Raw genomic sequence first — 57,671 nt, 5'->3', positions numbered from 1 at the left:
TTTCAACTTAGAGAACTGACGGTGGCGTAAGTAATAATCTGAAATACCAATCGCCAATGGTGATAAGCGATAAATACTCGCACCATCGGTGATTTCGCTAGTAAAGCGGCTAATCAACTTTTGTTTAACTAACTCGTTGATGGCATTGTTGGCACGAAACGCGGACGCTTCGCCAGTATCTTCAAACAGTCGAGTGACGATGGTAAATGCATCGTGCAGTTCCCCCTCGCCCAACTCTTCATCGAACCTTTCATTGCTTAGTACTGCGATAGCAATCAAAAATGCTAAGCGCTCTGGTGGCAAGTTTAATGAAAAATCATGCTGCTTGACCCAGCCCACCAACTCATCAATTGGCTGCTCTTCGGCAGTTTGAGTCATTTCACTCATTGTGGTTCCTGTTACTGTTCTTCGTCATATCGAATGTATTAGATATGACGCCTATTTCTTTATGACGCGGGCTTCTTACGATGGCATAGCGCATGTTGTGGCTTCTTTTACCACATTCAGCGCTGTTATTGCGCAGGTTTTTGAGCCCAAACGTGAATATAACGGCCTAGTGACAGATATGGCTCTTGGCGACATAGCTGTTTTTCCAGTTCCAATACATCTTCAAATTGGTAATCGCCCATGTACTCCATATTACCTATGTAGTCACTGAAAGAGCGAATGCCTGATTTACCACAGATTTCTAGACCAGCGTCTTCTATCCATTGGTAAACCTCTTCCGGCTTCAAGCCTTTTTGTGGTTGCAGCTTAAACCGTTTTCGATGTGGCATCCCATTCAATACATGAGGAATATTGCCACAAATCACATTTTTCAGGACTAATCCGTGGTGGTTGTAAAACATTATCGAGGCAACGCCACCCGGTTTAACTTGTTCAAGCAATAAATCAAGCGCCTCTTTAGGATCGGCTAACCATTCCATTACGGCATGAAACATCACAAAATCGACTTTTCCATCGAGATGTTCTGCGACTTTTTGTACCGGTGAATGAATAAATCGATATTGCTCTAACAAACCCGCTTCGCTGATACTTTCTTCTGCGAGCTTCAGCATTTCAGAAGAGAGGTCACACAGAGAAACGTTATGCCCAAGCGACGCAATTTTTTGCGACATCTGTGCAAGTCCGCCTCCAGCATCAAGCACATGCAGTGGCGAAGCTGATTGTTCAAATTTGCTCAAAGCTTGTTCTAAATCTTCCCATACGATGATCTGACGGATCTCTCCTTTGTCAGAACCGTAAATATTTTTTGCAAATTTGTGGGCAATATCGTCGAAATTACGGTCTTCAGTCACGGCTACTTGAGTTATTATGTCCTATCGTGCCTGCTATTCTGTCACAGGAATTTCAGGAATAAAGAGGCGATGTCTCTTTTTACTACTAAGTGATGTTTTTTCGGACTATTCGGATATGTTTGAGCTGAAAAAAGTAGTGTCTTCGCTATTGATGCCACTGCCAGCAATGTTAATTCTCGCTTTTCTGGGTTTAGCCCTAGTGATGTTTACTACCAAAAGGAAGACTGGTTGCCTAATCACCCTTTCAGCCCTATGTGGTATTTTCCTAATCGCTTTCCAGCCAGTTTCTAGTCAACTTTTAATGCCAATGGAAAGGCAACACACCGCTTTTTTACCTGTCGATGAAACCGTCGATTACGTGATGGTTCTCGGAAGTGGTCACGTCGTAGATGACCAAATTCCACCGACATCAGAACTTAGTCGCACCGGCCTGATGCGCTTAAGTGAAGGGATTCGTATTCTACGCCTTTACCCTGGTGCAAAACTTATTTTGTCTGGCTATGGCGCAGGCACTGAAGTAAGTAACGCAAGAATGATGGCTAAAGTTGCATTAGCACTAGGCGTAGCAAAACCTGATATCATTCTGCTTGAAACAGCAAAAGACACCTGGGAAGAAGCCCGCCAAGCTGCTGCGTTTGTTAAGAATAAAAGAATGGTGCTAGTGACTTCAGCTAGCCATATGACTCGCGCACTGAATGAATTCAATGCTGCCGGCATGAAACCTCTACCAGCACCAACTAACTACCTTGCACAAGAAGGGATTGTTGAGCCTTGGAATAAGTATATGCCAAAAGCTCTCTACCTTGAGCAGACTGAGCGTTACTGGCACGAAACCATGGGGTTGGTTTGGCAAAGCCTGCGTGATTGGCTTGATACAAGTAATGACCCGGTCGAAGAGCCTATTGTTGTTCCCGAAGCATCCAACCTTGTTGAAGGTGGCAGTGACGTTTCTGCAGCACAGTCTCAATAAGCAGATTGCATAAAATATTCAGTAAAAAAAAGCCGAGACATCAAAGATGCCTCGGCTTTTTAACATTCAAATATCCTAATACACTCAACGGGAATTAGTCACCAGCAAACATGTAACCTTCACCGTGAACCGTCACAAAAATTTGTGGGTTCTTAGGATCGAACTCCATTTTTGCACGCATACGACGGATTAGTACGTCGATGGTACGGTCATTAGGCGCATCCACACGGTGGCTAATCATATTGAGAATACGCTCACGGCTTAACACCTGATTTGGGTAAGAAGACAGTGCAACCAATAATTCGTATTCAGCTTTCGTCAGTTTAACCGGTTCACCGTTTTTGCTTAACGCACGACGAGGGATATCAAATGTCCACTCACCAAAACGAACCACTGATTCATCTTCTGGTTCTTCAGCCGCACCTGCTGCCGTTTTACGAGCGGCAGAAATACGCCAAAGTAGGTTTTTAACTCGAACCAATAACTCGCGAAGTTCGAAGGGTTTAGTAACATAATCGTCAGCGCCCATTTCAAGGCCTACAATTTTGTCGATGCTATCCGTGCGTCCAGTAACTAAAATAATTCCAATGTCTGATTGACTGCGTAATTCGCGAGTTAGCATCAATCCATCTTCGCCTGGTAAGTTGATGTCCAGCATAATGAGGTCAACGTTGTTTTCTTCTAACACGCCTCTCATTTGAGCGCCGCTTTCGGCTTCGCTAACTGTGTAACCTTCGTTCTGGAAGTATCCAACCAGTTTACTGCGGGTTACCACATCATCTTCTACGACTAATACGTGATAGCTCATCTACACCACTTTTCTTATTTAATAGTTTCAGTGACTATTCTATTCATAACTCGTAACAATTCTAGTAGTACACGAGATAAAAGCCAGAAACATGGATTTTTTTTGATACAAGACAATCTTAAACCTTGCTATTTATCTTCCATCGCAATTCAATATAGGCATTACTACTAACGAGTAACTTTGCGTTTCGCAAATAACCTTGTTATTCAGCCTTCGTACCCTAGGTATTACGAAAGACGATATTAGGATTAATCAAATGAAAGAAACGAAAGCATTCAACGAGCAAAGAGCCGAAATATACTGGTGGCTATCAAGCTTATTCGCCAAAGAGCTCACCCAAGAAGAACTCGATCACTACCACTCTGTTGAGATTCGTTCTTTCCTAACTGGTTTAGGCGAAAATGAAACACTAAAGCCTGCGATTGATCGCTTAGTCGATGCACTGAACCGTCTCCAAACACGTGAAGATGCCCAACTAGAACTGTCTGCAGACTTTTGCGATCTTTTCTTAAAGACAGACAAACACGGCGCTCTTCCTTACGCTTCCATGTATATCGGCGAAACTGGCCTTTTAAATGATAAGCCTGCAAGAGATATGGAAGAGATCATGGCCAAGCACAACTTAGTCGTGAACCAAGACTTAAAAGAGCCAGCAGACCACATCGCTATCGAACTCGATTTTCTTGGTAACTTGATCATCCGTTCTAATGAAACGGATCTTGAAGAAGAACTCGAAAAATCGTTCGCCGTTCAACAGCAGTTTATCGAACAACAACTGCTTACTTGGGTGCCAAGGTTCAACGTAAAATGTCATGACGTTGACGAATTCGGTTTCTACGCTTCAGTCTCAGCTCTGCTACTGGCATTCTGCACATTAGACACTCAATACCTCGCTGGTGAATAAGTTTATTGGATGATTTGGTAAACAAATTCAGCAGAATGTGACAATTCACCCGGATTTCTGGGTGAATTTTATTGCGAGTAATTTCTAGTCAGTCTAAAATTGTGACCGCAAACGATAAAATATGAAACATTCACGAAATGCTATGCTTATTAAAGTTCAGAGCATTTCGGTGTTAAGACAAGCCGCTCAATAGCGGTTTTTTGTTTTTTAGCACTTTAGTACCCAAAGAGCCCTACAAATTTAAGCTCTTAGTTAGGTAGCTTAACGGCTACTTCATTCCGTACTTTGGGAAAGTAGCTTCTAATAGGATAAAACCATGGCCACTATCAAAGATGTCGCTCGCTTAGCCGGCGTATCAACAACAACCGTTTCTCACGTAATCAACAAAACTCGCTTTGTTGCTGAAGCGACTCAAGAAAAAGTAAACAAAGCAGTAGATGAACTTAACTATGCGCCAAGTGCAGTTGCTCGTAGTTTGAAGTGCAATACAACACGCACTATCGGCATGCTAGTTACTCAATCAACTAACCTATTCTTCTCTGAAGTTATCGATGGTGTTGAGAGCTACTGTTACCGTCAAGGTTACACTTTGATCCTGTGTAATACGGGCGGTATCTATGAGAAGCAACGTGATTACATTCGAATGCTTGCTGAGAAACGTGTAGATGGCATCTTAGTGATGTGTTCTGACCTAACTGAAGAACTTAGAGAGATGTTAGACCGTCACGCTGACATCCCTAAAGTAATAATGGACTGGGGTCCAGAGAGTTCTCAAGCTGATAAGATCATCGATAACTCTGAAGAAGGTGGCTATCTAGCAACCAAATACCTCATTGAACGCGGTCACTCTAAGATTGCTTGTTTAAGTGGCCACTTAGACAAAGCAGCATGTGTTGAGCGTATCGCTGGTTACAAGCGTGCACTCAATGAAGCAAAGATTACTGCCGATGATGATATGATCATTGAAGGTAACTTCGAGTGTGATACGGCTGTTCTTGCTGCAGAGCAAATCGTAGAGATGGAAGATCGTCCAACCGCAGTATTCTGTTTTAATGACACAATGGCACTAGGCCTAATGAGCCGCCTGCAAGAGAAAGGAATTCGCATTCCTGAAGATATTTCCGTGATTGGTTACGACAACATCGAACTGGCTGAATACTTCTCTCCACCGTTAACTACGGTTCACCAACCTAAGCGTCGTGTTGGTAAGAATGCATTCGAAATTCTGTTAGAGCGCATAAAAGATAAAGATCATGAAAAACGCGTCTTCGAAATGCACCCTGAAATTGTTGAGCGAAGTACAGTTAAAACGTTAAATTAATTGACAACTCGAGTTTAATTGCATCAAGCGCACCTTTAGGTGCGCTTTTTTTATCAACAGCTATAATGAACTCATATGCACAAAGGAAAGATCATTAATTGAAGCAACATCACATTTTGAAATATCAACTGTGAGCCTCATTCAACAAAAACTTTATTCTATTCAATCAGTCACGCACAGGGCAAACCACTTGAAAAAGTGAGACGCAAAGCTTCCGGCCTAAACCACTCGTTGGTATGGTAGCGGGGTTACCGATGGCAAAATGCAGTAAGTACTAATAATTTAGTAATTTACGGCTTATTGACAATTTAATTGCAACATTTTGCTAATCTCTCGGACCTGCTTATTTGGTGGCGTAGTTCAAATACACCGAGATAAATAACATGGATAAACCGATACTAAAGGACTCAATGAAGTTATTTGAGCCCCTAGGAAAAATAAAATCACGCTCAATGTTTGGTGGCTTCGGTCTTTTTGCTGATGACACTATGTTTGCTCTGGTTGTAAATGACCAGCTGCACATACGAGCAGAAAAATGCACAACAAAACAATTCGAACAACAAGGGTTTCAACCGTACGTCTACAAAAAACGTGGTTTCCCTGTCGTTACTAAATATTTCGCTTTACCTGAAGGCCTGTGGCAAGACCAAGAAAAAATCTTGCAGCTTGCAACCACGTCTCTAGGTTTTGCTAAAGAAGAAAAAGCCGAGCAGTCTTCTGCTAAGCCTACTCGACTCAAAGATCTGCCTAACCTTCGACTCGCTACTGAACGCATGTTGAAAAAAGCAGGGATCGATTCCGTAGAACGTTTATATGAATCAGGCTCTGTAAACGCATTTAACGCCATCAAGGAATCGCATGCGTCTTCTGTCAGTATTGAACTACTTTGGGCGCTAGAAGGTGCGATCAATGGTACACATTGGTCAGTTATACCGCAGCAGCGTCGTGAAGAGCTTATCAATCGCGTCAATTAGCATTGTCAGTGCAAACTATCTACATAACTAAGCCGCATTTTTGCGGCTTTTTTTATATCTACTGAAAGTTAATCTAAGCTTTGCCTGTCTATCTATACTATCGGTATGCATTGAAAATTTAGAGGAAGTATCAATGAGTAAGAAAATGATATTGGGTATTATATTGGTAGTAATCATCGTCTTGTTAGGCGTCAATTTTGGCCAATACCTCACGCTTGAAAATGCCAAGGCCCAACAAGCCGTTTTAAATGACTACATTGACAGCAACTTTATTGCCGCCGCCGCTATCTATTTTGTTGCGTATGTAATGATCACTGCTTTCTCAATTCCTGGCGCCGCTGTTGTTACCCTGCTTGGAGCTGCTCTATTTGGCTTCTGGAATAGTTTACTGCTGGTATCTTTCGCAAGTGCAATTGGTGCTACCCTCGCTTTTCTAAGTAGCCGCTATCTGTTACGTGACTGGATTCAAACCAAGTTTGGTGACAAGTTAGCGACAATTAACAAGGGCGTTGAAAAAGACGGCGCATTTTACTTGTTTTCTCTGCGTCTAATTCCTGTATTCCCATTCTTCCTTATCAACCTGTTGATGGGTCTAACTCCTATGTCGGTGAGTCGTTACTACATTACGAGTCAAATCGGGATGTTGCCGGGTACTGCTGTTTTCTTGAATGCAGGTACTCAACTCGCAGAAATTGATTCACTTTCGGGCATCGTGTCGCCTTCAGTACTATTGTCATTTGCATTACTGGGTATATTCCCAATTATTGCTAAGTGGTTGATGGGGAAGTTTCGCTCAACACCAGTGGCTGAATAACGTATATAGCTAAATAACGCATATAGCCAGATAAGGTTCTATTTCAATGAAGATCTTCAGTGCATCGAATCCGACAGAAGCCCACATCATCTGTGGATTACTAGAAAGTGAGAATATTGCGTGTGAAGTCCGTGGGGAGGGTTTGTTTGGTTTGAAAGGTGAAATCCCATTCACAGAAGAAACTGACCCTTACGTATGGTTATATGAGCCAGAATTGGCCAGTAAAGCCCGCACGATTGTTAATGACTACCAAAAACAGCAAGATTCTATTATCTATGAAGAGTGGCGTTGTAGTAAATGTCATGAAGTTAACGAAGCTCAATTTGGTTCATGCTGGCAGTGCGGCGCTGCTTCACCTGAATAGCAGAGTTTCCATTATTACAGAAAATGATTCTGTAAAAGACAACCTCCAAATAAAAACGGGAAGCTAAAATTAGCTTCCCGTTTTTATTTTAATTCTATTCAAACATCTGTTCTGATAAAGAACCTAGATAATCACTGAATTTGCTTTTGAATAAAAGCGATAGATTGTTGATTGAATTCTTCAGGGTTTTCGACATTACATACATGCCCACAGTTAGCGATTTCTACCAACTCACTCGACTCATGCGCTTCCACCATTTCTTTAACAGGCTTGATGAACATATAATCGCGTTCACCCATCAAATACAAAGTTGGAATCGGCAACTCTCTGTCTTTGAAGTACTTCATCAATGGATTTACGTCAGCTGTGAGGATAAACCAACGTTTAAACTCTTTTTGGCACAGCTTTTTAGCTTCGCGGATAAACAAGTGACGTGACTCTTTCTGACTTTTTTGCGGCATCACAACATAAGCAAATAAGCTGTATAACCACATATAAGGAATAATGTGCTTACTCAGGTTTCCTAATTTGATTAAGACTTGAGAGCGAGTGTTAAGTTTAGTAACCGCACCACCAAGCACCATAGAGCGCACTCTGCTCGCAGCCAATTCAGCCACGTTGCGAACGATAATCGTGCCCAAAGACATACCCACGAAGTGCGCAGAGCGGATTTTGAGATGGTCTAACACTTTAAGAATATCAAGCGTCACCGATTTGAACGTATAACGATTCGAAATCAGTTCTTTAAGTATGTTGTCTGATTTACCATGCCCTCTGAGGTCGATGAGAAGCAAATTGAAGTGCTGCTTATACGCTTTGATCTGCTTGAACCAAATGGAGGAACTGCCTCCTGCGCCATGCACAAATACAACCCACTCATCACTCGTAGGGTGAGTAAATGTTTTATGAAATAGTAAACTCTCAGACATACCTATCGCTTTAATTATTGGAGTGGAGCTCTGCCTCATCACGAGGCGATGACCAAGGATATCACGCTATTAAGAACTTTAAGTGATAATAGTGTCAAACCTAACATTAGTCATGTGAATACCTACCCTGCCTTTTCTACATGACTAAAATGAGTTTGCAAGCTTTGTCTTCGCAAACGAGATGTGCTCTGACCAGAAAACAAGAAGGCACTCTGCTATCAGAGTGCCTTCTTCTATTAAGAACTGCAATTGTTCATAAACCAACTTTTTAAGCTAAGTCAGCAAGTTAAAATGCAGAGTGGTACATCACAAGGTATTCTTTTGCCGCATCTTCCCAACTAAAATCTTGCTGCATTGCATAAAGCTGAACACGCTTAATTTCAGATGAATTTTGAGCATAAAGCAGCAATGAACGATGCAATACTGCCAGTAGCGCTTGCGGTGTTGGCTCTTCAAAAGCAAACCCTGTCGCTACCTCAGGATCCTGATCGTAATCATTCACACTGTCTTTTAAGCCGCCTACAGAGCGAACAATAGGCAAAGTACCATAAGCCATACTATAGATTTGATTTAAACCACAAGGTTCAAATTCAGAAGGCATCAAAAAGAAATCAGAGCCAGCTTCAACCAAGTGCGCTAGTTCATTATTGTAGGCTTCTACGAATGAGAACTTGTCTGAGTGAAGTGCTGATAGCTCTTTCAACTGACTCGCCAAAACCGGATCACCTGTACCGACAATCACAATCTGAAGGTCGTTTTTCAAGAACTGATCGATGATAGGCAGTAAGTAGTGAACGCCTTTTTGATTCGTCAGGCGACAAACCATGCCATAAACCGCGCAATCGGCAACGGGTAAACCCACGTCTTGTTGCAGCTTTTGCTTACAAGCTGATTTTCCGCGAGCCATGCTGTGCTTAGTCGCTTTATATTTACGAGGAAGGAAAGCGTCTGTTTCCGGGTTCCAAGCTCCGTAATCGCAACCATTCAAAATGCCGACTAGATCAGAAGCTCTGTGTTGAAACTCAGCCGCCATACCGTGACTGCCGAGCTCTGTTTTTAGCTCTTCCGCATAAGTTGGACTTACTGCGTTCACTTTATCTGCGCACAGCACACCAGCTTTGAGCATAGTCACATGTGTATTACTAACGGCCGCTTCCGGAACATTCCGACTGTGCATTTCAGGAAGACATTGCAGCTCATCGTAGGCAAACACACCTTTAAAAACCGCATTGTGAATCGAGATAACACTGCGCGTATTTTCAAAGAAATCGTGTTGTTGATAACGCGACTTAAGCAAGAAAGGAACAAACCCTGTATGCCAGTCATTTGCATGAATGATATCAGGCTGGAAGCCAAGCTTAGGGAGCATATCAAGACAGGCTGCACTGAAGAACGAGAAGCGCTCTCCATTATCAGCATAAGCTTGATTGTTTTCAGCGTACATTTCAGGACGGTCGAAATATTTGGCACATTCAATACCAAAAACTGGAACGCCTTCTACGCTCAGTTTTTTCACTTGGTAAGCCGTATGAGGCCAATGATCGAGTTCAGTCGATAAAACAACTTCTGCTGAATCAATGTTTGGAATATTTCTATAGGCGGGGATAGTCACTCGAACGTCCTGTTCGAGTGTTTGCAACGCTTTCGGCAGTGCCTTGGCTACATCAGCCAAGCCACCACTTTTAATCAAGCCTTCAACTTCAGACGCTACAAAAAGTACCGAGAGAGTCTTAGTAACCAACTCGTGCTCCTTTAGAAATCACTACGACACCATCGTCAGATACGTGGTAATGCTTTTTGTCTTCTGTCAGATTTACACCAATCTGTGTACCCGGTGCGATATCTGCATCTTTATCAATGATAACGCGGCGCAGGATACAACCCTCACCCACTTTTACATCACCGAGTAAGATACTTTCGCTAATATCACACGCTGATGCGATATTGCTGCGGAAACCCAGTACACTCTTTTCAATACGCGAACCACGTACGTAACTACCGCTACAAACAAGACTATCAATGATCTGAATTCGACCATTTGCCGAATCAGTAAACGTAGCAGGTGGTAGTGGCGGGTAATAAGTGTGTAGAGGCCATTTACGGTTGTATAGCGAGAATGGCGCATCTTTCTTAAGAAGGTCCATGTGCGCTTGCCAGTACGCGTCAATCGTACCTACATCGCGCCAGTAAACTTCTTCTTTCTCACCAGTAATACGATTGGTGCTGAAATCATAAACAAACACATCACCACGTGGGAACATGTTTGGAATAATGTCTTTGCCGAAATCGTGTGTCGAACCTTCTCTATCAGCATCTTCCGTTAGTTCAGCAAAAAGCTCTTTCGCTTCGAACACGTAGTTGCCCATTGAAACGAGCGCTGATTCTGGATCTCCCGGGATCGACTTCGGATTTGCAGGTTTCTCTTCAAAGCCAATCATACGGCCATCAGCATCAACCTCAATAACACCGAATTCTGATGCTTCAGCAAGCGGCATACGCAGTGCAGAAACGGTTAGAGCCGCTTTCTTCTCTTTATGGAAATCAAGCATCTGTTTGATGTCCATCTTATAGATATGGTCTGAACCAAAAATACAGACTTGATCAGGTTCTTCCAACTCCATAAAGCCCATGTTTTGGTAGATAGCATCTGCTGTGCCTTCATACCAACGCTTTCCTTTACGCATTTGTGCAGGAATTGGGTCGATGAAACGGTCTGTTATACCACTGATATTCCAGCCTTTTTTCATATGGTGGAACAGTGACTGTGACTTAAATTGTGTTAATACGTAGATCTTCATTAGATCAGCATTAACGAAGTTGTTCAAAGCGAAATCAATTAAGCGGTAACTACCACCGAAAGGAACCGAGGGTTTGCTGCGAGATTCAGTTAAAGGTCTTAAGCGAGAGCCTTCACCACCAGCAAGAATCATTCCCAATACACCAGCCATTTTATTCTCCATATATCTATAGCTTGTCGATGTTAGTACTCGTAGAGGTATCTTCCTCTGGGGGATGAGCACCAACACTTATTTCGGTATTTAGCGAATATCCATTCACATACAGTGACAATATCCTAAGCCAAACGTTGTTATGTGTGCACTATTCTTTGCACTTGGTTTTATATACGTTATCGACTTTTCGGCCGAATTCAATTTTTAATACGCCATTCTGTGGTACGTGAGCTGATTGCTTTCCTAAGACTTAAAGCAGCTCACACTACATCGTCCAGACGAAACATTACATTAACACCCGACACACATCAGGTATACAACTAAACGCTGATCTGTGAGTTACAATATTTTAATTAAGTTACATTCTCGTTAAAATTGCATAAGAAGATGTGATTAATTTCTGTTATTTATTTTGCAGTGTGAATTTAATAAATTCTCGCAGACGAAACACCAAATCAACAAGTTGCATATTTAGTCATGTTGAGATCAAAAAAAGCAGCCTAATGGCTGCTTTTTCATCAATAACGTTCAGTTACTTCTCTTTAGGCTTTTTACGCTTATCCGTAACTTCCCACTTACCGTCGATGTACAACGCAGTCCAACCGGACGGTTTTCCATCTACTTCAGTACGAACGTAGTTTTCTTTGGTCTTACGACTAAAACGAACCACTGTAGGCTTGCCATCAGGGTCAGCAACTGGCGCTGATGTTAGGTACTGGAACTTAGGCGAGATACGGTCTTTAAAACGAACCAGCTCTTCCACCAATGGTGCACGTGTTTCACGTGATTTAGGGAAGTTACTCGCAGCCATAAATAGACCAGAAGCACCATCACGAAGAACAAAGTACGCGTCTGAATTTTCACACGGAAGTTCAGGAAAATGTACAGGGTCTTCTTTCGGTGGCGCTACTTCGCCATTTTTCAGAATCTTACGAGTGTTCTTACAATCTTCACTCGTACAATCCATGTATTTACCAAAACGACCGTTCTTCAGAACCATGTCAGAACCACATTTGTCACACTCAACAAGTGGACCATCGTAGCCTTTTACTTTAAATTCACCGTGTTCAACCACATAACCTTCACAGTTCGGGTTGTTACCACATACGTGCATCTTACGCTTATCATCGATTAGATAAGCATCCATTGCCGTTTCACAAATAGGACAACGCTTTTTAGCTCGAAGTGCTGCTGTTTCAACGTCTTCTTCAAGCACGTTGATAATGCCCTCTTCATCACCAAGGTTGATTGTTGTCTTACAACGCTCTTTTGGAGGAAGTGCATAACCAGAACAACCAAGGAATACGCCTGTCGAAGCAGTACGAATGCCCATTTTACGGCTACAAGTCGGACACTCAATATCGGTTTCCACGATATGATTTGGCTTCATACCACCAGCGTCTTCGTCTAAGTCTGCTTTTTCCAAATCGCCAGTAAAGTCTTCGAAGAAGTTATCTAGCACGCCTTTCCAGCTTGCTTCGCCTTCTGCGATTTGGTCCAACTTCTGCTCCATACGAGCAGTGAAGTCGTAGTTCATTAGGTCGTTGAAGCTGCCGTCTAGACGGTCAGTAACAATTTCACCCATCTTCTCAGCATAGAAACGACGCTGTTCAACTTTTACATAACCACGATCTTGAATCGTCGAGATGATTGATGCGTATGTTGAAGGACGACCAATACCACGCTTCTCAAGCTCTTTAACTAGCGCCGCTTCAGTGAAACGAGCCGGTGGCTTAGTGAAGTGCTGTTTAGGGTCTAGCGCGATCAAATCAAGCTTATCGCCGATCTGTACTGCTGGAAGGATCGTATCTTCGTTTTTACCCATTGGACGCTGAACACGAGTCCAACCATCAAATTTAAGGATACGACCTTTTGCTTTTAACGTGTACTCATCTGCTTTAACGCTTACTGTCGTTGAATCGTATTGAGCTGGCGTCATTTGACACGCAACGAACTGATTCCAAATCAGTGAATAAAGCTTGTGTGCGTCTGCGTCTACGCCGTTTAGATCTTCCGACTTAACATCTACACTTGAAGGACGAATCGCTTCGTGGGCCTCTTGAGCGCCCTCTTTGCTGCCGTATACAAGTGCTTTAGGTGGAAGGTATTGCGCGCCGTACTCAGAACCAATGTATTCACGAGCGGCTTCTACAGCTTCTGAACTCAAGTTGGTTGAGTCAGTACGCATATAAGTGATGTAACCCGCTTCATACAGGCGTTGAGCCAACATCATGGTTTTCTTTACGCCATAACCAAGACGCGTACTCGCCGCTTGCTGCAGCGTCGACGTGATGTAAGGTGCAGACGGCTTACTCTTTGTTGGGCGGTCTTCACGTTTACATACTTCATATTGCGCTTTTTCTAAAACGCTAACAGCAGCTTGTGTTTGCGCTTCATTTTCAGGTTTAAACGCAACACCGTCTTTCTGCGCTACTTGCAGTCTAAAGTCGGTTTTCTCTGCTGTTTTAGTATCAGCATGCACATCCCAGAACTCTTCAGGGATAAAGGCGTTGATCTCGCGCTCACGCTCTACCAGCAGTTTTACCGCTACTGATTGAACACGGCCAGCGGACAGGCCTCGTGCTACTTTTTTCCAAAGCAGAGGTGACACCATAAAGCCAACAACACGGTCCATAAAACGTCGTGCTTGTTGTGCGTTTACGCCATCAATGTTTAGCTCACCTGGAGTTTCGAAAGCTTGTTGAATAGCATTCTTGGTGATTTCGTTAAAAACCACTCGCTTGTATCGCGTTTCATCGCCACCGATGATCTCACGAAGGTGCCATGCGATAGCTTCTCCTTCGCGGTCCAAATCGGTTGCGAGATAAACATGGTCTGCGTTCTCAGCCAGTTTTTGCAATTCAGCGACGACTTTCTCTTTACCAGGTAGGATTTGGTAGTTCGCTTCCCACTCTTTATACGGGTTGATACCCATCTTTTTGATAAGAGCTTTGCGATCTTTTTCTTTCTTGATACGAGCTTTATCTTCTGGGCTCATACCCTTGGTTGAAACTGCAGCAGCCTTTTGACCAGTACTTTGACCCGCCGTTGGTAAATCACGTACGTGACCTACACTCGACTTAACGACAAAGTCTTTGCCAAGATATTTATTGATAGTTTTAGCCTTGGCTGGCGACTCCACTATAACGAGCGATTTACCCATATTGACTCTAACGTCCTTAATCACGATGCTTCAGCACCAACAATTTAGCTTGTGGGCTTTTACGCATGATATTCTAAATTCATTGCTTCTTTTTTTACTATTGTGCGAGATTACTAGAAGATCAACCGCTTTTTTCAAAATTGGATCTGATCGCTCGACAATTCGACGACTCACTGATAAAAGGGTCACAATATAGAGAAGCTATAAAGTACTCACGAAGAATACTTGCAAGAGCCTATTCATCAGGCATTACGTCTAAACGGGCTCATACTAAGCTTGTCCGCGAATCTAACGCGAGCCCCATTCAATTATTTTTGCCGTAAATCACAAAATAAATTGTGGATGTTTGAAAAGACTCTCTTAATCGGTTGTGAAATCATTGAATTTCTAGTTCGACACCATAAACTCAACGTTATATTCAGTTATCAGAGATAAACTCATGACAAAGAAAGTAATAGCAGAATTTGATTTACTGCTTATCGCAAACCAAATTATCCAATCACATGATGACTACATTGAAGGCATGCGCGCAAACAGCGTAGTAGAAAAAGACGATGTACTCGTCTTCAAAGGTGAATACTTCTTAGACAGCAATGGAATGCCGACCGAGAATACAACCGCGGTATTTAACATGTTTAAATACTTAGCGCACCACCTTTCGAAAGAATTTACAATTCAGCAATAATTAAAAAGCTTGCCATTTAGGCAAGCTTTTTCAGTTCCTGAACCTTTACTGGCTCAGCATTTTCAACTTATCGAAGTAATCAGGGAATGTCTTTGACGTACAACCTGGATCGTTAATCGTCACAGGCGTATCGCTCAAAGCAACCAGTGAGAAACACATCGCCATACGGTGATCATCGTAAGTATCAATCGCCGCGTGAGTCAGTTCTGCTACAGGGTTAACAATGATGTAATCTTCACCCTCTTCCACTTCAGCACCAACTTTGCGTAGCTCTGTAGCCATTGCAGCCAAGCGGTCTGTCTCTTTCACACGCCAGTTGTAGACATTACGGATTGCCGTTGTACCTTTAGCAAACAACGCGGTCGTCGCGATAGTCATCGCAGCATCTGGAATATGATTATAGTCCATATCAATGCCTTTCAGCTCACCACAACGAGAAATAACATAGTCGTCACCCCATTCGATTTCGGCACCCATTTTCTCAAGCGCATCAGCGAATTGGATATCACCTTGGATACTGTTTTTACCAATACCAGTAACCTTAATCTCACCACCTTTAATCGCAGCCGCAGCAAGGAAATATGACGCAGATGATGCATCACCTTCAACCAAGAAATCACCCGGTGCCGAGTAAGATTGCCCAGTGGGAATAACAAACTCTTGGTAATCATTATTGATCACGTCCACACCAAATTGCTTCATGATGTGCAGCGTAATATCGATGTAAGGTTTAGAAACTAATTCACCTTCAATTTTAATGGTCACTTCACCTTCAGCTAAGGGCGCAGCCATCAAAAATGCCGTCAAAAACTGGCTAGAGATAGAACCGTCGATAGAAACCGTACCGCTCTTCAAACCTGTACCTGTGATCTTCAATGGTGGGTAGTTTTCGTTTTCTAAGTATTCAACGTCGGCACCAGCAGCTCGCAGTGCAGTTACTAAATGGCCAATTGGGCGCTCTTTCATGCGCGGCTCACCAGTAAGAACGTATTCACCGCGACCTAAACATAGTGCAGCCGCCAGAGGACGCATCGCCGTACCCGCGTTACCTAAAAAAAGCTCTAGGGCTTTATCACTTGAGAATACACCACCAACACCCGTTACTTCACAAACAGTTTTGTCTGCAGACAGCTGATAATTAACACCTAGTTGAGTCAAGGCATTCAACATATGGCGAATGTCATCACTGTCTAGCAAGTTTGTTAGGCGAGTGGTTCCCGTTGAAAGTGCAGCCAAAAGAAGTGCACGGTTGGAAACGCTTTTTGAACCAGGTAGGTTAACTTCCCCGTTCACTTTTTGAATTGGTTGTAACGTAAGGCTTTCCATTAAATCTTATAGTCCTTGTACCACCCGAAGTCACTGGCGCGTATTTATTTTCGGGTGATGAATAATTCTTCGTACTTGCAGACTAACGAACTTTTCCAACGAACTCCAGAGCTAATCCCACTCAATCAGGTGATTAATTAGCCAATCAATCGTATTTATATACTAGTACACTAGATCAACTCGAACACCATCTGAAAAATAGAGAATTCGTACATCATCGCCTCGGTTAAACAGCATCGAGTTATCGACATCTTGGATGATGTTGACCAACTTATCGTCTTTAGTTTTGACCAATAACTCGACCAGTTTGTACTCTACTTTATATTGTGTGTTACCGCGGTTACGAGCAATACCCGCACCTGCTACTGCACCGACAGCTGTCGCTACTTCTTTACCGGTGCCGCCGCCAAACTGGTTACCAATCAAGCCACCAATCGCCGCACCTAACAAGGTTTCCCAACCATTCGCTTTCGATTCAACGATCTCTTGCTGAGTGATGTATCTAACCGTATTAATCTCACCATAAACCACCTCGTTTACTGGTCGAGCTTGGTTTCTGTTGTAAGCTGCATTTGCCAACATGGGCAAAACAAGTAAAATCCAAAGCAACTTCTTCATGGTAAAACTCCTAAAGACCTCTTGGTCAGTGATTAATCTGTAATGCGGTACTTATGACTATATACCTAACCGAACTTGATACTACTAGTATAGAGTTTCCTTCGCCTTTCGACGCGCTTGATGAACCCAACGGTCTGCTCGCCTTCGGTGGTGATTTATCACCAATGCGAATTTTAAACGCTTATAGCCAAGGTATATTTCCATGGTATGGCCCAGGTGAGCCTATACTTTGGTGGAGCCCTGCACCGCGAGCGGTATTTAATCCTAAGACATTCGAACCGTCAAAAAGTCTTAAAAAGTTTCAAAGAAAGCACAATTACCGTGTCAGCATCAACCAAGCGACGGACAGAGTAATTGGGTATTGCTCTTCACTAAGACCCGAAGAAGAAACCTGGCTAAACAGTGACATGCAGTCAGCCTACCGCAAACTCGCTTCATTAGGTTTCTGCCACTCGGTTGAGGTTTGGCAAGATGATGAGCTAATCGGCGGACTTTATGGCTTACAAAGAGGCCAAGTCTTTTGCGGTGAATCGATGTTCAGCCTAAAGAGCAATGCCTCTAAAATTGCGCTGTGGTACTTTTGTGAACACTTTACACAATTCGGCGGACAAATGATTGATTGCCAAGTCATGAACCCTCACTTGGAATCCTTAGGCGCTATCGAGGTTGATAGGGATGAATTCCTAGGTTCCCTGCAATTACTCAAAGAATTCTCCGTTAACGATGCATGCTTTAAAACCCAATGGCTAAAGGAAATGCCTTAATGAATCCAGATTTACAACAAATCAGAATTGGATTAACAGACAATCACGCTTGCAGCTACTTATCTCACCTCGAAGAGAGAGTGGCGGTCACGCTTGATGAACACATGCACACCTCAGATAACTATGAAGTTCTGCTTGCGAATGGATTTCGCCGCAGTGGAGCAACCATTTATAAGCCACATTGCGATAATTGCTCAGCATGCCAAGCGATTCGGCTTTCTATTCCTGAGGTAAAGCTTTCCAAAAGCCAACGACGAATCCTTAACAAGGGAAAATCACTGCGTTGGGAACTGAAAGATGAGATGGATGACAACTGGTTTGATTTATACAGTCGCTATATCACCGCTCGTCACCGTTCGGGAACCATGTATCCACCAAAGAAAGAAGAGTTTCTACAGTTCTCTAAAAATGAGTGGCTTACTACAAAGTTCATGCATATCTATGATGAGAACAAGTTGGTTGCTATCGCCGTAACCGACATCATGACTCACTGTACAAGCGCATTTTATACCTTCTTCGATCCTGATATCGACATTTCGATGGGAACACTTGGCGTTCTATTTCAGATCCAACATGCCCAGAAAGAACAAAAACAATGGTTATATTTGGGTTATCAAATCGATGAATGCCCTGCGATGAACTATAAAGTACGATTTCAACGTCATCAAAGGCTAGTAAATCAGCGGTGGCAAGGGTAGAATACGCGACAACTTTACATATTTTGATTTTAACGGCACAATCAAGCCGTTGAAAACCGCCAAATTTCGAAAGAGGATTAGATGGCTAAAGAAGACGTAATCGAGATGCAAGGCACTGTCCTTGATACTCTACCAAACACAATGTTCCGTGTTGAGCTTGAAAACGGTCACGTAGTGACAGCACACATCTCTGGTAAAATGCGTAAGAACTACATCCGTATTCTTACTGGTGATAAAGTAACTGTTGAGATGACTCCATACGACCTTTCTAAAGGCCGCATCGTCTTCCGTGCTCGTTAATTTTTAATTATCGACTACGATAAGAAGCGGAGCTTAATGCTCCGTTTTTTATCGCCTAAATTTTTTACCACTCCAACATCTCTCGCATCTCTCGCATCTCTCGCATCTCTCGCATCTCTCGCATCTCTCGCATCTCTCGCATCTCTCGCATCTCTCGCATCTCTCGCATCTCTCGCATCTCTCGCATCTCTCGCAAGCATAAAAAAACGCACAACCGAAGTCATGCGTTTTATATTTAAACTTTTGATTTATCAATCACTTCGTTAGTGCATAACCTCTTCTTTAGCACCGACATAAACAAAGTCTAGGTCGTCTTTCTTCAGGGATACCTTCACAGTACCTCCGTCGACTAAACTACCAAACAATAACTCATTTGCCAGTGGCTTCTTAAGCTTGTCTTGAATAACACGTCCCATCGGACGAGCACCCATGGTCTTATCGTAACCTTTGTCTGCTAACCAATGGCGAGCATCTTCAGAAACCTCTAAAGATACGCCACGAGCATCCAGTTGAACCTGAAGCTCGACAATAAACTTATCAACAACTTGGCTAATCACAGTTGGATCAAGGCTGTTGAACCAAATGATATTATCGAGACGGTTACGGAACTCAGGAGTAAATACCTTCTTGATTTCGCCCATCGCATCTGGCGCATGATCTTGTTGGATCAGGCCAATCGATTTCTTCTCCGTTTCAGCTACACCAGCGTTAGTCGTCATCACTAAGATCACGTTACGGAAATCCGCTTTACGACCATTGTTATCAGTTAGCGTGCCGTTATCCATAACCTGTAGCAACAAGTTAAAGATATCTGGGTGAGCTTTTTCGATCTCATCAAGTAACACAACAGAGTGCGGGTTCTTGATTACGGCGTCAGTTAGCAGACCACCTTGATCGTAACCAACATAACCAGGAGGAGCACCAATCAAGCGGCTCACAGAGTGGCGCTCACCGTACTCAGACATATCAAAGCGTAGAAGCTCAATGCCCATCAATTTAGACAGTTGAACTGTCACCTCGGTTTTACCTACACCAGTAGGACCAGCAAACAAGAATGAACCAACTGGTTTATTGTCAGCGCCCAATCCGGCACGGGTCAGCTTAATCGCTTCACTCAACACATCGATTGCAGGATCTTGTCCGAATACCAACATTTTCATGCGGTCATCCAGTTTCTGTAGCGTGTCTTTGTCTGAAGACGATACTGACTTCTCTGGAATACGAGCCATTTTCGCAACCATTGACTCAATGTCCGCCACGCTAACCGTCTTCTTACGACGGCTTGCTGGTGCCAAACGGCTACGAGCGCCCGCTTCATCGATTACGTCAATGGCCTTATCGGGAAGGTGACGTTCATTAATGTATTTAGCTGACAGTTCCACCGCTGCACGCAACGCTTTGTTGGTATAGCGCACTTCGTGGTGAGCTTCGTATTTTGGCTTCAAGCCAATCAGAATCTTGGTAGTGTCATCTAGCGATGGTTCAATAATATCGATTTTCTGGAAGCGACGAGCTAGCGCACGCTCCTTCTCAAAAATACTGCTGTACTCTTGGTACGTTGTTGAGCCGATGCAACGTAATTTACCACTGCTTAGTAGTGGTTTAATTAAGTTTGCCGCATCAACCTGACCACCAGAGGCAGCGCCAGCACCAATAATGGTGTGGATCTCATCGATGAACAGAATCGCATCTTCTTCTTTCTCTAGTTGCTTAAGAATCGCTTTAAAACGTTTCTCAAAATCACCACGATACTTCGTTCCTGCTAGCAGCGAACCAATATCCAGAGAATAAATCACGCTGCTCTGAATGATTTCAGGCACTTGCCCTTCAACGATACGCCATGCTAAGCCTTCCGCAATGGCAGTTTTACCTACACCCGCTTCACCCACTAACAGAGGGTTGTTCTTACGACGACGACACAGAACTTGGATAGTACGTTCTAGCTCTTTGTCACGACCGATTAGTGGGTCAATATTGCCCTGCTTCGCTACTTCGTTAAGGTTAGTAGCAAAGTTTTCTAAACGGTCTTCGGAATTCGCTTCTTCAGCATTTTCTGCACCACCAAATGAATCAGATGGTGAAGGACTGTCTCCTTCATTGCTGGCTTTGGTAATACCGTGTGAGATGAAGTTAACAATATCTAAGCGGCTAATGTCATTTTTCTTAAGAAGATATGCCGCGTGAGATTCTTGCTCACTAAAAATAGCCACAAGTACGTTAGCACCTGTTACTTCTGCTGCGACCTGAAGATTGAACATGAAAAACAGCACGCTGAAGTACTCGTTGAAAACTCAGCGTAGGCTGGGTTTCACGAGTCTCGTCGCTTTCAGGGATAAGTGGAGTCGTTTGATCGATAAAAATATCGAGCTCATTGCGAAGAGCATCGAGATCAGCCTGACAAGCTTGGAGCGCTTCCTTGGCCGCATCATTTTCTAATAATGCTAGTAGGAGGTGTTCGACAGTCATGAATTCATGTCGCTTGTCTCGCGCACGAGCAAATGCGCCATTTAAACTCGTCTCTAATTCTTTATTTAGCATAAGTACCTCCTAAGGGAACAACAGTGTTGTTCGAGCAATTTATACTTGCTCCATTGTACATAGTAGCGGATGCTCATTTTCCTTTGAGTACATCGTGACCTGCGCTACCTTTGTTTCCGCTATTTCAGCACTGTACGTACCGCATATAGCTTTACCTTCATAATGAACCTTGAGCATCACTTCCGTTGCTTTTTCGATATCTAGTGAGAAGAATCGCTCTAGGATCTCGATTACAAAGTCCATAGGCGTGTAATCATCGTTATTTAATACAACGTTATACATTGCCGGTGGCTTTACTTTTGTCGCTTCTTTCTCCAGTAAATCTGAGCCTGGAGATGCCCATTCAAAGTTTCTGCTCATATCGCTTTGCTAAGGGTTATTTTTCGGAAGTCGTGAGTGTTTACCTAACTTAAATTTACCACATTCACGCTTTACGGTGTACTAAGAAACTGCACCGAGAAACAGTACCAAAAAATATTCCTCTATACTGAGCCTAATCCACCATTTCCATCGCTGCAAATAAAAGATCTCGATTAACAGGATTAACATATGTGATTGATTAAAAAGACACCATAACTATTGATACTGACGATAAGATCACCGCTAAGTTACTATTTAGTTAATAGTTTGCAGTTAATCTCGAATGTGATTTGTTATTAAAATTGATCAATTTTATACCAATTTGCTATTGACTGTGCTCAATCATTAGCTACATTGGAGCTAAAAGGTTTTTTAATACATTTTTGCAACATGATTTAAAACAAGTAACACGCTTTAAAAATTAACAATAAGGAATAATTACGCAGGGTAGCGTTAATTTCCGTAAGCAATGTATGAGATTCAAGCTATCAGCTGAAATTCTTTAGCTGGTAAGAATGATATCAATTGAACTTACAACTATTGATATAACAACGTTAGTAACAAAATGCATGAGGGATGTATAGCATGGCTACAGGTACAGTAAAATGGTTTAACAATGCCAAAGGGTTTGGCTTTATTTGTCCAGAAGGTGAAGACGGCGATATTTTCGCGCACTACTCCACAATACAAATGGAAGGTTATCGAACCCTAAAGGCTGGTCAGCAGGTCGACTATGAAGTAGAAAGTGGTCCTAAAGGCTCGCACGCTAGCTCCGTTGTTCCTGTAGAAGGCAGCGCCGCAAAATAGGCGAAGCCAACTCATGTTAACCTCCATCAATCGTCATTAACGGCTGACAGGTAAACAGAATATTGAAACCGCTCATTTAATGCCTGTAATACAGGATTACGTGAGCGGTTTTTTCGTTCCGGGATCTCTAAAGTTGCTCACTGGACAATCAGTTCGAGAATCTATTCTATTAAACTAGGTCTTAGGAAGTATTAGAAAGAAAAAAGATGCTTTAACGTTATCGTTAAAGCATCTTTCATTTTGACTTTATCTATGACTTAGCTGTTAGGCCAAGTAACTCGTTAGCAAATCACGTTCATGGCTGACTAACGATGAGTCCAATCACTATGCATCAATAAATGCGTTTAGTGTTGAGCTTGGACGCATTAGTGTTGAAACCAGTGCATCATCAAGTAGGTAGTAACCACCTAAGTCGCCAGCGACACCTTGAGCGTTGTTTAGCTCTGCAACAATAGCTTCTTCACTTTCAGCCAGTTGACTTGCCACACCTGCGAACTCAGCAGCAAGATCAGCATCAGCCGTTTGCTCAGCAAGCGCCTTAGCCCAGTATGCCGCTAGGTAGTAGTGGCTACCACGGTTATCAAGCTCTCCTACTCGGCGTGAAGGGGACTTGTTGTTGTCTAGGAATTCACCCGTTGCTTTATCAAGCGCGTCCGCTAGAACTTGTGCCTTAGCGTTACCCGTTACTACGCTCAGGTGCTCTAGAGATGCCGCTAGTGCCAAGAATTCACCTAGAGAATCCCAACGTAGGTGGTTTTCTTTCTCTACTTGTTGTACGTGCTTAGGAGCAGAACCGCCAGCACCTGTCTCAAACAGACCGCCACCGTTCATTAGTGGAACAATCGATAGCATCTTAGCTGATGTACCAAGCTCTAGAATCGGGAACAAGTCTGTTAGGTAATCACGTAATACGTTACCTGTAACCGAAATAGTATCGAGGCCTTCTTTGATACGAACCAGTGAGTATTGAGTCGCTTCAAGTGGAGCAAGGATCTTAATTTCAAGACCATCAGTATCGTATTCAGGGAGGTACGCTTCAACTTTCTTAATAAGCTGAGCATCATGCGCGCGTGACGCATCTAGCCAAAATACCGCTGGGACACCCGATGCACGAGCACGAGTTACCGCAAGCTTAACCCAGTCTTGGATTGGTGCATCTTTAACCTGACACATACGGAAGATGTCGCCTTCCTCTACGTCTTGCTCTAGAAGCACAGAGCCTGAAGCGTCAACAACTTGAACCTGACCAGCAGCTTCAAGGATAAAAGTCTTATCGTGAGAACCGTACTCTTCAGCTTTTTGAGCCATCAAGCCAACGTTTGGTACGCTACCCATCGTTGTTGGATCGAACGCGCCGTTCTCTTTACAGAAATCAATAACCGCTTGGTAAATGCTCGCGTAGCTGCGATCTGGGATCATAGCTTTGGTATCTTTTTGCTTACCTTCTGGATCCCACATTTGACCAGAAGAACGCAGCATTGCAGGCATAGAAGCATCAACAATGATATCGCTTGGAACGTGTAGGTTTGTAATACCACGATCCGAGTCAACCATCGCTAGTGGTGGTTGAGTCTCGTATACCGCTTGTAGATCAGCTTCGATTGCCTGTTTTTGCTCTTGAGGAAGCGATGCAATCTTCGCGTATACATCACCGATGCCGTTGTTAACATCCACACCAAGCTCTTCAAATAGCTGACCGTGTTTAGTGAATACGTCTTTATAGTAAACCTTAACCGCATGACCAAAGATCACAGGGTCAGATACTTTCATCATCGTCGCTTTCATATGAAGAGAAAGCAGTACACCTTGCTCTTTAGCCGACGCTATTTCTTTCTCGAAAAACGCAACCAAAGCGGCCTTGTTCATCACTGACGCATCAATGATCTCTTTATCTTGCAGTGCAAAAGCTGGCTTCAATGTTTTCTTCGCGCCATCTTTGCCAACGAATTCAATGCTAACTTCCGTAGCACCTTCAATGGTTACTGATTTTTCGCTACCGAAGAAGTCTTTGTCGTCCATACTTGAAACGTGCGACTTAGAATCTGCAGACCATGCACCCATTGAATGTGGGTTTTTCTTCGCATAGTTTTTTACTGAAAGTGGAGCGCGGCGATCCGAGTTACCTTCACGTAGTACAGGGTTTACTGCACTGCCTTTGATTTTATCGTAAGTCGCTTTAACGGCTTTCTCTTCGTCGGTGTTTGCTTCTTCTGGGTAGTTTGGAAGTGCGTAGCCTTTTGACTGTAGTTCTTTGATTGTTGCTTGCAACTGAGGCACAGATGCAGAGATGTTTGGAAGCTTGATAATGTTCGCTTCTGGTGTCTTAGCCAATTCACCTAGTTCTGCTAATGCATCACCAATGCGTTGCTCTTCGTTCAAATAATCAGGGAAGTTGGCAATAATGCGCCCTGCAAGTGAAATGTCGCGAGTATCAACGTTAATACCAGAAGAAGCTGTAAAAGATTGAATGATTGGCAGCAGAGAGTAAGTTGCTAGCGCCGGAGCTTCGTCTGTAATGGTATAGATGATCGTTGGTTTTTCAGTAGGCATGAAATTTCCCTATAGTTCTTACAAGCTCACTTAAGTAGTGAGAGTGTTATAAATTGACCAGTAAGCCACTCAAAGAGTGAAAACTGCTTACTCGATAGTCGTACTCTATCTTATTTTTCATGCAATCTTGATGACAGCATGAACCAAATCCGTGAGTGCGTTGTTATAATAAAACACGAAGGTATAATTAAACAAATCAGGCTTAAGAGTCCATCAACTTGTTCTATTTTGTGTCATTTAGGCGCGCAAATGATAGCTCAATTCCGTTTCAGTGAAAACTTTTCAGCACACTTCGTTTACATTTTTGCAAGGTAGTTAACATGTCTACTCGCTCACGCAGCGCATCTCGTTCAGACAAACCGGCTCGTTCTGGTGCAACATTAAAACAAAGCGGTAATAGACAGAGCCGAAGCAGCGATAAAAATAACACTGGCAGTTCGCACATAAAGCAACACTCCAGTAAGCACCGATATAAAGGTAAATCAACCAACACAAAACCTAAGGTGGCAATCGAAGATCGCAAAGTGATTCTGTTCAATAAGCCTTTTGATACTCTCAGCCAGTTCACTGATGGTGAAGGGAGAAAAACGTTAGCGGACTTTATTCCCGTAAAAGATGTTTACGCGGCGGGTCGACTTGATCGCGACAGCGAAGGTTTAATGGTATTGACCAACGATGGCATCTTCCAAGCCAAATTAACTCAACCAAACTCAAAATCCCCAAAGACTTACTGGGTACAGGTTGAAGGCGCACCTTCTGAGGAAGATTTAGATAAATTGAGAAAAGGCGTTGAGCTAAAAGACGGTATGACGCTGCCAGCAAAGGTGGAGTCAATGGCAGAACCTAAGGTGTGGGATAGAAACCCTCCAGTCCGCTTCAGAGCCGCGATACCGACAACATGGCTAGCTATCACAATCATTGAAGGGCGTAACCGCCAAGTAAGACGAATGACAGCCAATATCGGCTTCCCTACCCTGCGTCTTATCCGCTATTCAATGGGCAACATGAATGTGGGTCAGCTACAGCCTGGTGAATGGAAAGAAATCTAAAATCACACAGCCTACAATATCTAAATTGCCGCTAATAGAGCGGCTTTTTTATATCTACTGATAAATCGTAGATACAAAAAAGCCAGTCATAAGACTGGCTTTTTTCAACATTTAACAATTACTAATTAAGTAACTATTAGAAGCTGTAGAATGCAGCAGCGAATACGTAAGTTTCTTCGTCGTTACCGTCACCAGCATCTAGGTCTTGAAGGATATCGATACCCATGTCTACGCGGTCGTTAAGCGTGTACATTGCTGCAACGTTGATGCGAGAAACATCTTTATCAGCTTGGCCGTCTTCAGTCGTAGAGTTAGCGTTGTAACCAGCAGCAAGAGTTAGTTGCTCAGTTACTGGGTAACCAGCAGAGATGTAGTAGCCAACAGTTTCTAGGTTAGTAGTGTTTTTACCAACTAGGTCACTTGCGTCACCTTCGTTGATCCAGAAGTTAACACCTAGGTCTAGTTCGCCAACTTTAGAGTTACCAGATACAGAGTAAACTTGGTAATCAGCTTCGTCACGAGTTTCGTAGCCACCGTATACATTTACGATTTCACTTTCGTAACCAACGTAACCATTCACACCTTTGTCAGCTTTGTCATGATCATCATCAGTTTCGAAGTAAGAGATACCGTAAGCAATACCAGAAGTAGCACCTTGGAACTTAACTACGTTGAATGCGTCAGATGCGTCACCAGCAGAAGAACCGAACTCGTATGTGTTGTCGCCTGCGCCATCTACTTTATCAAGAGCAGTATCATTTTCCCAACCGAAAGATGCAACACCAAAACCAGTGTCAAAACCTAACCAAGCTTTATCTACGTCAGTACCGAATTCGTTCTTAACGTCCCATGGGTTTTTCTTATCGTCTGTAGTCCAGTTAAGTTCGAAATCAGTCTCGAAGTAACCTACTAGGCGGTTGTTTTTGTAGCTAACTGCTAGAGTAAGAGCTGTTGCCCAGTCATCGTACATAGCGTTAGTTTTAGTGTCGTAGTAACCACCAAGACCAAGTGAACCAGAAACAGAGAACTGCTCTTTGTGCATTGGGTCAAATTCGAATGTTGGTTTTGCGTTTTCTAGGCCCACGTTCGCGAAAGCTGAAGTTGAAGCTGCTGCGATTGTTAGAGCTAATAGAGTCTTTTTCATAATAAATCCACTGCCTTTTCTAAGAATGGGAGATCCTTGCCCGGTTCCCTTTTTTTATTTTTTGTGACTGGTCATTACCACTCTTTGTTGGTTAATCACCGTCACTAAATTTCGAGGTCTAGATTGCAAAAGATTATCCTGCGTGTCAAATAAACTAAAAACAAACCTAAAAAAACACAAACCAATCAAAATCAAACACTTACATTTTTTTCATCATTTTACGAGCAGCTTATCCTTAGTTTTATCAGCAAATATAATAATCCAAAAAATGTAACAAATAGAATTTAACTCCAACAACAACTCAAATAACAGCCCATTAGTAGAATTTAACACCTATAGGTCAGTGTTTTTTAAAATTTATATTTCACAACATAAATAAAAACGTTAAGTTCCTGATGGTTCAGTTTTTTTTTGTGAACAAGATCTACCTTTGATTCAAAAGCAAGCTATTTTGCGGTAAATGTACCGACTAGTGATATGTGCTACTATCCTCGCTCCGTTACGTAGGTCACAGTATGCTAACTACTAAAATTCAAAAATCTATTCGCACCAGTTATCAAAACCTCCAAGATCAGTTGGACAACTTTGTACCTCGACGTGCTCAAAATTACCTTGTTGCAGAAATAGCGAAGACACTTTGTGGTCAATACCACAAAAGTAATCGCATGATTGTTGCAGAGGCAGGAACAGGGATTGGAAAATCGCTGGCTTATTTAATGGCTACTATTCCAGTAGCAGTGCTCAATAACCGAAAAATAGTTATTTCAACAGCGACAGTTGCGCTACAAGAACAGCTCGTTAACAAAGATCTCCCTCTATATAGAAGACTGACTGATAGAGAGTTTTCTTTTATATTAGCTAAGGGCAGACAGCGTTATTGTTGTTCCGAAAAGCTAGCTGCGGCTTGTGGAGTTGATGGTGGTCAAATGGCCATGTTCGAATCTAAGCCAAAAAAGAAAGATATCGACCAACTTCAAACTATGTACCGTAGCTTGACTCAAGGTAAATGGGATGGTGACCGCGATTCGTGGCCAAAACCTATCGACAATATGATTTGGCAGATGATCGTCAGTGATAAGCATAGTTGTAACAACAGCATGCCAACTCACAGAGATTGCCCTTGCCAAAAGGCACGTTCAGAGCTAGATAAAGCAGACGTTATCATCGCTAACCACAGTTTGGTAATGGCAGATGCTGATCTAGGCGGCGGTGTAATACTGCCCGAGCCAGAAAATAGCATCTATATATTCGATGAGGCTCACCACTTACCGCATGTCGCGAGAGATCATTCTTCCGCTGCTGCGAGCTTAAAAGGGGCCGCTTCATGGTTAGAGCGTTTGAATCAATCAATCACTAAGCTTTCAGGCCTAGCAGACGAGAAGCGCGTCCATCGATTTAGAAATGAACTGCAAGACTCAGTGCAACAGCTGATCCCTACTCTGACTCAAATGTGCAAACAGTTTGACGCTAACCACTTTGAGGACGGCCTGTACCGCTTCGAACATGGTGACTTACCTGAGTGGCTAGAGAATGAATCTAAAGATCTCAAGCAACTCACACAAAAGGCGAGCCAAGCCGTTGCGAAGATTGCAGACCTAATTGCAGAGCGAGTTAAAGACGGAGAGCTTTCAGCAAAGCTAGCAGAGCCTGCGCTTGCGGAGATTGGCTTCTATATACAAAGAACAGAAAACCTTGCTCAGGTTTGGCGCTTAATGGCCGAACCTAAGCGCGAGAAAGGGGCTCCTTTAGCTCGCTGGCTTGAACTCAATAAAGAGAGTGAAGGCGATTTCGTCGTGAATGTTTCTCCACTCGAAGTTGGTTGGCAGCTTGACCAACAGATTTGGAGCCGTTGTGTTGGTGCGGTGCTTGTTTCTGCGACCATGAGAGCACTCAACTCGTTCAGCTTTTTCTGTCACCAAGCGGGGATCAGTCAAAAAGAAGAAGATGGCGTGCAATTTCTGGCTTTAGCATCACCGTTTGATTACCAGAAGCAAGCTGAGCTGATAGTGCCGGCAATGAAGTACGAACCACAAGCACCTCAGTTTACCGAATATCTTATTGAAATTTTGCCTAAGGTAATTGAAGACAAAAAAGCCAACCTCGTTCTATTCTCTTCTTACTGGCAAATGAACAAAGTTGCAGAGGCTTTAGCAACAGATTTCGTTAAAAAGTCATGGGCATTGCAGGTTCAAGGTGATACTTCACGAACTGAAATCCTAAAAAAACATAAAAAACTCATAGACCAAGGTAAAACCAGCGTTCTTTTTGGAACAGGCAGCTTTTCTGAAGGTCTTGACCTACCGGGAGAGCTTCTAGAAAACCTGGTTATTACCAAGATTCCTTTTGGGGTTCCTACCTCTCCTGTAGAACAAGCACATTCAGAATATATTGAATCACGTGGTGGTAATCCGTTTATGCAGATTACTGTTCCAGAAGCGAGTAAAAAGCTTATTCAATCAGTGGGTAGACTGCTGCGTAAAGAACGAGATTCTGGTAAAGTCACGATCCTTGATAGACGCATAGTAACGAAGCGATATGGAAAGTCCTTACTCGATTCACTACCGCCTTTTAAAAGAACAATAAAATACTAATTTCCCTGCCCTTGAGGTAGTTATGGGCCTGTCATCGCTAGGCCCTTGCATTCACAACCCAACATGACTAATCCATCGATTCTTCATGTGGCTGCCCTATCAGCCGATAACGAGAACACTAGCTATTTATGGAAATGATTGAGCCAACCATGTTGGTCATACTTGCTCTGGTTGCATTTGCAGCAGGCTTTATTGATGCTGTCGCAGGTGGCGGGGGGATGTTAACTGTTCCAGCTTTGCTGTCACTTGGCCTCCCCCACACATTGCATTAGGCACTAACAAGCTTGCAGCGACTTTCGCTTCATCTACAGCTGCATTCACTTACTACCGTAAGAAGCTGTTCAAACCTGAGTGTTGGATCAATGCATTCATTGCCACATTAATCGGTGCAACCATCGGCACCCTTACTGTTGATGCTATTAGCACGGAGTGGTTAGAGAAGGTATTGCCGTTAGTCATTCTTGCCGCAGCGGTCTATACCATTTTTCATAAGACACCGAATGCCAATCACAACGTGTCACCTAAGCCTTGCCCCGTACTTAAGAGAAAGCAAAAGTATCAAGGGTTCATTCTCGGATTTTATGATGGGGTTGCCGGCCCAGGAACTGGCGCGTTTTGGACGGTAAGCTCTATGGCGCTTTATCGCTTAAATATCTTACTTGCCTCTGGTCTATCCAAAGCCATGAACTTTACCAGTAACTTTACCTCTTTGGTGACCTTTGCGATTCTTGGTCATATTGATTGGGTTCTAGGTTTAACTATGGGTCTTTGTTTGATGGCCGGAGCGTTTGTTGGTGCTCATTCTGCTATTCGTTTTGGTGCTACATTTATACGACCTGTGTTTGTTACTGTAGTAAGCGTACTTGCAATTAAACTGGCATACGAAGCTTGGTTTGTTAACTTATAGGCCGTAGCCAACGGGAAGTGAAATGAATCAATTTTCAAAACTCAAAAGTGTCATTGATACCTTAATTGGCCATTGCTCTCAGGTTGATAAATCCCGAGGTGCTTATCATCAAGCCCTATTCGATAGAGCCTTATTCAAGTGCGGCGCCTCTGTTTTGCTTCCTTATGCACTTGAAACTCAGGCAACGTACCGCACCATTGTACGTGAACAAACCACAAATCAACTGACCGCGTCCAGAGCTAACTACCTGACGGAAAAGCTGACAAATCAGATTGCAGCAATCCAAAGAGAGTTAGCTAACCATGATTTACGCTTAGACCGAAAAAGTAAGTCAGGGAAAACCCTTAACGACCTATACAACGAACTCGCTCAGCACCAAGATTGGCAAAAGCGATTAATCGATTTAGTACGAGTACGAAAGTTAGCGTTTGATTCTGCGCCTCGCCACAGTAAGAAAAAGGCGGAAGAGACTTGGCAGTTAGCAAAAGAACGATTAGAACGCTGTGAAGACTCAATGAAAAATATTGAGAGACTGATTAACTTAGAGAACCCTAAGCGAAATGAACACTGATAACACACCATCACCACTGGATAACGCACCAGAAGAAGTTAAGTTAGCTGTCGACCTGATCTATCTGCTCGAAAGTAACGAAATCGATCCAAAAGTCGCGTTAGAAGCAATCAAAATTGTCCAGCAAGATTTACAAGCCAAACTAGCATCTAGCATCTAGCATCTAGCATCTAGCATCTAGCATAAAAATATACAGGATTCACATGTACCAACTTAGCTTTTCTATGCCCGAGTTTCTTGAAGACTACTGGCATAAAAAACCAACCATCTTGAAAGGTGGCTTCCAAAACTTCATCGACCCAATTTCGCCGGAAGAACTTGCTGGTTTATCGATGGAAGAAGAAGTGGATTCTCGCTTTGTCTCTAACCTCGACAATCAGTGGACTGCAGAACACGGTCCATTCTCTGAAGAAAAATTTGGCGAATTAACCGAAACTCACTGGCAGTTGATCGTTCAAGCAGCGAACCACTGGCACCAAGGCGCAAATCAGCTGACTGAGGCGTTCCAAACGTTACCAAACTGGTTATTCGACGATCTCATGATCTGCTACTCAGCACCTGAAGGCGGCGTAGGCCCACATATTGATCAATACGATGTATTCATCATTCAAGGCCAAGGTAAACGTCAATGGAAAGTGGGTGCGAAAGATGTTGGTCAATACAAAGAGACCGTTCAAGCGTCTGCTCTACGCCAAATAGAAGGCTTTGAGCCAATCATTGATGAAACCTTAGAGCCAGGTGATATCCTTTATATCCCACCAGGTTTCCCACATGAAGGGAACACATTAGAGCCGTCGATGAGCTACTCTATTGGCTACCGTTCCCCTAAAGAACAAGAGCTAATCAGCAACTTTGCCGATTTTGTGCTTGCTCATGATATGGGTGACGTTCATCTGCATGATCCTGAATTCAAAGCGCAAGAAGGCTACGGCAAGATTCGTTCATCGGATTTAAGCAATCTCACTGACATGTTGAAATCTGCACTAGAGCAACCTGAAACCATCAGTGAATTCATGGGTTGTCTGCTAAGCCAATCACGCCACCAGCTTGATATCGTCGCTCCTGAGCCATTATGGACAGAAGAAGAGATTGCTCAACACTTAGAGTCTGAGGGCGAAATCCAACGCGTATCTGGCTTAAAAGCGCTCTACCATGAAAATGAAAGCAACACGGCTTACATTAATGGTGAAGTCGTTAAAGTTGAACAGGCAGATTCATCACTACTCAACATACTTTGCGATGAGACCTTAATTACTTCAGCTACTGCTCTATCTCCTTCGGGCATAACGGTCGTGACTGAATTAGTGAACAAAGGTTACTGGTTCATCGAAGACTAACTTCGCTAATAGGTTTCGTCGGACATAATCAATCCCGAAAATCTAAGAGACTTAGAACTTGAGAAAAATAAAAAAGGACAAATGAAATCTTCATTTGTCCTTTTTTCTATTCAACAGGTAATAAGCTTGAATAACTAAACCTTGAACTGATTAACCAATTTCTGCTGCTGTTGGGATAATTGGTCTATTTCCGTGCCTACTTGTTCAGAAGCGGCAGCTTGCTCTAAGATCCTCGCACTCAAGTCGCGAATGTTAACCACGCTTTGGTTCACTTCACCGGAAACCGATTGTTGCTCTTCGGCTGCTCGAACAATCTGACTGTTCATGTCACTGATCGCTTCAATCGAAGTAAAGATCGAGCCGAGATCCTCCACTGCATTTTGAACATGTAGCGCTGTATCATTGGCGAGAATATTGCCTTCTTGTATCGCCTCAACAACATCTTGAGTACCTGCATGAACCTTATCAATAACAGCTCTGATTTCACCAACTGATGACTGCGTACGACTTGCTAGGTTTCTTACTTCATCAGCAACAACCGCAAAACCTCGACCTTGCTCACCCGCCCTTGCCGCTTCAATCGCAGCATTTAGCGCTAATAAGTTTGTCTGTTCAGAGATCCCCTCGATAACACTTAAGATCTCAGTGATGTTACCGTTATTTTTAGCCAATTCTTCAACAATAGGTACAGCGCTCGACATACGCTCCACCAGCTTTCTCATTTCACCGGCTGAAAGCTCAATAACTTGTTGCCCTTGCTGAGCTGAACGATTCGCTTCGCACGCTGCATCAACGGCCACTTCTGCATTTTGTACCACTAAGCCCGCAGTTTGGGTCATCTCTTCTGCCGCTGTTGCTACCAGATCGACTTCTTTAAATTGAGACTCACTGCTTTCTCGAGTGCTTGATGCCGATGCTTTAGCCTGGCTTGTCGTACTCGCCACTTGCTCAGTGGTATGAATGACTTCTTTGATCGTGTGTTGTAGCTTATCTAGAAACAGATTAAAGCCTTTCGCTAGCTGGCCGATTTCATCTTGAGATTTCACTTCTAAGCGCTGAGTCAAATCGCCTTCACCAGAAGCGATATCGTTCAGTCGCTCCACTACCTGACGAATCGGTTTCACAATAGACAATGAAGCAAACGCGATAATGGCTAGACCAAAAACGATAAAGACCATACCGGCAATCACTTCTGTTCTGATACCTTCACTTAGCTTGGTGCTAATGATGGAATCCAATTTGTTTGCATCAGCGACGACACTTTCTCTCGGTATCTCAAACAACACACCCCAAGTTTGATTAGCTGCAACAACAGGTGCAAACGCAAGTAACCACTCGCCATTCTCACTCCATTGCGTTGTTACTTCGCCGCCGAAGATAAAATCGGTCATTCGATCGCTATTGGTATTGTCGCTTTGGAAATTAGAACCGACTGCAATGCTAGAGTCGTCTGAAGCGATGACTGAACCATCTAGGCTAACCACATAAACTTTACCAGCACCATCAAATAAGCTCTGATCAGATTGAGTGACCACACTCGTTAAGCCATCGAGTCTTAAGTCAATCCCAAGAAAACCAATTGCAACATCATCAACTAAAATAGGAACTGAAATCGAAGATGTCAGAAGTGCTGTACCACCACTATTAACGACTCTAGGTGTGCTGATACAAGTTTGCCCAGAAGATAAAGGACAGTAAAAGCGTTCGCTATTACTGTTGTCATCCAATGTTGATTCTGAAAGTACGTTCGAAAGTACATTCTCACCATTATCTGCCACCTTCCAGTAAGGTGCGAAACGCCCTCTTTCGTTAGAACCAACATAGTCGGCATCGACATAGTTTGCGTCTTCCCCATCGAGCAAGTCAGGTTTGAAAACTAGATACGCACCTTGAATAGAGTCGAAGTTTAAAACCGAGCGACGGATCATTTCATCCAAGGCAGTACGAAGTTCTTCACTTGGTGTAAAGTTTTCATCCGCATTATTCTTTAAGAACTGAGCGCTAGCCGCAAGCATTTCTGCGCGGTAAATGGCTTCGTCAACATAACGTTGAGTTTCTTGGGCATTAAGCTGAGAAACAGACGCCAACAACTGCTGAGTTTTATTGATAACTGATTCTGAGCTTTGAGATTTGATGACTTGTTGATTGCTCGTCGCGTTGTAGATCGAGAAACCAATAAGAGACAGTGACGTAATGATTAAACAACAACCTGCTAAGAGGGTTATTTTCCACTGTACCGATAGAGAGCGCATTTAATATCCTTATTTAAGCCAAAAGACTTCCATAACCATAACTATCACACCGACAACAAATTGCTGTACACAATGTAAATGAGTTAGACGAATAGCTTAGCGAATAATTACAGCACAAATCGCTTACATATAAAACGAAAGTTTACATAAATGTTAACAAGCAATGCCTTTTACCTGTTGCTTCTGTGATTTCAAAATAATCTACTCATACAATCATTGCCAATAGGCCTATTGCTCTAACATTTTGGGTATAACCTAGCATCGATATTTCAAGGAAGCTGACTCTCCCTACATCTTTAAAACGCAGTGATTTCGGATTATTTTTTCTAATCCAAGTTATAGATTTTTATCTTGATCAACTTCACACTTTTTGATTGCTAAGTCGGCATTCAAGCTCTAATATCTCGCGCCTAGATTCCCTAATCACTTTATTCACTTGGCTCTCCTCAATGGAGCGCTTGGCTTTTTACGTCTTTAATTATTGGAGAGATACGCAAATGTCCGCCTCGTTTCCATTAGCGAAACTTACCTTTTTAATCGCTATTCTGACAGCCGTAGGTCAAATGACTCAAACGATGTACGTGCCTTCTATCGGTCATATGGCAGGTGAGTTCTTGGTTTCAGCGTCTTCACTGCAAGCGGTGATGGCGTGTTACCTGATCCCTTATGGTCTGTCGCAATTTATTTACGGCCCGCTTTCTGATCGCCTAGGTCGTAAACCTATCATCGTTGCAGGTTTGATCATCTACATCATCGGTACTTTGGTGGCATTGTTCGCTCATGAATATCAATGGTTCCTAGTGGGTAGCTTTATCCAAGGTTTAGGCATAGGTTGTGGCGGTGCAATGTCTCGTACATTGACTCGTGACTGTTTTGAAGGAGCAGAGCTGCACCGTGCAAATAGCTTAATCAGCATGTGTGTGATTTTCTCACCACTGATGGCGCCTGTTTTAGGTGGTTACCTAACAGAAGCTTTCGGTTGGCGTTCCAGCTACTTGTTCCTCGCGCTATTTGGTATCGCTGTTGTGATCACCATGATGACGAGCATGATGGAAACTCTGCCAAAAGAGCGACGCAAAAACGAATCAGTTGTAAACAGCTACAAATTCGTTCTGTCTGACAAACGCTTCCAAGGTTTCCTACTAGTACTAGTGGCAACATTCGCGGGCGTCGCAGTATTTGAAGCAGCGGCTGGTGTACTGCTTGGCGGCGTACTTGGATTACCTGCAACCACAGTAAGCTTGTTGTTTGTTTTGCCTATCCCGGGCTACTTAGTGGGTGCAGGCCTGTCTAGCTACATCGCACAACGTCGTTCAGAGCGCCGCGCACTGAATGTAGGCCTGGTGTCGATCTTAGTCGGTTCAGCCGTGGTACTGATACCGGGTCTGTTTGGTCAAACAACAGCACTAACTTTGATTGGCGGTGCAACCATTTACTTCTTGGGTGCTGGTATCTTATTCCCAGCAGCAACAACAGGGGCACTATCGCCATTCCCATACCATGCAGGTACAGGAGGCGCGATCTTAGGTGGTATGCAAAACCTAGGTGCTGGCATCGCAACACTATTGGCATCGTTCTTCCCGGCTCAAGACCAACTGCCACTCGGTTGCCTGATGATTGCTATGTCATTTATCGTGATGCTTGGTTTACGTTGGGTTAATCGCAAGCCTGACCACTCAAACGAAATGCCACTGGTTATCTAAAGTAACACTCGAATCCTACCCAAATACAGAAAAGGGGCATACTGAAAAGTGTGTCCCTTTTTTGTTGCACGTTTTCCCTCACCTCACGTCTACCTCAATTTCATTTAACATTACTTTGATTTTTTGAAAACAATAACAGACACTTACGTTGAAAGTGCATATCCAGAATCCAATTATAAATAATATCACTGGAAGAAAACCAAGATACCTAGGCTCTGATAGAAAAGGATGCTGGCATTAAAACGAGTAAGGTGCACACTAAGGATATACAGATGCGTTTCGCTTTAACCACATTAGCCGTATCGGCCGCGCTTGTCGCCGGATGCAGCAATCAAGGAATAACAACCATGAAACACTACTCTCCATCGCAACTCGTCGCTCAGCAGACACAAGCTCCTGTTGCTAAGAAAGTCCCTCATGCAATGACGATTCATGGTGATACTCGAATCGATAATTACTACTGGATGCGTGATGATGAACGCCAAGATCCAGAGATTTTGCAGCATCTTGAGCAAGAGAACCACTACGCAGAGACCGTGCTGAAGCATACCGAATCAACACAAAGACAGTTATTTGAAGAGATCAAAGGCCGAATCGCGAAGGACGACAATTCGGTACCGGTGCGTAAAGGCAGCTACTACTACTCGAATAAAGTCACAGGTGACAACGAATACCCAGTACACTTGCGAGAAAAAGACTTTTTAGGTACAGACAAGCAAGTCATCTTAGACGTTAATGAACTAGCAAAAGAACATGAATTCTTCAGTATTGGCGGCTTAACGATCAGCCCAGACGAAAACTTGTTGGCCTATGGCGAAGATACCCTGAGTCGCCGCATTTACACCATCAAGATTAAAGACCTCATGACAGGTGAATACCTAAACGACGAAATTGAAGGTGCTTCGAGTGCTATCGCGTGGCAAAACGACAACCAAGCCTTTTACTACATCAAGAAAGATCCACAAACACTGCTAGGTTACCAAGTTTACCGCCACGTTTTAGGCACACCTCAAACAAGCGATGAGTTAATCTACGAAGAAACCGACAGCGCTTACTACACCTCATTGAGTAAAAGCAAAGATGGTGAACAGGTCTATATTTGGCACTCGAGCACAGAAACCAGTGGTGTGTCAGTCATCGATGCCAACAACCCAAAGGCTAAAGCCGAAGCTTTCTACCCAAAAGAGACTGGAATTGAGTACAGCATTGCTAAATTGGGTGATTGGTATTACATCTACACCAACTACCAAGCGGTCAACTTTCGTTTAATGAAAGTCTCAGCTGAAGACATGCATGACCGCTCAAAATGGGTCGATGTCATTGCAGCAGACGATAACACTCAGCTTGTTGATTTCGAGTTGTTTGATGACCATCTTGTTTACGAGCAACGTGCGAATGGCTTGTCGACAGTCAAGGTTCGCCAACTCACAACAGGTAAAGAGTTCCCACTTGAATTTAACGACACCGCTTTCGCCGCTTACCTAACGAGTAACTATGAATTAGATAACTCAAAAGTTCGAGTCTATTACAGCAGCTTAACGACTCCAGGCACTTACTATGATTTTGACCTCAGTACAGGTGAATTCGAAATCATGAAGCAAACGCCTGTATTAGGTGATTTCGACGCGGATAACTACCAATCAGAACGAATCATGATTACGGCTCGCGATGGTAAGCAAGTACCTGTCTCTTTGGTCTATCGCAAAGATTTATTCAAGAAAAACGGCACTAACCCAATTTACCAATACGGCTATGGATCTTACGGTACTACCATTGAGCCGACCTTCAGCTCGACTCGTCTCAGCCTGCTCGATAGAGGCTTCGTTTTTGCGATTACTCACATCCGTGGTTCAGAAATGCTGGGGCGTCCTTGGTATGAAGACGGCAAAAAGCTAACCAAGCAAAACACGTTCAATGACTTTATCGATGTAACTAAGGGCCTAGTTGAAGAAGGCTACGGCGCTAAAGATAAAGTATTCGCAGTGGGCGGTTCAGCTGGTGGTCTACTAATGGGAGCGATCATCAACCAAGCGCCTAATTTGTATAAAGGTATTGGAGCACATGTTCCTTTTGTGGACGTAGTAACAACCATGCTTGACGAGTCGATCCCTCTTACGACTAACGAATACGACGAATGGGGCAACCCTAACAATAAAGCCTACTACGATTACATGCTGAGTTACTCACCGTACGACAACATCAAGGTACAAAACTACCCGAACATGTTGGTGACAACAGGCCTACATGATTCACAAGTACAATACTTTGAACCAATGAAGTGGGTGGCGAAACTGCGTGAAATGAAAACAGATAACAATGTACTGGTGTTCAAAACCGACATGGAAGCTGGTCACGGTGGTGCATCTGGGAGATTTAAACGACTAAAAGAAGACGCACTCGAATACGCCTTCTTTTTAGATTTACTCAAGACTCAATAGATTCAACGTAAGTCGTCACGTCGTTTTATGTCGCCATTTTGTCTCTACAAATGGCGACATACATTATTAAGCATGGTTAAATACGATTAACTATCAAACTCACCAAATCAAATAATCTTTGCTGCACTATAGGCAAAGGTTTACGAGAGGTATAAAAATAAATGAAAGTAATTAGCTTCAACATCAACGGCCTAAGAGCCCGCCTTCACCAACTGCAAGCTATTATCGACAAACACCAACCGGACGTAATTGGTCTGCAAGAGATAAAAGTACACGATGAAGCCTTCCCTATTGCTGATGTTGAGGCGATGGGCTATAAGGTTTACTTTCACGGCCAAAAAGCACACTACGGTGTGGCTATGCTGTGTAAGCAAGAGCCAATCTCTGTTCAGAAAGGTTTTCCAACCGACAATGAAGACCATCAAAAACGTATGATCATGGCAACGTTTGAAGATGAAAACGGTGAAAAGGTTACAGTACTAAATGGTTACTTCCCTCAAGGGGATAACATCAAACATGAAACCAAATACCCTTACAAGCGTGAGTTCTACAAAGACTTGATGACTTACCTAAACGATTACCACAATAAAGATGAACAAGTGATCGTAATGGGCGATATCAATATCAGCCCTATTGATGCTGACATCGGCATTGGTGAACCTAATGCGAAACGTTGGCTGAAAACCGGTAAGTGTTCTTTCCAACCAGAAGAGCGCGAATGGTTGAAAACATTGATGGATTGGGGTTTTGTGGATAGCTTCCGTTTACTGCACCCTGAAGTAAACGATCAATACTCTTGGTTTGATTACCGCTCAAAAGGTTTCGTGGACAACCGTGGCCTTCGTATTGACGTGGTATTAGCAACTCAAAAGCTTGCTGATAAGTGTACTGAAGCAGGCATCGACTACGAACTACGTGGTATCGAAAAACCATCAGACCACGCTCCGATTTGGTCGACGTTTAAATAGTCATTTTTAGGTAACAAAACTTAGCCAGATCAAGTAGCAAGCAAATAGTACTCACAACGCTGATCAGAAGCTAATAACGAAAGAGAGGAGATAATATCTCCTCTCTTTTTATTCGTGACTCTATCTGTCATATACCTAGTTAAGCGGCCAAATGGTCGTGCCGTCAACGTCTAACGGCGTCTTAGCAAACTCATCTAAACAATATCCTTGATTAGACGATGCAAAATATGTCAAAGGCATGTTACTTAGACTAAGAGCTGTGACTTGTTGCTTCGCTTTATCACTGAAACTGAATCCCCACATATCTAAGTATTGCGTCATATTCCGTTCTGCAACGTAACTCAATGCGATAAGCAACCAATCATTGTTTGTAATATCTACCGCTTCTTGTCTCGTATAATCTGAAAAACCAATCGAGCCTTTTCGATCGTTCCAAAGTTCATCACCGCCTTTCAAGCGATTAAACTCTCTCTCAATCAAGTGCAAGCGCCCTAATAAATGCCAACCCGAATTCAATACACCCTGCTGCTCTGCAAGCATCATCATTTGAATGTAGATACGAGCTCCCCAACTCCAACCAGTTTGATTTTGAGCCGCCATAAAAGCACTTGGATCAGGTTGAGTCCGACTCTGCTGTAAAAGCTGATACTGCCCTTTAAAATCTAAGCCTTGGCAAGACGATACTTTTCCTGTGTCTTTATAATATTTTGATTTACTAAAATACGAATAGTAGTTCGTTGTAGAGTGCCCATCCCAACCGCTAAACCTAAATCGACCACGCTCTAAGCCATGCCCTAACTCGTGAAGATCACCATGCCCTAATGGATGAAACGACCAGTAGGCATCATACGGGTTTCCTGAACAACCATAGCCACAGTTAGCTTGGTCTGCGTTCATATGCTTTAAAATATCAATGGTCGCAATTTCCCAACCTTTTGCCTCTCCGTATTGATGTATTTCAGCAATTTCATCAATACCCGGCCCTTTAAAGCCTGCAAGTGCATGAGGAAAGTTATGTACATAACGCTCTGTGGCGAGAGCCATATCATGAGGCTGAACCCAGTCAGCAGCACTGATAGATTCCTTCATTTTGTCCAACTTAGAATGAACCTCAAACCCCGGAGTAATGAGCTCAGCCCAATCAAACTTTCCTTCTTCAAGCTGTGCAACAAAGCTTTCGTTGTCTGCTTCACTGCGCCAGACAGGATGCTGCGCGACATTCTCAAAACGCAGCTCCACATCAATATCATTAGTATCAAAATGAACCTGTAACGTCCCACCATAAGCAGACGTGAGATAAATCGTCTCTCCCGGGTTCACAGGATAGGCTACCGAGGTTAAAAACTTTGGTCTAGCATAGCCATCATCGCCCGAAAACTCGTGAGTAGCTCCACTACGTAGCGTATTAAATGCTATCGATGTAGCTACTTCATTGCTGTCCAAACGAGTCACTTTGATCGTCTTACCAGGCAAAGCATACACGCCTGCCGCACGGAAACTTCTCTTAGACTCTAGGGTTATATTTTGGCTTACTAGAGAGGCATCCTCAAAAGTCTTGGTGCTAAAATTACCTAAGTTTGGTTGTGCCGCATTATACAAACGGCTGTTGTATGCGGCGTAATCACTATAGTAAGAACGAAGAAACTCGATTCTCTCCGTTACACCTTTACCCATCGGGTACTGAACATCATGGCGATAACGATCCGCAAGTAACAGTAACAACTTTTCATATTCGTAATCATCGGTTGCAAACAGGTCTATTTTTTTACTATCAAGAGTCGTTAGGTGTGAACGAATACTGTTCGCCGCAGTATAGAACTCTTCATCCATATTGGAATCGTCAGGGCAAGATTTGTCCTCACACAAATTCAGGTCAACGGTGAAACTGTTGTCTTTCAATCGCTGTAAAAGCGCTTGTTGCTGGACAATATTACCCGGTATTTGATCAATCAGTTGTGTAGAATCCCAGTTCGACAAACCTAGCTTGCGCCAATAGTTATCGCCAACGTACGTCATGTGCATTTCTGCAAATAGTGCGTTACCTAAGTCCGTCATACCGCCATCATGATGTAGGTATAACACTGGAATATTTTTACTGAACGCCAAGCGTAAACCTGAAATCACATCTTCAATGTCATCGCCATCATTTAACTTTTGAGACAAAACTAGCAAGTCAGGGTTATTGGCTTCAAGACATTGGCTTAATTTACTGCCATCACAAGTATTGTCAGCGTTGATAACCATAGAAGCGTTAACATTGTCGGTTAACCAGTTTCGTGTCGCTTGGTCATCAGGAAAGTAATGAGATTGATCAAGCTGAGCTAACACAACATTTTGTGGCGAGTCAGTACTAGAAGCCCACCGAACCAAGTTCTTCAACCAAGTATCCATCTCTTCGTTGACAGAACTTGGAAAGCGCTGCTTAGTTCGAAACGGGTTGCTTGCTAATGCGGCATAGCGGCTGTCGTCTGATGTATAACCCGCAATACCAATGACAAGCTCTTGGTCGGCATAGCCATCTTGCATCGCTTTATTGGTTTTCAAGATGATATCGTTAAAACCATAGGTAGGTAAGATAATTGCCGTATCATGTGTTGGATCCCAATGAAGACTACGTAGAGGTTCCCCTTCAGCGTTTAGGGATAAAGCTTGCTTAATATGATTGTAGGCCGAGTTGTATTGAGCGACTAACGCTTGACTTGCATCAATGAACTCTTTGGAATCAGTCACATAAGAAGCGTCACCTGTGGACAACGCCTTTTGAACAGCAGTTTGTGGAACTGGAGTGATACCAGGCTCACCACTTCCGTCGCCTTCGTTTCCTTCTCCACCAGAACCACCAGAACCACCAGAACCACCAGAACCAGTTTGAGCACTTTCACCGCTACCACCACCACCGCATCCTAAAAGTGATAACGCAATAACACAAACAACCAAGCTCAATAGTAAGTTACTCTTTTTCATCATTATTCCATACAACAACAAAATTTTTTCGAGTCTATCTACCACCATACCTAAAGCAATTAATCTCATGAATATGTTAGTTTAATTTGAAGCAAGGTAACTATTTCGATAGAAGGTAAGTAATTGAAAGCTTCAAGGATTCAAAAGCTCACAATACTTGTTTGGTGCCATTAAAAACGGCGCTATAGAAGCGCCGTTTTATTCACTATGATTTATAGAGGATGCTATTAGCTAAGAGGTCTAAGGTAAGCAAGGAAACGTTTCTCCGCGAATTTAAAAATCGCGATGATGATAAACGTTAGCGCCATGTAGAACAGGCCTGCCGTTAGGAAAGACTCGAATGGAGCGTAGTAACGTGAGTTAACCAAACGAGCTGCACCAGTTAGATCCATAATAGTTACGATACCTGCTACCGCAGAGCCGTGAAGCATGAAGATGACTTCATTACTGTAAGCTGGTAGTGCGCGACGTAAAGCACTTGGTAAAATGATACGACGGTAAGTCTTCGGTGTACTCATGCCATACGCTTTTGCTGCTTCAACTTCACCTTTCGGTAACCCGTTAATCGCACCGCGAATGATCTCTGCTGTGTATGCTGATGTGTTAAGAATGAATGCCACCAGAGCACAGAACCAAGCGTTTTCCCATAGTGTGTCTTTCACTGGGAAGAATTGATCCATACCGTAATAAATCAGGTACAACTGCACCAATAACGGCGTACCACGGAAGAAATAGATGAACGACCAAGCCGGAGCGTTAATCATCATATTTGGACTGTTACGAGCGATAGCTAATGGTATGGCGACGAATAAGCCAATAATCAAAGCGACGCAAACCATCCAAGCTGTTGTCCATAAACCACCAAGGTAAATCGGCAGGCTTTCAATTATCAATGAAAAGTCCATAACTACCTCGCGTGGATACTGAATTTACGTTCAACCAGCTTAAGTAAGCCTGTCGAAACACTGGTGAAGAATAAGAAGATAAGTGCCACCGTCATATAGAAGGTAAATGGCATTTTGGTTGAACCTGCCGCCAATGCGCTAACACGGACCATGTCTTCTAGGCCGATAATCGAAACCAATGCGGTAGTCTTAAGTAGAACTAACCAGTTGTTACCAAAGCCTGGCAATGCGTGACGAATCATTTGCGGTAATAAAATACGACGGAACGCTAAAACAGGTCCCATGCCATAGGCCTTTGCCGCTTCCATTTCACCGCTATCAACTGCCATGATCGCACCACGGAAGGTTTCAGCCATGTAAGCGCCAAAGATAAAGCCAATGGTTAAGACACCAGCAATAAATGGGCTGACATCAATATAATCAGGTAAGTAAGAGGTCCATTCGTGATTAGGATCACTGGATGAGAACCACTCATTGAGCCACTCATTGATGGAATACAAACTGTTGTTTAAAAGGATTTGTCCACCAAAGAAAATCAGCATCATCAAGACAAGATCAGGAATGCCTCGAATAACAGTTGTATAGAGGGTTGCAATAGCACGAGCCCAGCGATAAGGCGCTAGTTTTGCTAAGGCACCTAGCATACCAAGAACCATAGCTAAAATTAGCGACAGCAAGGCAACTTCGATTGTAAGCACCGCCCCTTTCAGGATCGAAGCTTCATATCCTTGTAAATCAAACATAATGAATTCCAACAGAACTGCGAAAAAGTTGGTAAGACAGGGAGAGGAGAACCTCTCCCTTAAGAAGTGACGCTAGAGATTACTGGCCGTATACGTCGTAGTTAAAGTACTTAGCAGCGATATCTTGGTAGATGCCTTTTTCACGTAGTGAAAGGATTGCAGCATCCAATTGCTTAGTCAGATCTTTATCTTGCTTACGTAGAGCAATACCAAAACCTTCACCGAACCACTTAGGATCTGTTAGTGATGGACCAACAAACTCGTAAGCTTCACCACCAGCTTTGTTTAGTACGCCTTCTTCTAGAGCAGATGCATCACCCAGTACAGCAGCAACACGACCGTTAGCTAGATCAAGGTAAGCTTCATCAAATGAACCGTAACGAACGATCTCTACTGTGTCGCCGTAGTTATCTGTTAGGTACTTGTCGTGAGTTGTTGCTCGTTGAACGGCAATTTTTTGACCACTTAGATCATCAAAATTAAGGCCTGCACCTTTTTTAGCGATGAACTTGTTCGGGATAAGTGCGTATTTACCAGTGAAGTCGATCTTTTTCTTACGCTCTTCCGTGATAGACATTGCCGCGATGATCGCATCATATTTACGAGCAAGTAGAGAAGGAATAATGCCATCCCAGTCTTGTGCAACGATCTTACACTTCACCTGCATTTCAGTACAAAGTGCGTTAGCCATATCGACATCGAAGCCTTTCAGTGAACCGTCAGCTTCTGTCCAGCTAAATGGAGGGTAAGCACCTTCAATACCGAAACGTACTGTTTTCCATTCTTTTGCTTGAGCTACGCCCGTTGCAGCAGTTGCAGCAAGTGCCGCGACTAATAACCACTTTTTCATATCCCTACTCCTGTGATTTAGGTTTTTATGTTTTGCTAGTTTTAATATTGTGTTTGTTGTTACTTATTAACTTACTTGTTGTGTTTTATTGTTAACACCGTCACTGTTTACCTTGGCGACGGTATTTCAATTCTGATTAGTAAATCGATGAGATAAATTGCTGTAATCGCTCAGATTCAGGTTCCGTAAACAGTTTAGCTGGATCACCCTGTTCTTCCACTAGACCTTGATGCAAGAACATCACATGGTTAGATACATCACGAGCAAAAGCCATTTCGTGAGTTACCACAAGCATGGTTCTTCCCTCTTCTGCTAGATCGCGCATTACACCAAGCACTTCGCCTACTAACTCAGGGTCTAATGCCGATGTCGGTTCATCAAACAGCATCACTTCAGGATCAACCGCTAGCGCTCGCGCAATCGCAGCACGCTGTTGTTGGCCGCCAGACAAATGACCCGGGTAGTAATCTTTACGCTCATACAGACCTACTTTCTTCAATAGTAGCTCTGCATTTTCAATCGCTTGTGCTTTAGGTACACCTAAGACGTGAACAGGCGCTTCGATAACATTTTCGAGAACGGTCAGGTGAGACCACAGATTGAAACCCTGAAAAACCATCGCCAGACGAGAACGGATTCGCTGTACTTGTTTTTCATTGGCAGGCACAGAAACACCCTGGCGGTTGTTTTTCATTTGAATTAATTCACCATTAACCCAAATCTCGCCTGCGGTAGGTGTCTCTAACAAGTTGATACATCTAAGGAAAGTACTTTTACCCGACCCTGAAGATCCGATAATCGATACTACATCGCCTTTATGCGCAGAAAGTGAAATTCCCTTTAAAACTTCATTTTGACCAAACGTTTTGTGTAGATCCTTTATGTCCAGCGCTGGTACATCTTTCATGCGCTTTCTCTCCCAAGTTTGTGAAAATGCAAGGTACTCCGACCTTTTCATGCGATACAAACTAGCACCACACGGAATAACATGCAACAAATTATTAACCTAATAATTTGGAATAAATAGCGATTCACTCTGACTTATTATGCAAAAGGTAGCGTTTTCACCTCAATTTAATGAATGAGTTCTATCAATAAGCTGTAATTAGCCCCCTTACATTGTTTAAATAAAGTTAATCAAAATGAGATTCTCGTAGCTTGATGTCTCACAAGAAAAACAGGTTTTGTGAACTTAGAAACATTGCAACCGGCAAAACATAGCGCGCACATTCAACACATCACCTCTCTATAAATCACAATTATTTTGAGGTTACTGCATTTTAAGCATTTTAGTCAGAATACAGAGCAAGTGAGTAATAGTGAGATAACTCAGTAAACAAGGAGCATTCAGTTGATGCCAGAGCGGTAAAGGCTCAAAGAAGATAAGAAAACGACAGTTTGTGAAAACTAATTACACGATTCATCAATGGGAAGTTAATGAATCGCTGCGTTTTGTAGCTTTCTTTCACATACACTCATAAAGTGATCAAGATCAATCACCCTAAAGGGTAAGCTTGTTAGACTTCTCAGCAAAGAATAAGGCATTAAAAATGCCAAACATTTCTTTTAACTTAGCTGCATAAAGCACATCAAGACCGTGCAACATAATGTTAATGAGTTATAACTAAGAAATAACGCAATTACGCGAACTTATAGAATTCAATTTTAGAATTACTAACATAAAAATATGAGGAATCTATGTCAGACGTTGTGAACAATGCGAACTCTGAAGTAGAAGAGAAAAGCTATAAAGAGCTACACCGCCCTGCTTCTGAGTTTGAGAGCCGCTCAGATTATCTAGATCATGAGCTTCAGATCATGAAGCCTCGCCGCTTCGGTTTAAACCTTCCTGGTCGTGACTTCCGCTTTGAACTTGAAGACCTTGTTCCTGCACTTGCTGGTACCATTGGTATCATCGCGATGTACTCAGCAGTAATGATGTCTTGGGCTGATGGCCTAACTCAAGCTTGGGATCACGTAAACCTTGGTAAAGAGTTTGCGATTGAAGTCGCTCGTGTAGAAATGCTTATCCCTGCACTGCTGTTCTGTATCCTTGCTTCTGGTTTCTTTAACCCTAAAGCAAACCTTGCCGGTAACCACGGCCCAATGATTCCTCTTATTGGTACCATCGCTCTAGCTGGTGCTCACCCTCTTGCATTGGCAATCCTTATCGGTGTCTTCGGTCTAATCCTAAGTTTCCTAAAAGGCGGCTCCAAGCTGGTTAACCTGACTTCGGAAGGTACCGCTGGTGGCTTGCTTATCTTCTTAGGCCTAACGGGTACCATGAGCCAAATCAACTCGATTCAAACATGGGCGGTTGGTCTTCAATCTTCTACTGTTGAAGCGGGCAGCATGGGTTACGTTGGTTTAATCGTTCTTGCTATTACTATAGCTATCTACGCTTTCCTAGCAAAAGTGAACAAGCGTTGGTTAGCTATCCCAGTTTGTGCATTCACAGGCCTTGCTATTGCATTGGCGTTAGGTGCTGGTTTCGATATCGTGTTCGAAACTGAAATGGGTATTCCGAACCTAAACCCAGTTTACTGGTGGGGTTCTACTTCTGAAGGTTGGATGCTTGGCTTGCCAAACGTTGAACACTTCATCGCTTCTCTACCATTCGCAATTCTTGCAGTAGCAATGTGGTCACCTGACTTCTTAGGTCACCGTATCTTCCAAGAACTGAACTACCCTAAAAAGTCTGAAAAAGTACTTATGGACGTAGATGACACAATGACTATGTGTTCAGTTCGTCAAATGGTGGGTACTGCAGTAGGTGGTGGTAACATCACTTCTTCTTGGGGTACTTACATGATCCCAGCAGCAATCGCGAAACGTCCAATTCCTGGCGGCGCAATTTTGCTTGGTTCTCTATGTATTATTGTTGCGATTCTTGGTTTCCCAATGGACGTTGCGGTATGGCCACCAGTGATGCGTGTTGCGCTACTTGTAGGTGTATCTCTTCCTCTACTTGAAGCGGGTATGCAAATGGTTAAGGATTCAAAAGATTCTCAAGCAGCTGGTATCTGTATCTTCGGTTCAGCGGTTGTTAACCCAGTATTAGCATGGGCACTCACTATGCTTCTTGATAACAACGGTCTAATTGGTGATAAAGAACGTGCGAAGCGTCTATCATTTGTAGACAAGATTGTTATCCCAGTTGGCGTTTTAGTTATCTGTCTAGTAGCAATGCTTGCAGTTGGTATGCTAGAAAGTCAATATGGCCTAAAAGCTTGGCTATAATGGTTCTTACTACACAAAAGTAGTATTGGGATTAAAAAAAGTTTGGGTGGCAACCCCTGTCACTCAAATTTTTTCAACTTTTTTGGCATTTATTGATTTAGTTTAAGGTTTGCAGGAATTTTTTAGCGTAGTCTTGAATACATAGAGTAAAGACAACATATAAAATGTAGTGACAATATATATAACCATATGAATCTAATATGCTCATATATATTGTTATTAATAAGAGTGTACTACCCTTTCGAGGGGCGCTGGCTCAACAGTGTTAATGTACGTATTTTTTCTACTAAAAAGGTAGGTATGTCATGGCAGAGCAATTTGCTAAAGCTTGGGAAGATTTTGCTGCAGGTGAGTGGCAAAGCGAAGTAAACGTTCGTGATTTCATTCAAAAGAACTACACGCCGTATGAAGGCGACGAGTCTTTCCTAGTTTCTGAGGGTACTGAAGCAACTAACAAGCTTTGGTCTTCGGTAATGGAAGGTATCAAACAGGAAAACGCAACTAAAGCACCTGTAGATTTCGATACTTCTGTTATCTCTACCATTACTGCTCACGATGCAGGTTACATTGAGAAAGATCTTGAGACTATCGTTGGTCTACAAACTGAGAAACCACTAAAACGTGCAATCATCCCTAACGGTGGTGTACGTATGGTTGAAGGTTCTTGTAAAGCATACGGTGAAACTCTTGACCCAATGGTTTCAAAAATCTACTCAGAATACCGCAAAACACACAATGCTGGCGTTTTCGATATCTACACTCCTGATATCCTAAAATGTCGTAAGTCTGGTGTTCTGACTGGTCTTCCTGATGCTTACGGCCGTGGTCGTATCATTGGTGACTACCGTCGTGTTGCACTTTACGGTATTGATTTCCTAATGAAAGACAAAGCTGCTCAATTCGCTTCTCTACAAGAGCGTTTCGAGAATGGCGAAGATCTTGCTGCAACAATGCAATTGCGTGAAGAGATCTCTGAGCAACACCGTGCTCTAGGTCAAATCAAGCAAATGGCTGAGAAATACGGTTTCGATATCTCTGAGCCAGCTCAAACTGCTCAAGAAGCTATCCAGTGGACTTACTTTGGCTACCTAGCTGCTGTTAAATCTCAAAACGGTGCTGCAATGTCTCTAGGTCGTACTTCGACTTTCCTAGACATCTACATCGAGCGTGATATCGCTGCTGGCAAAATCACTGAAGAACAAGCACAAGAAATGATCGACCACTTCGTAATGAAGCTGCGTATGGTTCGTTTCCTACGTACTCCTGAGTACGATGAGCTATTCTCTGGCGACCCAATCTGGGCAACAGAATCTATGGGTGGTATGGGTATCGACGGTCGTACGCTAGTAACGCGTTCGAACTTCCGTTTCCTAAACTCTCTATACACTATGGGTCCTTCTCCAGAGCCAAACATCACTGTTCTTTGGTCTGAGCAATTACCTGACGGCTTCAAGCGTTTCTGTGCGAAGGTATCTATCGATACTTCTTCTATCCAGTACGAAAATGATGACCTAATGCGTCCTGACCTTGCGTCTGATGATTACGCTATCGCTTGTTGTGTATCTCCAATGATCGTTGGTAAGCAAATGCAGTTCTTCGGTGCTCGTGCTAACCTTGCGAAAACAATGCTTTACGCAATCAACGGTGGTGTGGACGAAAAACTTAAGATGCAAGTTGGTCCTAAAGAAGCTCCAATGACTGACGCTGTTCTTGATTACGACAAAGTAATGGATCGTCTAGATCACTTCATGGATTGGCTAGCTAAGCAATACGTGACTGCACTAAACAGCATTCACTACATGCACGACAAATACAGCTACGAAGCGTCTCTAATGGCTCTTCATGACCGTGACGTTCGTCGTACTATGGCTTGTGGTATTGCTGGTCTATCTGTTGCTGCTGACTCACTGTCTGCAATCAAATTCGCGACTGTTAAACCAATCCGCGACGAAGATGGCATCGCAACTGACTTCGAAATCGAAGGCGATTACCCTAAATACGGTAACAACGACTCTCGTGTAGATGATATTGCTTGTGAACTAGTTTCTACGTTCATGAACAAAATCCGTAAGCTTAAGACTTACCGTGATTCAATCCCTACACAGTCAGTTCTTACTATCACGTCTAACGTGGTTTACGGTAAGAAAACAGGTAACACTCCAGACGGTCGTCGTGCTGGCGCTCCTTTCGCTCCTGGTGCTAACCCAATGCACGGTCGTGATGAGAAAGGTGCTGTAGCTTCACTAACGTCTGTAGGTAAACTACCGTTTGCTGACGCACAAGATGGTATCTCTTACACGTTCTCTATCGTGCCAAACGCACTAGGTAAAGAACAAGACAGCCAACGTGCTAACCTTGCAGGCCTAATGGATGGTTACTTCCACCACGAAGCTGGCATTGAAGGTGGTCAACACCTTAACGTTAACGTTCTTAACCGTGAAACTCTTGAAGACGCAGTTAAGCACCCTGAGAAATACCCTCAGCTAACAATCCGTGTATCTGGTTACGCTGTTCGCTTTAACTCTCTAACTGCAGAGCAACAAGCTGACGTAATCGCACGTACATTTACTGAGTCTCTATAAGCTCACGCTCAATAGACAGTAAATAATATTAGCCTCGCCAATGTGCGGGGCTTTTTTATATCTGCGGTAAATCGCACTGAACTCACCCATCCCGCGAAATGTTAGGTTGAGCAAAAAAGCACCCTATCATTCACTTTTTTTCCACAAAATCACTCAAATTACGGTAATATCGCGGTTCATAATTTAAGAGTAACTGCTCCATGAAATACCTGCGTTGTTTACCCCTGATTCTCCTCTCCTTTTCATCTTTGGCATCTGATCGTTCTACAGTCACTTTTGCTTTAGATAACGATGGTATTTTTGGTGTCGACCAAGACTATACCAACGGCTTATTTCTGGGTTACACATCATCAAGTATTACGCCATATAATTGGGTAAAACCATTGAGTCTTTCCTACTGGGGCGCAAGCTCTCTAGACAAATGGGAAATCACCATTGGCCACAAAATGTATACCCCTTCTGACATAGAGTTAGAAACGCCATCAGCCAATGACCGCCCATATGCCGGTTACCTTCACACTGAATTCAACTACATCAGCTTGAATCCACAACAAGCCCAGCGCTTTAACATAACGTTTGGTACGACTGGTGAGCGTGCACTTTCAGAAGACGCTCAGAAGCTAGTTCACTCGATCACTAAATCGGATGAACCTATGGGTTGGGAATACCAAGTTGATGATGAGTGGGCGGGGAGCGTTGGTTATTTAAGCCATTTCAACCTAATGCGTAATCAAGCTTTAGCGAATACTGACTACGAAATCTCTAACGTTTCTGAAATCAACGTCGGTAACTTTAGAAGTGATATCTCGACTGGTTTTATGTTCCGCTGGGGTACGGACTTGGGTGGTAACTTTGGTGCAGCTAACATCACCACAGAAAACCCATTCAAACCTGGTATGATCGGCGCATCAAACACAGGTTGGTTTACCTATGCAGGCCTTGAAGGTCGCTACCGATTCAACGACCTGACTATCGAAGGCGATCGCTCAGGTGTTGATGAGTACGCTAATAAAAACAACGAAGACCCAGCTATCTACGATGTGACTTTAGAGAACATTCAAGCGACTGCTGTGCTTGGTGTCGCTTGGTATAACCAATACGTTGGTGCCTCTTTCGCATTAACAGCAAAAACACCGGATTACAAAGAAGCAAAAGAGTCAGTGTACACCACTGGCGGTATCACAATGTTTGCTTTCTTCTAGCCACCAGTAAGGGCTGTCGCCCTTTACTTTTCAAGTTTAATAAAGGCAATCATCTTCACAGGTGATTGCCTTTATTTTTAAAGGTCTCGTTACCATTTGACCCTATTTTATGTACCGTTTTTGTAATAAAATAAACGGTATAAATTCCTCTACGAGAATAGCTCATGTCTACAACTGGTCGCATTCACTCATTCGAATCTTGTGGTACTGTCGATGGCCCTGGTATCCGCTTTATTGTGTTTCTTCAAGGCTGCTTAATGCGTTGTATGTACTGTCATAACCGTGATACATGGGATCTTCATGACGGAAAGGAAGTAACGGTCGAAGAGATCATCAACGAAGCAAAATCATACCGTCATTTCATGAAAGCATCAGGAGGTGGTATCACCTGTTCTGGTGGTGAAGCGATGCTACAACCTGAGTTTGTTCGTGATTTTTTCCGCGCAGCTCAAGCCGAAGGCATTCACACTTGTCTTGATACTAATGGCTACATTCGTAAGCACACTGAAGTGGTTGATGAAGTACTAGAAGCCTCTGATCTAGTGATGCTTGATCTTAAGCACATGCGAGATGAGATTCACCACGATTTCATTGGTGTATCAAACAGACGTACTCTGGATTTTGCACGCTACCTACACAAAATCGGTAAGAAGACGTGGATTCGTTATGTAATTGTCCCTGGTTACACGGATACGGCTGAAGATGCTCATCTGCTAGGTGAATTCATCAAAGACATGGATAACATCGAGAAAGTAGAACTGCTTCCATACCATAAGCTTGGTGCACATAAGTGGGAAGCGCTTGGTTTTGACTACCCTCTTGAAGGTACAAACCCACCGAGCAAAGAGAAAATGGACGAGATTGTTGCTGTTCTAAGCCAGTACCATTCAAACGTAAAATACTAATCTAGACTTACGTTCATAGTGATTTCAAACGCCTCAATTTCGATTGGGGCGTTTTCTTTTATGGCCCAAACAATCCTTTCACTTTTCTTTACAACTTTTGTTTATCAATTCAAAAAATCATATTAAATCCGTGTTGAGATCATGTTTCCACTCGTAGAAATGCTGTTACTCTTACTGCAACAAAGAATACAACATTTAGTTTTTTAGTGAGGCTCCTCCCATGGAAATGACCAATGCTCAGCGTCTAATTCTATCAAATCAATACTACCTAATGTCTCAAATGGATCCTGAGAACTCAGCTAAATACCAACGTCTACAAACGATTGTAGAACGAGGTTACGAACTCCAAATGCGTGAGCTTAACAAAGAGTTTGGTTGTTTGACTGAAGCAGAGTGTCGCGAAATTATCGACATCATGGAGATGTACCATGCTATGCAAGAGTCGAACAAAATGCTTGCAGAGCAAGAGCGTGCTGAAGTAGACCAACGTCGTCTGCAGTTCTTAGGTTTTGATATCGCTTCTGAAGCACAGGTCGTACATTACGTACGCTTCCTTGTTGATTCTGAAGGTCTTTACCCTCAATTCGACAAAGCAGATCACCACTTCAATAGCCAAATGCCAATGCTAGAGAAATACCGCCGCATGCTAACAACATGGCGCAATTGCCCTCGTCAGTACCACCTATGTGCGACAGAGCTATCTCAAATCTTTAGTGCTTAATGCATGAAAAGATAAGCCTTAGCTTGGCTTAAAAAATGTCAAAAAGGGTTACTCATCACGAGTAACCCTTTTTAATATCTGCATATAAAGAAAGAAAACAAGCAACTAGAAACACAAGTGATTCCATCAGTTAATCGAGTATTTGACGCCGCATGTAGAGGGTCAACTTTGAGAAGTGGGCTTGTTTGTACCTAAGGGCACGTCATGATGTTATCTACGCCTAGAGCTAGTGAGTGATCACCAACAAAAACCGGGAATGATGAAGCGATATGGATATGAAGTGTGCTTTACGTACAGAAAATTGAAATAAAACATGACGATAAGATATTAAACATTGAACCGTTTCCCATTAATTTCTCTGATATCGTCCATTGACCAACAAACGTAAATCAATGATCTATAACCCATTAGATCATTCATCTTTATTAATTTCACTTTGGAGCTTTTAATACAAATTAAAAATCGCCACACCCATTTTGAACGGTGTTTTTTATTTAAAAGAAATCGCTAGAATGCTCACCGAAAATTATTAACCAGAGCGATAAAAATGAGAAAATTCATCCTTGCATCACTAGCTATTCTGTCGACTTCATCTTTCGCAGCTAACGACATGTACGTACTTGGGGGCGTTGGTATTAACCGAGATGACGGAGGTCTACAATTCACTGCTGGCTCACAAATTCTTGATACCCATTTTCATCTTGAATCAACAATGAATTACATAGATTCCGACAGCAAAATGGTTACGTCGGATGTACACGGTGACCTAACTAAGTACAAAGACAATTTCAAACACTTCAAAATGTCTTTAGCTCCAATGTATAAATATAGCTTCGATGAGTCTTTTGCTATCTACGGAAAAGTTGGTCTTGCTTACTCAAACGTAAATGTTAAATCAACAATTACTAACAAAGATTGGTCTGTGAATAATAAACATTCAAATAGCGAATGGGGCGCAACTTACGGCATCGGTGCTGAGTTTAAGTCTATACAACCAATGTTTGGTAACTCGAAGTTTATGGCTCGTGTTGGTTTCGATTTCTACGACTTCAACTCCGGTAGCATAAGCCTAATCAATGAGGAGACTTTTGGCCTACAAGCCGGTTTCACTTTCTAAGGCATTAAGTAGAAAAGTTTTACAGTCGTTGAACAGATCATCGTAATTACGATTTTTGGTGTCTTGACATTAACCGCTCTGTACTTCGCATAAATAAAAGGGCTACTCATCACGAGTAACCCTTTTATGTTTTCTTCTTTTTAACTAGAAAACGTAAGCAACACCGACGTTTGCCGCCATATTAATGCCGCTTTCTAAGATTGGACTATTCTCGATATCGCCCTCTAGGTTGGTGTAACGAACGCCACCAGTTACTCGAACATTCGGCGTTACATGTAAGTAACCACCTAAACCAATAAAGTATTGGCCATCCCAGTCAGCATCGAATTCGTTTAGATTCGTTCTTGCAGCTTCCGCTGAGCTCACACCGTACAAGTGGTTATTCAAGCGTTCACTGTTGTAAGCGTAACCAATCGAAGGCGTAATCGCCCAGCCATTGCGGCGAATAGGTAGGCGCCAAGCCGCTTCAGCGTAAATACCGTTATGTCTAAAACCTAAGTCGGAGCCCGCTGTTGCTTCAAACATACCCACCAGCGTAATCACTTGATAGCTAACACCACCTAATACCGAAGCTTTACGTTCATCTAGTTTTTGAATGTCCACATTGTCTGAGTCACCTGGCTTTAATGTTCTTGGATCATAAACCGCTCGAAACACAATATTCTGAGGTGAGCCGGCTGGTAACAAACGATAGCCTGCGCTAAATCCACGCATGAAAAAGTGTTCGCCTTCGTAACCAATCATAGGAATGACTGCGCGATTTGATGGCGTGTCTTTGTACACAGCAGGAGAATAAGAAGCAGCCACACCCAATGACCATTGTGATATTTTTGCGTGCGTAGCGGTCGCCATGAACATTGTTGTTCCAACAATGGCGATTTTTAACCAAAGACTCTTCACTGTTTCTACCTATTTTTTAAGCGATTTCTGATAACGCCGCGCATTATATGGTACTTCATTCCATAAAATCAATAGAGCTCAGTTATACATCTAATACACATAAATCCAGTGTGAGAATTATTAAGCGACCTAAAATCACAAAACAAACGGCTAGATCTGCTCGAATGTAAAATAATTTGATTCTACACGCCTCAAGTTGCCTATTGCGCTCGCTACGTTTTTCACACGCAAAATTGTAAATAAATACATAATTGTTAAGCAAAATTGTGGAAGCGGGTCTAACCTTAAAATGTAGGGAGAGCCTATTTTTCAATCGCTCGTCAGTTTTAACTGGTTAACAAGGGGAATGTGACTATGAGTATTTTTGACCACTATCAATCACGTTATGAAGCAGCCAAGGAAGAAGAGCTGACATTGCAAGAGTTCTTAGCGCTGTGTAAAGACGATAAAAGTGCTTACGCGAATGCTGCCGAGCGCTTACTACTAGCCATTGGCGAACCGGAGGTCATTGACACAGCTCAAGACCCTCAACTAAGTCGTATTTTCTCTAACCGTGTCATCTCACGCTACAGCGAATTTAAAGATTTCTACGGTATGGAAGATGCGATTGAACAGATTGTTTCTTACTTAAAACATGCTGCGCAAGGTTTAGAAGAACGTAAACAAATCCTTTACTTACTTGGCCCTGTGGGCGGTGGTAAATCATCTCTTGCTGAAAAACTCAAAGCCCTGATGCAGAAATTACCAATCTATGTATTGTCTGCTGACGGCGAACGAAGCCCAGTAAACGATCACCCATTTTGTCTATTCGATGTAAACGAAGACGGCGACTTATTGAAGAACGAATACGGTATTGAGAAACGCTATCTTCGCTCAATTATGTCTCCGTGGGCAGCGAAACGACTGCACGATTTTGGCGGTGATATTTCCAAATTCAAAGTCATCAAACTGCGCCCTTCTATCCTCGATCAAGTTGCGATCGCGAAAACAGAGCCTGGTGATGAAAACAACCAAGATATCTCATCTCTTGTTGGTAAAGTAGATATTCGTAAACTTGAGCACTTCTCTCAAGATGATCCTGATGCCTACAGCTACTCTGGTGCGCTATGTAAAGCTAACCAAGGTGTTATGGAATTCGTGGAGATGTTTAAAGCGCCAATCAAGGTATTACACCCACTACTAACGGCCACACAAGAAGGTAACTTCAACGGTACCGAAGGGCTTTCTGCACTGCCATTTGACGGCATGATTCTGGCTCACTCGAACGAATCCGAGTGGCAGACCTTCCGTAACAACAAAAACAACGAAGCCTTCCTCGACCGTGTGTACATTGTAAAAGTCCCTTACTGTCTACGCGTCTCTGAAGAAGTTAAGATCTACCAAAAACTGCTTGAGCACAGTGAGCTATCCAAAGCCCCTTGTTCGCCAAGCACACTCGAT

At 43.0% G+C, this 57,671-nt stretch carries 45 protein-coding genes, 2 pseudogenes and 1 riboswitch (2 of these 48 running past the window's edge); of the genes and pseudogenes, 27 read left to right on the top strand and 20 right to left on the bottom strand.

All coding sequences use genetic code 11. The annotated features are described in order from the left end of the window. On the bottom strand, positions 1-387 hold the 5' end (the start) of the coding sequence (gene mukF / locus AB8613_RS14310) for a chromosome partition protein MukF (RefSeq protein WP_017055049.1). 951 nt of this gene lie to the left of the window's left edge; the window shows 387 of its 1,338 coding nt (coding positions 1-387); its start codon is at positions 385-387; its stop codon lies off the left edge, out of view. Between the two features lie 125 nt (positions 388-512). Continuing rightward, complete coding sequence (gene cmoM, locus AB8613_RS14305) at positions 513-1,298, bottom strand: tRNA uridine 5-oxyacetic acid(34) methyltransferase CmoM (protein WP_146492181.1); 786 nt, start codon at positions 1,296-1,298, stop codon at positions 513-515. A gap of 115 nt (positions 1,299-1,413) precedes the next feature. Between cmoM and elyC the strand changes: the two genes are divergently transcribed. Continuing rightward, a complete protein-coding gene (gene elyC / locus AB8613_RS14300) occupies positions 1,414-2,268 on the top strand; it encodes an envelope biogenesis factor ElyC (RefSeq protein ID WP_146492182.1) in 855 nt (284 codons plus the stop codon). A gap of 94 nt (positions 2,269-2,362) precedes the next feature. Here the strand turns inward: elyC and torR are convergent, their stop codons facing one another. Then, positions 2,363-3,076, bottom strand: a complete 714-nt coding sequence (gene torR, locus AB8613_RS14295; protein WP_146492183.1) for a two-component system response regulator TorR — start codon at positions 3,074-3,076, stop codon at positions 2,363-2,365. A gap of 256 nt (positions 3,077-3,332) precedes the next feature. On the opposite strand from torR, the gene torD reads away from it, so the two are divergent. The 5 genes from torD (at position 3,333) to AB8613_RS14270 (ending at position 7,453) form a co-directional block, all read left to right on the top strand. Beyond that, positions 3,333-3,980 carry a molecular chaperone TorD gene (gene torD / locus AB8613_RS14290; RefSeq protein ID WP_371713347.1) on the top strand — a complete coding sequence of 216 codons (648 nt, stop codon included), beginning with the start codon at positions 3,333-3,335 and terminating at the stop codon, positions 3,978-3,980. Positions 3,981-4,296: 316 nt separating this feature from the next. Further along, positions 4,297-5,301 carry an HTH-type transcriptional repressor PurR gene (gene purR, locus AB8613_RS14285; RefSeq protein WP_060982357.1) on the top strand — a complete coding sequence of 335 codons (1,005 nt, stop codon included), beginning with the start codon at positions 4,297-4,299 and terminating at the stop codon, positions 5,299-5,301. 170 nt (positions 5,302-5,471) lie between these two features. After that, positions 5,472-5,557, top strand: a riboswitch (cyclic di-GMP riboswitch). A 127-nt stretch (positions 5,558-5,684) separates the two neighbouring features. Continuing rightward, complete coding sequence (locus AB8613_RS14280) at positions 5,685-6,275, top strand: TfoX/Sxy family DNA transformation protein (protein ID WP_081090099.1); 591 nt, start codon at positions 5,685-5,687, stop codon at positions 6,273-6,275. Positions 6,276-6,408: 133 nt separating this feature from the next. Continuing rightward, positions 6,409-7,089, top strand: a complete 681-nt coding sequence (locus AB8613_RS14275; protein WP_285953235.1) for a TVP38/TMEM64 family protein — start codon at positions 6,409-6,411, stop codon at positions 7,087-7,089. Between the two features lie 46 nt (positions 7,090-7,135). Further along, the gene (locus AB8613_RS14270) at positions 7,136-7,453 is read left to right on the top strand and encodes a DUF2007 domain-containing protein (protein ID WP_061018452.1); all 318 of its coding nucleotides are present in this window, start codon (positions 7,136-7,138) and stop codon (positions 7,451-7,453) included. A gap of 131 nt (positions 7,454-7,584) precedes the next feature. On the opposite strand, the gene AB8613_RS14265 is transcribed toward AB8613_RS14270, so the two are convergent. The 4 genes from AB8613_RS14265 to topA all read right to left on the bottom strand — a co-directional run bounded on the left by AB8613_RS14265 (position 7,585) and on the right by topA (position 14,496). Continuing rightward, the gene (locus AB8613_RS14265; protein ID WP_146492186.1) at positions 7,585-8,382 is read right to left on the bottom strand and encodes an alpha/beta fold hydrolase; all 798 of its coding nucleotides are present in this window, start codon (positions 8,380-8,382) and stop codon (positions 7,585-7,587) included. A 286-nt stretch (positions 8,383-8,668) separates the two neighbouring features. Beyond that, entirely contained in the window at positions 8,669-10,123 is a 1,455-nt protein-coding gene (glgA, locus tag AB8613_RS14260) for a glycogen synthase GlgA (protein WP_372383987.1), read from the bottom strand. Further along, a complete protein-coding gene (glgC, locus tag AB8613_RS14255) occupies positions 10,113-11,330 on the bottom strand; it encodes a glucose-1-phosphate adenylyltransferase (protein WP_017062102.1) in 1,218 nt (405 codons plus the stop codon). The genes glgA and glgC overlap by 11 nt, the downstream gene beginning before the upstream one ends. A 535-nt stretch (positions 11,331-11,865) precedes the next feature. Then, the gene (gene topA / locus AB8613_RS14250) at positions 11,866-14,496 is read right to left on the bottom strand and encodes a type I DNA topoisomerase (protein WP_372383986.1); all 2,631 of its coding nucleotides are present in this window, start codon (positions 14,494-14,496) and stop codon (positions 11,866-11,868) included. 439 nt (positions 14,497-14,935) lie between these two features. On the opposite strand from topA, the gene AB8613_RS14245 reads away from it, so the two are divergent. Continuing rightward, complete coding sequence (locus AB8613_RS14245; protein ID WP_017062104.1) at positions 14,936-15,181, top strand: YciN family protein; 246 nt, start codon at positions 14,936-14,938, stop codon at positions 15,179-15,181. 45 nt (positions 15,182-15,226) lie between these two features. On the opposite strand, the gene aroA is transcribed toward AB8613_RS14245, so the two are convergent. Next, positions 15,227-16,507, bottom strand: coding sequence for a 3-phosphoshikimate 1-carboxyvinyltransferase (gene aroA, locus AB8613_RS14240; RefSeq protein ID WP_146492188.1), 1,281 nt, complete (start codon positions 16,505-16,507; stop codon positions 15,227-15,229). 162 nt (positions 16,508-16,669) lie between these two features. Continuing rightward, complete coding sequence (locus AB8613_RS14235) at positions 16,670-17,125, bottom strand: glycine zipper 2TM domain-containing protein (protein WP_372383985.1); 456 nt, start codon at positions 17,123-17,125, stop codon at positions 16,670-16,672. 53 nt (positions 17,126-17,178) lie between these two features. Between AB8613_RS14235 and aat the strand changes: the two genes are divergently transcribed. From aat to infA, 3 genes are all read left to right on the top strand, one after another. Then, a complete protein-coding gene (gene aat / locus AB8613_RS14230) occupies positions 17,179-17,889 on the top strand; it encodes a leucyl/phenylalanyl-tRNA--protein transferase (RefSeq protein WP_019820980.1) in 711 nt (236 codons plus the stop codon). Continuing rightward, the gene (locus tag AB8613_RS14225) at positions 17,889-18,587 is read left to right on the top strand and encodes an arginyltransferase (RefSeq protein WP_029405336.1); all 699 of its coding nucleotides are present in this window, start codon (positions 17,889-17,891) and stop codon (positions 18,585-18,587) included. The genes aat and AB8613_RS14225 overlap by 1 nt, the downstream gene beginning before the upstream one ends. A gap of 81 nt (positions 18,588-18,668) precedes the next feature. Continuing rightward, positions 18,669-18,887: a translation initiation factor IF-1 gene (infA, locus tag AB8613_RS14220; RefSeq protein ID WP_001040192.1), complete on the top strand. Its 219-nt coding sequence runs from the start codon at positions 18,669-18,671 to the stop codon at positions 18,885-18,887. A 263-nt stretch (positions 18,888-19,150) separates the two neighbouring features. On the opposite strand, the pseudogene clpA reads toward infA, so the two are convergent. After that, positions 19,151-21,425 (bottom strand): annotated as a pseudogene (clpA, locus tag AB8613_RS14215) (ATP-dependent Clp protease ATP-binding subunit ClpA). A gap of 39 nt (positions 21,426-21,464) precedes the next feature. Then, positions 21,465-21,785 (bottom strand): ATP-dependent Clp protease adapter ClpS, encoded by a 321-nt coding sequence (gene clpS / locus AB8613_RS14210; RefSeq protein ID WP_004737430.1) that lies wholly within the window; start codon positions 21,783-21,785, stop codon positions 21,465-21,467. Between the two features lie 585 nt (positions 21,786-22,370). Here clpS and cspD point away from each other — a divergent pair. After that, positions 22,371-22,592: a cold shock domain-containing protein CspD gene (cspD, locus tag AB8613_RS14205; protein ID WP_004736548.1), complete on the top strand. Its 222-nt coding sequence runs from the start codon at positions 22,371-22,373 to the stop codon at positions 22,590-22,592. Between the two features lie 324 nt (positions 22,593-22,916). Here the strand turns inward: cspD and AB8613_RS14200 are convergent, their stop codons facing one another. Continuing rightward, positions 22,917-25,142 (bottom strand): NADP-dependent isocitrate dehydrogenase, encoded by a 2,226-nt coding sequence (locus AB8613_RS14200; protein ID WP_285953233.1) that lies wholly within the window; start codon positions 25,140-25,142, stop codon positions 22,917-22,919. 320 nt (positions 25,143-25,462) lie between these two features. On the opposite strand from AB8613_RS14200, the gene AB8613_RS14195 reads away from it, so the two are divergent. Next, a complete protein-coding gene (locus AB8613_RS14195; protein ID WP_372383984.1) occupies positions 25,463-26,191 on the top strand; it encodes a pseudouridine synthase in 729 nt (242 codons plus the stop codon). A 136-nt stretch (positions 26,192-26,327) separates the two neighbouring features. Here the strand turns inward: AB8613_RS14195 and AB8613_RS14190 are convergent, their stop codons facing one another. Then, on the bottom strand, positions 26,328-27,335 hold the full coding sequence (locus tag AB8613_RS14190; protein ID WP_285953232.1) for a porin: 1,008 nt from the start codon (positions 27,333-27,335) through the stop codon (positions 26,328-26,330). A 515-nt stretch (positions 27,336-27,850) separates the two neighbouring features. Here AB8613_RS14190 and dinG point away from each other — a divergent pair. From dinG to AB8613_RS14165, 5 genes and pseudogenes are all read left to right on the top strand, one after another. Further along, entirely contained in the window at positions 27,851-29,926 is a 2,076-nt protein-coding gene (gene dinG, locus AB8613_RS14185; RefSeq protein ID WP_372383983.1) for an ATP-dependent DNA helicase DinG, read from the top strand. Between the two features lie 128 nt (positions 29,927-30,054). Then, positions 30,055-30,833: pseudogene (locus AB8613_RS14180) on the top strand (sulfite exporter TauE/SafE family protein). Positions 30,834-30,855: 22 nt separating this feature from the next. Beyond that, a complete protein-coding gene (locus AB8613_RS14175; protein ID WP_060982339.1) occupies positions 30,856-31,404 on the top strand; it encodes a primosomal replication protein in 549 nt (182 codons plus the stop codon). Beyond that, a complete protein-coding gene (gene rsmS / locus AB8613_RS14170; protein WP_017055021.1) occupies positions 31,394-31,564 on the top strand; it encodes a pleiotropic regulatory protein RsmS in 171 nt (56 codons plus the stop codon). The genes AB8613_RS14175 and rsmS overlap by 11 nt, the downstream gene beginning before the upstream one ends. Positions 31,565-31,607: 43 nt before the next feature. Beyond that, positions 31,608-32,741: a JmjC domain-containing protein gene (locus tag AB8613_RS14165; protein WP_372383982.1), complete on the top strand. Its 1,134-nt coding sequence runs from the start codon at positions 31,608-31,610 to the stop codon at positions 32,739-32,741. 134 nt (positions 32,742-32,875) lie between these two features. Here the strand turns inward: AB8613_RS14165 and AB8613_RS14160 are convergent, their stop codons facing one another. Beyond that, positions 32,876-34,993 (bottom strand): methyl-accepting chemotaxis protein, encoded by a 2,118-nt coding sequence (locus AB8613_RS14160; protein ID WP_327783665.1) that lies wholly within the window; start codon positions 34,991-34,993, stop codon positions 32,876-32,878. Positions 34,994-35,490: 497 nt separating this feature from the next. Between AB8613_RS14160 and emrD the strand changes: the two genes are divergently transcribed. The 3 genes from emrD (at position 35,491) to xthA (ending at position 40,102) form a co-directional block, all read left to right on the top strand. Further along, a complete protein-coding gene (gene emrD / locus AB8613_RS14155) occupies positions 35,491-36,696 on the top strand; it encodes a multidrug efflux MFS transporter EmrD (protein ID WP_372383981.1) in 1,206 nt (401 codons plus the stop codon). Between the two features lie 347 nt (positions 36,697-37,043). Beyond that, on the top strand, positions 37,044-39,134 hold the full coding sequence (locus AB8613_RS14150) for a S9 family peptidase (RefSeq protein WP_372384825.1): 2,091 nt from the start codon (positions 37,044-37,046) through the stop codon (positions 39,132-39,134). A 161-nt stretch (positions 39,135-39,295) separates the two neighbouring features. Continuing rightward, positions 39,296-40,102 (top strand): exodeoxyribonuclease III, encoded by an 807-nt coding sequence (gene xthA, locus AB8613_RS14145; RefSeq protein WP_048607429.1) that lies wholly within the window; start codon positions 39,296-39,298, stop codon positions 40,100-40,102. A 135-nt stretch (positions 40,103-40,237) separates the two neighbouring features. On the opposite strand, the gene AB8613_RS14140 is transcribed toward xthA, so the two are convergent. The 5 genes from AB8613_RS14140 to AB8613_RS14120 form a co-directional block, all read right to left on the bottom strand. Beyond that, the gene (locus AB8613_RS14140) at positions 40,238-43,066 is read right to left on the bottom strand and encodes an ImpA family metalloprotease (protein WP_372383980.1); all 2,829 of its coding nucleotides are present in this window, start codon (positions 43,064-43,066) and stop codon (positions 40,238-40,240) included. Between the two features lie 227 nt (positions 43,067-43,293). Continuing rightward, positions 43,294-43,971: an ABC transporter permease gene (locus tag AB8613_RS14135; RefSeq protein ID WP_060982332.1), complete on the bottom strand. Its 678-nt coding sequence runs from the start codon at positions 43,969-43,971 to the stop codon at positions 43,294-43,296. Between the two features lie 2 nt (positions 43,972-43,973). Further along, positions 43,974-44,714 (bottom strand): ABC transporter permease, encoded by a 741-nt coding sequence (locus AB8613_RS14130; RefSeq protein WP_146492202.1) that lies wholly within the window; start codon positions 44,712-44,714, stop codon positions 43,974-43,976. 79 nt (positions 44,715-44,793) lie between these two features. Further along, complete coding sequence (locus tag AB8613_RS14125; protein WP_048659693.1) at positions 44,794-45,564, bottom strand: ABC transporter substrate-binding protein; 771 nt, start codon at positions 45,562-45,564, stop codon at positions 44,794-44,796. A 136-nt stretch (positions 45,565-45,700) separates the two neighbouring features. Beyond that, positions 45,701-46,471: an ABC transporter ATP-binding protein gene (locus tag AB8613_RS14120; protein ID WP_004736532.1), complete on the bottom strand. Its 771-nt coding sequence runs from the start codon at positions 46,469-46,471 to the stop codon at positions 45,701-45,703. A 791-nt stretch (positions 46,472-47,262) separates the two neighbouring features. Between AB8613_RS14120 and AB8613_RS14115 the strand changes: the two genes are divergently transcribed. From AB8613_RS14115 to AB8613_RS14090, 6 genes are all read left to right on the top strand, one after another. Next, positions 47,263-48,804 carry a DUF3360 family protein gene (locus AB8613_RS14115; protein WP_048664665.1) on the top strand — a complete coding sequence of 514 codons (1,542 nt, stop codon included), beginning with the start codon at positions 47,263-47,265 and terminating at the stop codon, positions 48,802-48,804. Positions 48,805-49,109: 305 nt separating this feature from the next. After that, complete coding sequence (gene pflB / locus AB8613_RS14110; RefSeq protein ID WP_146492203.1) at positions 49,110-51,386, top strand: formate C-acetyltransferase; 2,277 nt, start codon at positions 49,110-49,112, stop codon at positions 51,384-51,386. A gap of 200 nt (positions 51,387-51,586) precedes the next feature. Next, positions 51,587-52,588 (top strand): lipid A deacylase LpxR family protein, encoded by a 1,002-nt coding sequence (locus tag AB8613_RS14105; protein WP_146492204.1) that lies wholly within the window; start codon positions 51,587-51,589, stop codon positions 52,586-52,588. 164 nt (positions 52,589-52,752) lie between these two features. Then, a complete protein-coding gene (gene pflA, locus AB8613_RS14100) occupies positions 52,753-53,493 on the top strand; it encodes a pyruvate formate lyase 1-activating protein (protein ID WP_060982328.1) in 741 nt (246 codons plus the stop codon). A 220-nt stretch (positions 53,494-53,713) separates the two neighbouring features. Further along, a complete protein-coding gene (locus AB8613_RS14095; protein WP_146492206.1) occupies positions 53,714-54,214 on the top strand; it encodes a YfbU family protein in 501 nt (166 codons plus the stop codon). Between the two features lie 547 nt (positions 54,215-54,761). Then, positions 54,762-55,331, top strand: a complete 570-nt coding sequence (locus tag AB8613_RS14090) for an outer membrane beta-barrel protein (protein ID WP_372383979.1) — start codon at positions 54,762-54,764, stop codon at positions 55,329-55,331. A gap of 144 nt (positions 55,332-55,475) precedes the next feature. Here AB8613_RS14090 and AB8613_RS14085 read toward each other — a convergent pair whose 3' ends face one another. Then, a complete protein-coding gene (locus AB8613_RS14085) occupies positions 55,476-56,189 on the bottom strand; it encodes a MipA/OmpV family protein (RefSeq protein WP_128162605.1) in 714 nt (237 codons plus the stop codon). A 396-nt stretch (positions 56,190-56,585) separates the two neighbouring features. Between AB8613_RS14085 and AB8613_RS14080 the strand changes: the two genes are divergently transcribed. Further along, positions 56,586-57,671, top strand: the 5' portion of a protein-coding gene (locus AB8613_RS14080; protein WP_065676845.1) for a PrkA family serine protein kinase. Its footprint extends 849 nt past the window's final position; only the first 1,086 of its 1,935 coding nucleotides appear in the window; it begins with the start codon at positions 56,586-56,588; its stop codon lies beyond the right edge, outside the window.

This window comes from Vibrio sp. BS-M-Sm-2, from assembly GCF_041504345.1.
In the GTDB taxonomy this organism is placed as follows: domain Bacteria; phylum Pseudomonadota; class Gammaproteobacteria; order Enterobacterales; family Vibrionaceae; genus Vibrio; species Vibrio satsumensis.
Note: the sequence above shows the minus strand (reverse complement) of the source record. Positions and strands in the feature narration are given on the sequence as shown.

Bases quoted from the DNA above. Each gene is read 5' to 3' on its own strand.
- elyC (WP_146492182.1), top strand. From the start codon at position 1,414: ATGTTTGAGCTGAAAAAAGTAGTGTCTTCGCTATTGATGCCACTGCCA.
- torR (WP_146492183.1), bottom strand. From the start codon at position 3,076: ATGAGCTATCACGTATTAGTCGTAGAAGATGATGTGGTAACCCGCAGT.
- torD (WP_371713347.1), top strand. From the start codon at position 3,333: ATGAAAGAAACGAAAGCATTCAACGAGCAAAGAGCCGAAATATACTGG.
- purR (WP_060982357.1), top strand. From the start codon at position 4,297: ATGGCCACTATCAAAGATGTCGCTCGCTTAGCCGGCGTATCAACAACA.
- AB8613_RS14280 (WP_081090099.1), top strand. From the start codon at position 5,685: ATGGATAAACCGATACTAAAGGACTCAATGAAGTTATTTGAGCCCCTA.
- AB8613_RS14275 (WP_285953235.1), top strand. From the start codon at position 6,409: ATGAGTAAGAAAATGATATTGGGTATTATATTGGTAGTAATCATCGTC.
- AB8613_RS14270 (WP_061018452.1), top strand. From the start codon at position 7,136: ATGAAGATCTTCAGTGCATCGAATCCGACAGAAGCCCACATCATCTGT.
- AB8613_RS14265 (WP_146492186.1), bottom strand. From the start codon at position 8,382: ATGTCTGAGAGTTTACTATTTCATAAAACATTTACTCACCCTACGAGT.
- glgC (WP_017062102.1), bottom strand. From the start codon at position 11,330: ATGGCTGGTGTATTGGGAATGATTCTTGCTGGTGGTGAAGGCTCTCGC.
- topA (WP_372383986.1), bottom strand. From the start codon at position 14,496: ATGGGTAAATCGCTCGTTATAGTGGAGTCGCCAGCCAAGGCTAAAACT.
- AB8613_RS14245 (WP_017062104.1), top strand. From the start codon at position 14,936: ATGACAAAGAAAGTAATAGCAGAATTTGATTTACTGCTTATCGCAAAC.
- aroA (WP_146492188.1), bottom strand. From the start codon at position 16,507: ATGGAAAGCCTTACGTTACAACCAATTCAAAAAGTGAACGGGGAAGTT.
- AB8613_RS14235 (WP_372383985.1), bottom strand. From the start codon at position 17,125: ATGAAGAAGTTGCTTTGGATTTTACTTGTTTTGCCCATGTTGGCAAAT.
- aat (WP_019820980.1), top strand. From the start codon at position 17,179: ATGACTATATACCTAACCGAACTTGATACTACTAGTATAGAGTTTCCT.
- AB8613_RS14225 (WP_029405336.1), top strand. From the start codon at position 17,889: ATGAATCCAGATTTACAACAAATCAGAATTGGATTAACAGACAATCAC.
- infA (WP_001040192.1), top strand. From the start codon at position 18,669: ATGGCTAAAGAAGACGTAATCGAGATGCAAGGCACTGTCCTTGATACT.
- clpS (WP_004737430.1), bottom strand. From the start codon at position 21,785: ATGAGCAGAAACTTTGAATGGGCATCTCCAGGCTCAGATTTACTGGAG.
- cspD (WP_004736548.1), top strand. From the start codon at position 22,371: ATGGCTACAGGTACAGTAAAATGGTTTAACAATGCCAAAGGGTTTGGC.
- AB8613_RS14200 (WP_285953233.1), bottom strand. From the start codon at position 25,142: ATGCCTACTGAAAAACCAACGATCATCTATACCATTACAGACGAAGCT.
- AB8613_RS14195 (WP_372383984.1), top strand. From the start codon at position 25,463: ATGTCTACTCGCTCACGCAGCGCATCTCGTTCAGACAAACCGGCTCGT.
- AB8613_RS14190 (WP_285953232.1), bottom strand. From the start codon at position 27,335: ATGAAAAAGACTCTATTAGCTCTAACAATCGCAGCAGCTTCAACTTCA.
- dinG (WP_372383983.1), top strand. From the start codon at position 27,851: ATGCTAACTACTAAAATTCAAAAATCTATTCGCACCAGTTATCAAAAC.
- AB8613_RS14175 (WP_060982339.1), top strand. From the start codon at position 30,856: ATGAATCAATTTTCAAAACTCAAAAGTGTCATTGATACCTTAATTGGC.
- rsmS (WP_017055021.1), top strand. From the start codon at position 31,394: ATGAACACTGATAACACACCATCACCACTGGATAACGCACCAGAAGAA.
- AB8613_RS14165 (WP_372383982.1), top strand. From the start codon at position 31,608: ATGTACCAACTTAGCTTTTCTATGCCCGAGTTTCTTGAAGACTACTGG.
- AB8613_RS14160 (WP_327783665.1), bottom strand. From the start codon at position 34,993: ATGCGCTCTCTATCGGTACAGTGGAAAATAACCCTCTTAGCAGGTTGT.
- emrD (WP_372383981.1), top strand. From the start codon at position 35,491: ATGTCCGCCTCGTTTCCATTAGCGAAACTTACCTTTTTAATCGCTATT.
- AB8613_RS14150 (WP_372384825.1), top strand. From the start codon at position 37,044: ATGAAACACTACTCTCCATCGCAACTCGTCGCTCAGCAGACACAAGCT.
- xthA (WP_048607429.1), top strand. From the start codon at position 39,296: ATGAAAGTAATTAGCTTCAACATCAACGGCCTAAGAGCCCGCCTTCAC.
- AB8613_RS14140 (WP_372383980.1), bottom strand. From the start codon at position 43,066: ATGAAAAAGAGTAACTTACTATTGAGCTTGGTTGTTTGTGTTATTGCG.
- AB8613_RS14135 (WP_060982332.1), bottom strand. From the start codon at position 43,971: ATGGACTTTTCATTGATAATTGAAAGCCTGCCGATTTACCTTGGTGGT.
- AB8613_RS14130 (WP_146492202.1), bottom strand. From the start codon at position 44,714: ATGTTTGATTTACAAGGATATGAAGCTTCGATCCTGAAAGGGGCGGTG.
- AB8613_RS14125 (WP_048659693.1), bottom strand. From the start codon at position 45,564: ATGAAAAAGTGGTTATTAGTCGCGGCACTTGCTGCAACTGCTGCAACG.
- AB8613_RS14120 (WP_004736532.1), bottom strand. From the start codon at position 46,471: ATGAAAGATGTACCAGCGCTGGACATAAAGGATCTACACAAAACGTTT.
- AB8613_RS14115 (WP_048664665.1), top strand. From the start codon at position 47,263: ATGTCAGACGTTGTGAACAATGCGAACTCTGAAGTAGAAGAGAAAAGC.
- pflB (WP_146492203.1), top strand. From the start codon at position 49,110: ATGGCAGAGCAATTTGCTAAAGCTTGGGAAGATTTTGCTGCAGGTGAG.
- AB8613_RS14105 (WP_146492204.1), top strand. From the start codon at position 51,587: ATGAAATACCTGCGTTGTTTACCCCTGATTCTCCTCTCCTTTTCATCT.
- pflA (WP_060982328.1), top strand. From the start codon at position 52,753: ATGTCTACAACTGGTCGCATTCACTCATTCGAATCTTGTGGTACTGTC.
- AB8613_RS14095 (WP_146492206.1), top strand. From the start codon at position 53,714: ATGGAAATGACCAATGCTCAGCGTCTAATTCTATCAAATCAATACTAC.
- AB8613_RS14090 (WP_372383979.1), top strand. From the start codon at position 54,762: ATGAGAAAATTCATCCTTGCATCACTAGCTATTCTGTCGACTTCATCT.
- AB8613_RS14085 (WP_128162605.1), bottom strand. From the start codon at position 56,189: ATGTTCATGGCGACCGCTACGCACGCAAAAATATCACAATGGTCATTG.